The organism is Oxynema mangrovii CENA135 (genome assembly GCF_016632315.1).
GTDB lineage: Bacteria > Cyanobacteriota > Cyanobacteriia > Cyanobacteriales > Laspinemataceae > Oxynema > Oxynema aestuarii.
Genome location: NZ_JAEOXH010000001.1, coordinates 690,473 through 748,143 on the forward strand (window position 1 = coordinate 690,473; position 57,671 = coordinate 748,143).

General features: G+C 52.6%; 53 protein-coding genes (1 of these 53 cut by a window edge). 22 read left to right on the forward strand and 31 right to left on the reverse strand.

Going from position 1 to position 57,671, the window contains the following annotated elements; translation table 11 throughout:
* Positions 1-802 carry the 5' portion of an amylo-alpha-1,6-glucosidase gene (locus tag JJD41_RS02715; protein ID WP_200667027.1) on the reverse strand. It extends 1,214 nt beyond the left edge of the window, so 802 of the gene's 2,016 nt are visible here — the first part of the coding sequence; its start codon is at positions 800-802; the stop codon falls past the left edge of the window.
* 264 nt (positions 803-1,066) lie between these two features.
* Positions 1,067-1,273 carry a hypothetical protein gene (locus JJD41_RS02720; protein WP_200664604.1) on the reverse strand — a complete coding sequence of 69 codons (207 nt, stop codon included), beginning with the start codon at positions 1,271-1,273 and terminating at the stop codon, positions 1,067-1,069.
* A gap of 454 nt (positions 1,274-1,727) precedes the next feature.
* On the opposite strand from JJD41_RS02720, the gene JJD41_RS02725 reads away from it, so the two are divergent.
* On the forward strand, positions 1,728-2,339 hold the full coding sequence (locus tag JJD41_RS02725) for a cysteine dioxygenase family protein (protein WP_200664605.1): 612 nt from the start codon (positions 1,728-1,730) through the stop codon (positions 2,337-2,339).
* Position 2,340: 1 nt separating this feature from the next.
* Here the strand turns inward: JJD41_RS02725 and JJD41_RS02730 are convergent, their stop codons facing one another.
* Complete coding sequence (locus JJD41_RS02730; protein ID WP_200667029.1) at positions 2,341-2,796, reverse strand: ABA4-like family protein; 456 nt, start codon at positions 2,794-2,796, stop codon at positions 2,341-2,343.
* Between the two features lie 1,069 nt (positions 2,797-3,865).
* On the opposite strand from JJD41_RS02730, the gene JJD41_RS02735 reads away from it, so the two are divergent.
* Positions 3,866-4,465, forward strand: a complete 600-nt coding sequence (locus tag JJD41_RS02735; RefSeq protein WP_200664606.1) for an SH3 domain-containing protein — start codon at positions 3,866-3,868, stop codon at positions 4,463-4,465.
* Between the two features lie 228 nt (positions 4,466-4,693).
* Complete coding sequence (locus tag JJD41_RS02740; protein WP_200664607.1) at positions 4,694-4,885, forward strand: hypothetical protein; 192 nt, start codon at positions 4,694-4,696, stop codon at positions 4,883-4,885.
* Between the two features lie 367 nt (positions 4,886-5,252).
* On the opposite strand, the gene JJD41_RS02745 is transcribed toward JJD41_RS02740, so the two are convergent.
* Both JJD41_RS02745 and JJD41_RS02750 read right to left on the reverse strand, forming a co-directional pair.
* A complete protein-coding gene (locus JJD41_RS02745; RefSeq protein ID WP_200664608.1) occupies positions 5,253-7,457 on the reverse strand; it encodes an EAL domain-containing response regulator in 2,205 nt (734 codons plus the stop codon).
* A 504-nt stretch (positions 7,458-7,961) separates the two neighbouring features.
* Complete coding sequence (locus JJD41_RS02750) at positions 7,962-12,044, reverse strand: ATP-binding protein (protein WP_234488477.1); 4,083 nt, start codon at positions 12,042-12,044, stop codon at positions 7,962-7,964.
* A 177-nt stretch (positions 12,045-12,221) separates the two neighbouring features.
* On the opposite strand from JJD41_RS02750, the gene JJD41_RS02755 reads away from it, so the two are divergent.
* The 7 genes from JJD41_RS02755 to JJD41_RS02785 all read left to right on the forward strand — a co-directional run bounded on the left by JJD41_RS02755 (position 12,222) and on the right by JJD41_RS02785 (position 17,966).
* Entirely contained in the window at positions 12,222-13,430 is a 1,209-nt protein-coding gene (locus JJD41_RS02755; protein ID WP_200664609.1) for a Coenzyme F420 hydrogenase/dehydrogenase, beta subunit C-terminal domain, read from the forward strand.
* 102 nt (positions 13,431-13,532) lie between these two features.
* On the forward strand, positions 13,533-14,021 hold the full coding sequence (locus JJD41_RS02760) for an ATP-dependent zinc protease family protein (RefSeq protein WP_200664610.1): 489 nt from the start codon (positions 13,533-13,535) through the stop codon (positions 14,019-14,021).
* Positions 14,018-14,923 (forward strand): 30S ribosomal protein S6--L-glutamate ligase, encoded by a 906-nt coding sequence (gene rimK, locus JJD41_RS02765; protein WP_168568535.1) that lies wholly within the window; start codon positions 14,018-14,020, stop codon positions 14,921-14,923. The genes JJD41_RS02760 and rimK overlap by 4 nt, the downstream gene beginning before the upstream one ends.
* A gap of 75 nt (positions 14,924-14,998) precedes the next feature.
* Positions 14,999-15,979, forward strand: a complete 981-nt coding sequence (locus JJD41_RS02770) for a succinylglutamate desuccinylase/aspartoacylase family protein (RefSeq protein ID WP_200664611.1) — start codon at positions 14,999-15,001, stop codon at positions 15,977-15,979.
* A 204-nt stretch (positions 15,980-16,183) separates the two neighbouring features.
* Positions 16,184-16,360, forward strand: a complete 177-nt coding sequence (locus JJD41_RS02775) for a hypothetical protein (RefSeq protein WP_168568537.1) — start codon at positions 16,184-16,186, stop codon at positions 16,358-16,360.
* Between the two features lie 509 nt (positions 16,361-16,869).
* Positions 16,870-17,163 carry a hypothetical protein gene (locus tag JJD41_RS02780; protein ID WP_234488478.1) on the forward strand — a complete coding sequence of 98 codons (294 nt, stop codon included), beginning with the start codon at positions 16,870-16,872 and terminating at the stop codon, positions 17,161-17,163.
* A gap of 359 nt (positions 17,164-17,522) precedes the next feature.
* On the forward strand, positions 17,523-17,966 hold the full coding sequence (locus JJD41_RS02785; protein WP_200664613.1) for a CAAD domain-containing protein: 444 nt from the start codon (positions 17,523-17,525) through the stop codon (positions 17,964-17,966).
* 233 nt (positions 17,967-18,199) lie between these two features.
* Here JJD41_RS02785 and JJD41_RS02790 read toward each other — a convergent pair whose 3' ends face one another.
* From JJD41_RS02790 to JJD41_RS02805, 4 genes are all read right to left on the reverse strand, one after another.
* Positions 18,200-18,703, reverse strand: coding sequence for a hypothetical protein (locus JJD41_RS02790; protein ID WP_200664614.1), 504 nt, complete (start codon positions 18,701-18,703; stop codon positions 18,200-18,202).
* A gap of 158 nt (positions 18,704-18,861) precedes the next feature.
* Positions 18,862-19,479 carry a prolipoprotein diacylglyceryl transferase gene (locus JJD41_RS02795; protein WP_200664615.1) on the reverse strand — a complete coding sequence of 206 codons (618 nt, stop codon included), beginning with the start codon at positions 19,477-19,479 and terminating at the stop codon, positions 18,862-18,864.
* Between the two features lie 141 nt (positions 19,480-19,620).
* Entirely contained in the window at positions 19,621-20,973 is a 1,353-nt protein-coding gene (gene aroA, locus JJD41_RS02800) for a 3-phosphoshikimate 1-carboxyvinyltransferase (RefSeq protein WP_200664616.1), read from the reverse strand.
* Positions 20,974-21,000: 27 nt separating this feature from the next.
* Complete coding sequence (locus JJD41_RS02805) at positions 21,001-21,219, reverse strand: hypothetical protein (RefSeq protein WP_200664617.1); 219 nt, start codon at positions 21,217-21,219, stop codon at positions 21,001-21,003.
* On the opposite strand from JJD41_RS02805, the gene JJD41_RS02810 reads away from it, so the two are divergent.
* Positions 21,218-21,709, forward strand: coding sequence for a hypothetical protein (locus JJD41_RS02810; RefSeq protein ID WP_200664618.1), 492 nt, complete (start codon positions 21,218-21,220; stop codon positions 21,707-21,709). The genes JJD41_RS02805 and JJD41_RS02810 overlap by 2 nt on opposite strands.
* 6 nt (positions 21,710-21,715) lie before the next feature.
* On the opposite strand, the gene JJD41_RS02815 is transcribed toward JJD41_RS02810, so the two are convergent.
* Positions 21,716-23,377, reverse strand: a complete 1,662-nt coding sequence (locus JJD41_RS02815; protein ID WP_200664619.1) for a serine/threonine protein kinase — start codon at positions 23,375-23,377, stop codon at positions 21,716-21,718.
* A 168-nt stretch (positions 23,378-23,545) separates the two neighbouring features.
* Between JJD41_RS02815 and JJD41_RS02820 the strand changes: the two genes are divergently transcribed.
* Positions 23,546-24,742, forward strand: a complete 1,197-nt coding sequence (locus JJD41_RS02820; protein WP_200664620.1) for an RNA-guided endonuclease InsQ/TnpB family protein — start codon at positions 23,546-23,548, stop codon at positions 24,740-24,742.
* Positions 24,743-24,908: 166 nt separating this feature from the next.
* Here the strand turns inward: JJD41_RS02820 and JJD41_RS02825 are convergent, their stop codons facing one another.
* Positions 24,909-25,388 (reverse strand): hypothetical protein, encoded by a 480-nt coding sequence (locus JJD41_RS02825; protein ID WP_200664621.1) that lies wholly within the window; start codon positions 25,386-25,388, stop codon positions 24,909-24,911.
* Positions 25,389-25,535: 147 nt separating this feature from the next.
* Positions 25,536-26,255 (reverse strand): M23 family metallopeptidase, encoded by a 720-nt coding sequence (locus JJD41_RS02830; protein ID WP_200664622.1) that lies wholly within the window; start codon positions 26,253-26,255, stop codon positions 25,536-25,538.
* Between the two features lie 417 nt (positions 26,256-26,672).
* Between JJD41_RS02830 and JJD41_RS02835 the strand changes: the two genes are divergently transcribed.
* Complete coding sequence (locus tag JJD41_RS02835) at positions 26,673-27,458, forward strand: DUF2927 domain-containing protein (RefSeq protein WP_200664623.1); 786 nt, start codon at positions 26,673-26,675, stop codon at positions 27,456-27,458.
* A gap of 22 nt (positions 27,459-27,480) precedes the next feature.
* Here JJD41_RS02835 and JJD41_RS02840 read toward each other — a convergent pair whose 3' ends face one another.
* From JJD41_RS02840 to JJD41_RS02870, 8 genes are all read right to left on the reverse strand, one after another.
* Positions 27,481-28,329 carry a peptidoglycan-binding protein gene (locus tag JJD41_RS02840; protein WP_200664624.1) on the reverse strand — a complete coding sequence of 283 codons (849 nt, stop codon included), beginning with the start codon at positions 28,327-28,329 and terminating at the stop codon, positions 27,481-27,483.
* A gap of 85 nt (positions 28,330-28,414) precedes the next feature.
* A complete protein-coding gene (locus tag JJD41_RS02845) occupies positions 28,415-28,768 on the reverse strand; it encodes a hypothetical protein (protein ID WP_234488479.1) in 354 nt (117 codons plus the stop codon).
* Positions 28,769-28,774: 6 nt separating this feature from the next.
* A complete protein-coding gene (locus tag JJD41_RS02850) occupies positions 28,775-29,263 on the reverse strand; it encodes a phage tail protein (RefSeq protein ID WP_200664625.1) in 489 nt (162 codons plus the stop codon).
* A 69-nt stretch (positions 29,264-29,332) separates the two neighbouring features.
* On the reverse strand, positions 29,333-29,464 hold the full coding sequence (locus JJD41_RS25185; protein WP_255547204.1) for a hypothetical protein: 132 nt from the start codon (positions 29,462-29,464) through the stop codon (positions 29,333-29,335).
* 69 nt (positions 29,465-29,533) lie between these two features.
* Complete coding sequence (locus tag JJD41_RS02855; protein ID WP_200664626.1) at positions 29,534-30,013, reverse strand: phage tail protein; 480 nt, start codon at positions 30,011-30,013, stop codon at positions 29,534-29,536.
* Between the two features lie 97 nt (positions 30,014-30,110).
* A complete protein-coding gene (locus JJD41_RS02860; protein ID WP_200664627.1) occupies positions 30,111-30,584 on the reverse strand; it encodes a phage tail protein in 474 nt (157 codons plus the stop codon).
* A gap of 157 nt (positions 30,585-30,741) precedes the next feature.
* On the reverse strand, positions 30,742-32,451 hold the full coding sequence (locus JJD41_RS02865; RefSeq protein WP_200664628.1) for a phage tail sheath family protein: 1,710 nt from the start codon (positions 32,449-32,451) through the stop codon (positions 30,742-30,744).
* Between the two features lie 58 nt (positions 32,452-32,509).
* Positions 32,510-33,034 (reverse strand): Pvc16 family protein, encoded by a 525-nt coding sequence (locus tag JJD41_RS02870; RefSeq protein ID WP_200664629.1) that lies wholly within the window; start codon positions 33,032-33,034, stop codon positions 32,510-32,512.
* 279 nt (positions 33,035-33,313) lie between these two features.
* Here JJD41_RS02870 and JJD41_RS02875 point away from each other — a divergent pair, with 279 nt between their 5' ends.
* The 3 genes from JJD41_RS02875 to JJD41_RS02885 all read left to right on the forward strand — a co-directional run bounded on the left by JJD41_RS02875 (position 33,314) and on the right by JJD41_RS02885 (position 36,255).
* Complete coding sequence (locus tag JJD41_RS02875; protein ID WP_200664630.1) at positions 33,314-34,504, forward strand: sensor histidine kinase; 1,191 nt, start codon at positions 33,314-33,316, stop codon at positions 34,502-34,504.
* Between the two features lie 72 nt (positions 34,505-34,576).
* Positions 34,577-35,251, forward strand: coding sequence for a response regulator (locus JJD41_RS02880; protein WP_168568559.1), 675 nt, complete (start codon positions 34,577-34,579; stop codon positions 35,249-35,251).
* 23 nt (positions 35,252-35,274) lie between these two features.
* The gene (locus tag JJD41_RS02885; RefSeq protein WP_200664631.1) at positions 35,275-36,255 is read left to right on the forward strand and encodes a nucleoside hydrolase; all 981 of its coding nucleotides are present in this window, start codon (positions 35,275-35,277) and stop codon (positions 36,253-36,255) included.
* Positions 36,256-36,277: 22 nt separating this feature from the next.
* Here the strand turns inward: JJD41_RS02885 and JJD41_RS02890 are convergent, their stop codons facing one another.
* Entirely contained in the window at positions 36,278-36,667 is a 390-nt protein-coding gene (locus JJD41_RS02890) for a hypothetical protein (RefSeq protein WP_200664632.1), read from the reverse strand.
* 252 nt (positions 36,668-36,919) lie between these two features.
* Positions 36,920-37,489, reverse strand: coding sequence for a ribosomal protein S18-alanine N-acetyltransferase (rimI, locus tag JJD41_RS02895; protein ID WP_200664633.1), 570 nt, complete (start codon positions 37,487-37,489; stop codon positions 36,920-36,922).
* A 187-nt stretch (positions 37,490-37,676) separates the two neighbouring features.
* Between rimI and lysA the strand changes: the two genes are divergently transcribed.
* From lysA to JJD41_RS02910, 3 genes are all read left to right on the forward strand, one after another.
* A complete protein-coding gene (gene lysA, locus JJD41_RS02900; RefSeq protein ID WP_200667033.1) occupies positions 37,677-39,092 on the forward strand; it encodes a diaminopimelate decarboxylase in 1,416 nt (471 codons plus the stop codon).
* A gap of 157 nt (positions 39,093-39,249) precedes the next feature.
* The gene (gene cdaA, locus JJD41_RS02905) at positions 39,250-40,218 is read left to right on the forward strand and encodes a diadenylate cyclase CdaA (protein ID WP_234488480.1); all 969 of its coding nucleotides are present in this window, start codon (positions 39,250-39,252) and stop codon (positions 40,216-40,218) included.
* Positions 40,215-40,964, forward strand: coding sequence for an isoprenyl transferase (locus tag JJD41_RS02910; RefSeq protein ID WP_200664634.1), 750 nt, complete (start codon positions 40,215-40,217; stop codon positions 40,962-40,964). The genes cdaA and JJD41_RS02910 overlap by 4 nt, the downstream gene beginning before the upstream one ends.
* An 11-nt stretch (positions 40,965-40,975) precedes the next feature.
* Here JJD41_RS02910 and JJD41_RS02915 read toward each other — a convergent pair whose 3' ends face one another.
* Both JJD41_RS02915 and JJD41_RS02920 read right to left on the reverse strand, forming a co-directional pair.
* Positions 40,976-41,248 (reverse strand): DUF3143 domain-containing protein, encoded by a 273-nt coding sequence (locus tag JJD41_RS02915; protein WP_200664635.1) that lies wholly within the window; start codon positions 41,246-41,248, stop codon positions 40,976-40,978.
* Positions 41,249-41,279: 31 nt separating this feature from the next.
* Positions 41,280-41,873, reverse strand: a complete 594-nt coding sequence (locus tag JJD41_RS02920) for a J domain-containing protein (protein WP_200664636.1) — start codon at positions 41,871-41,873, stop codon at positions 41,280-41,282.
* 163 nt (positions 41,874-42,036) lie between these two features.
* Here JJD41_RS02920 and ilvC point away from each other — a divergent pair, with 163 nt between their 5' ends.
* The gene (gene ilvC, locus JJD41_RS02925; protein WP_200664637.1) at positions 42,037-43,032 is read left to right on the forward strand and encodes a ketol-acid reductoisomerase; all 996 of its coding nucleotides are present in this window, start codon (positions 42,037-42,039) and stop codon (positions 43,030-43,032) included.
* Positions 43,033-43,138: 106 nt separating this feature from the next.
* Here the strand turns inward: ilvC and JJD41_RS02930 are convergent, their stop codons facing one another.
* Positions 43,139-43,423, reverse strand: a complete 285-nt coding sequence (locus JJD41_RS02930) for a hypothetical protein (RefSeq protein ID WP_234488481.1) — start codon at positions 43,421-43,423, stop codon at positions 43,139-43,141.
* A gap of 103 nt (positions 43,424-43,526) precedes the next feature.
* Complete coding sequence (locus JJD41_RS24560; protein ID WP_234488482.1) at positions 43,527-43,676, reverse strand: hypothetical protein; 150 nt, start codon at positions 43,674-43,676, stop codon at positions 43,527-43,529.
* Between the two features lie 236 nt (positions 43,677-43,912).
* Between JJD41_RS24560 and JJD41_RS02940 the strand changes: the two genes are divergently transcribed.
* Complete coding sequence (locus JJD41_RS02940; protein WP_200664638.1) at positions 43,913-44,725, forward strand: EndoU domain-containing protein; 813 nt, start codon at positions 43,913-43,915, stop codon at positions 44,723-44,725.
* A gap of 35 nt (positions 44,726-44,760) precedes the next feature.
* Here the strand turns inward: JJD41_RS02940 and JJD41_RS02945 are convergent, their stop codons facing one another.
* Positions 44,761-46,167, reverse strand: a complete 1,407-nt coding sequence (locus JJD41_RS02945) for an amidase (RefSeq protein ID WP_200664639.1) — start codon at positions 46,165-46,167, stop codon at positions 44,761-44,763.
* 407 nt (positions 46,168-46,574) lie between these two features.
* Between JJD41_RS02945 and JJD41_RS02950 the strand changes: the two genes are divergently transcribed.
* Positions 46,575-50,363 (forward strand): nSTAND1 domain-containing NTPase, encoded by a 3,789-nt coding sequence (locus JJD41_RS02950; RefSeq protein WP_370583706.1) that lies wholly within the window; start codon positions 46,575-46,577, stop codon positions 50,361-50,363.
* Positions 50,364-50,412: 49 nt separating this feature from the next.
* Here JJD41_RS02950 and JJD41_RS02955 read toward each other — a convergent pair whose 3' ends face one another.
* From JJD41_RS02955 to JJD41_RS02970, 4 genes are all read right to left on the reverse strand, one after another.
* A complete protein-coding gene (locus JJD41_RS02955) occupies positions 50,413-52,140 on the reverse strand; it encodes a tetratricopeptide repeat protein (RefSeq protein ID WP_370583707.1) in 1,728 nt (575 codons plus the stop codon).
* Complete coding sequence (locus tag JJD41_RS02960; RefSeq protein ID WP_200664642.1) at positions 52,133-53,668, reverse strand: pentapeptide repeat-containing protein; 1,536 nt, start codon at positions 53,666-53,668, stop codon at positions 52,133-52,135. The genes JJD41_RS02955 and JJD41_RS02960 overlap by 8 nt, the downstream gene beginning before the upstream one ends.
* 306 nt (positions 53,669-53,974) lie before the next feature.
* A complete protein-coding gene (locus JJD41_RS02965) occupies positions 53,975-56,806 on the reverse strand; it encodes a transcriptional regulator (RefSeq protein ID WP_234488483.1) in 2,832 nt (943 codons plus the stop codon).
* 56 nt (positions 56,807-56,862) lie between these two features.
* Positions 56,863-57,624: a MinD/ParA family ATP-binding protein gene (locus tag JJD41_RS02970; protein ID WP_200664644.1), complete on the reverse strand. Its 762-nt coding sequence runs from the start codon at positions 57,622-57,624 to the stop codon at positions 56,863-56,865.
* Positions 57,625-57,671 lie beyond the last annotated feature (47 nt).

A 57,671-nucleotide genomic window follows, 5' to 3' on the forward strand; every position in this document is an offset into this window, starting at 1 on the left:
ATTTCAACAACTGGCGATCGCCTTTTCGATGCACTTCCAGGGCCTGGGTTCCGTCGAGAATCGGTTGGCTGTGGGTCGTGACGACGAGGGTGAGGGAGTCGCCGGGATGCAGTTCGCGCTTGAAGGTGACTACATGCAAGGCATCTTCGGCGCGATCGAGGCCGCGATCGCCCTCGACGGCGAGATCGAGTCCGTAATGCCAATCGTGGGCCGGAGTCACCTCGCATCCCGGGGCGAGGAGATAGTAGGGAATCGCGGTGGTAAAGGCGGTGACGCCAACGCCGTTATCGATGAGATCGACGCGCATCTGACGATCGCCGCCTCGGGTGGAATCGTGGCGATCGCGGTAAGTCCCCAATCCCTTACAACTCAAGGTCACGGGTAAACTGGCGCGGCGCAATTGATAGCGAATGTAGGTGGTATTTTCGCCGCGATGCATCCAAATGCGCTTTTCTAATAAAGCATCGGCAAAGGCATAATGCCAGACCGGAATGCTGCCGTCTAAATAAAACCGTTCGATCCACGGATAAACGTCCGGTTCGACGGTTCCATCGAGCCAGCGATTGACAAATAATGGATAAAATCGGCGATCGTATTGCGCCGTCGTGTCCAGTTTCGACACCAGTAAGGTATGTCCTAACGGCGGTTGCAGGGCCGCTAGCAGCAACCCGTGATAGCGTCGGGTTTGCATCCCGGAAACCGTTCCCGAGGCAAAGCTTCCCGTTCCGTTGGTCACCAGCCATTCGCGATCGTTCGCTAATGCTGGATGGCTACAAATTTCTCGTCCAAATTGAATAGTCACGATCGCGATCGCTCGTCTTCTCGGCATGGCGATCGATTGGAGTCGGCGATCGGGCGATCGTTTCCAATCTTTCACCCATTGCAAAATATAGCAGTTCCTCAACCTTTCTATGAAATGCCCTCAAATCGGGCATCTCATCCCCAGAACCTCGTCAAAATTGGGAAAAACGGCTGAGAATGGCGGTCGATGCACCCTGAAATCAACAAGATCGCATAAAAACGGCGCGATCGATCGGCGATCGGCTTGGGGCATTATTAATCGGCTTTATTCGCTTTTCCCGGCGCAAGGATTCGCCTCGGTTTTCCCGGCGCAAGGATTCGCCTCGGTTTTGCCAGCGCAAGGGTTGGCTTCCACTTCCGCCCCCGTGTCAGGGCTAGTCGTTTTCCCGGCACAAGGATTTTGGCAACCCATCACCAAACCCAAACTTAAAAATGATGCGGCGGCCAGGGTGGAAAACAAGTTCACTCGCATGGTTTTTATCCTCTACATTTAGTTAAAACGAACTCTATAAAACTCAATCCCCAAACGGATTGGGGTCGAATTTGATTCATGATAACTGTTATTTCAGCACAAAAAAATGAGTTTTTGCTGAGAAATTGCCTCGTAGGCGATCGCCCCTGCCAATCCTTCACGAAAAATTAATCGCAAACTCAGGAGTTATTCATTTTTTAGGGGAGTATTTTTCCCTAATATTGACAGGAGAAGATCGCTCATCTGGCAGAATAAAATAGTGAAGGATAGAAAGTTCTGTACTCCTCTAAAAAACCCCGGAAACGGTGAATCCGCCGACGCACCAGCGTCCGCGCCCGTCGTCACCTTCACCCGATCGGGTTGTCAATTTCTCGACACCGAAGGGCGATCGGATGTAAAAATATTACTCTACCGATCTACGGTATTTTAAACCGTCCAAATTACTAACAAGAGAATGGAAACCACAGATTGGTTGGTGACGGAGGCGGGGGATTGTTTGCCTTGCGAGGCGCCGGAAGACGATGACTTTCCGGCGCAACCCTATCGCCTCTATCGGTTTTTAACGGAAGTTGAAGATATCCTTAACGAGCATCAAGACGATCGCGCGCGCTTGAGCGCGATTCGTCCCCTGGTTCGGCGTTTATTGGTCAGTTCCGACTGGTTACAAGGGGAATATCGAGATCCGGATCCGAAAACCGGGTGGTCCGTGGTCATGCTTTACGACGAGCCGGATTTTCCCCTGACGGTGCAGATGGTGGCGTGGTCGCCGGGTTGCGTGTCGCCGATTCACAATCACGGGACGTGGGGGGTGGTGGCAATTGTCGGCGGGGAAGAAAAAAATACATTGTGGCGGCGATCGCCGACCTCACAACATCCCGATCGCCTCGAACGGGCAGGCGATCGCACCTTCGTTCCCGGCGAAATTATCAGTTTCCTCCCCGATGCCATTCACTGCGTCGAACCCCTCGGCGACGAACCGACGATTACCTTTAATTTATACGGTAAAACCGACTTCGATCGCCGTTTCGAGTTCGACGCGATCGCCCACACTGCCCGCAAGTTCTAGCCTAAGCTTCCGTGGCCGGACTGTCCCCCTCCGACGGCGAGAACAACTGTTCCGTCGCCCAAGTTGTAATGATGTGAGACAACACCCCGAGCGGTCCGGCAAATAAACATAAGGCCACCGAATGCCTCACAAACCGTCCGGTTCGCTGTCCTTCCCAATAGACCCAGCGACCGACAAACAAATCCATCACCACGAAATGCACCCATCCCGTAGCGGCGGCCCCTTCTTCCCCGAAAAAGCGGGCAATATCGGCTAAGGTTGGATTCGCCAAAGCCGCCGCCGATTCGGCGTTCAATTCTCCGGTGAGTAGGTACAAGTAAAGCCCCCCCAACGGCAAAAAGAACCAGTAAGACGCCATCACCTTGCGGGTGACATCCCAGTTGGGAACTAACAGCATCAAAATCCAAAATGGCAATACGAAAACATTGGCTAGGGTAAATAACAGTTCTAATGACATGGCGATTTTGCCCCAATGGTTTGAAGGTGACATCAACCGATCTCAGTTACAGACCTATCTGACCGTAACGGTTGAAATCTTCAAAAGCTTAACAAACATTGCCGAAATGAGGAATCTCAACCGCCCCGATCTCGTCATTTTAATCGGACGGTTAAGCTTAAAATCTAACTAATCGATCGTTGAATCTCGAACAAGTATATTTGTTGAACTGAAACTAATAATTTTTCCGACATCTGAGAGACTGTTCATAACATAAATATTAAGAACCCTGTTTGATGCTCCGGGGTTTCTATTGTGCCCTGTAGGGGTTTGGTTACCAAACCCCTACTTCTCTAGGCTTTGGTAACCAAACCCCTACAAGATTTTTTGGATTTTTTGTACAATAAGATTCAAATTAGTGAGGTAGATAGATCAAAATAGATCCAGTCAAAAAAATTATCACATCTTTGCGACAAGCACTATAAACAGTCTTTGAGATCTTTTTTTAATCGATCGAACAGTTTTTTCTTGACTGAGCGATCGCCTCTTAGATACATTGAGTCCTTGTCCGGGATTCAATAGCTCATATACTTAACTCACAAAATCCAAGAGAATTACACAATTGCAGCATATAACCAGAATTGGTGACGTTTCCGGCGTCCAGCGCGATCGCCTCCAGCAATTCAGGCGTTTATAATCAAAAAGACCGATATTGTTGCTCGAATCATTAGGAGATTTTCCATGAGCGGACACGATTTATTGATGCTCGTCCTCTTACTCTCACCCGGTTTGCTGTTGTCGGCAGTGATTATGGGAACCTTTGCCTTCGGTGGTTGAGGTCCCTCGGATCGATCGCCACTCTTGAAAATCCGTGGGGGGGTAGGCATTTTGCCCCCCTATTTTTATGCAATCTCGTCTAATCGAGCAGAAAATAGAACCGCATAAATCTGTCTAAAGATAGAGCGCTGAAAGTTAACCTCATTCTTGAGATAGTTTCAAACGCCTTTCATTCTTGTTTAGTCTGGAGATAGCACGAAAACTTAGGTGATACAACCGTGCTATTTTTTGAAACAATCCAGAGTGAATAAAAATGAAACTAAATTTTAAAAAAATCTCTCGCTTGACGGTCGTTACTGGTTTTTGTGCATTATTTACCGGATTTACACCGATTTCCCTGGCGGCGACTGGGCAGCGATCGCCTCAAATGCACTCCCCTCTCAGTAGCAATAACACGATCGCCGATGCGACGAATGCCTGCCGACGGGCGATCGTCCCTGACGGCTTGAACGTCCGCCAAAAACCTTGGGGAGACAGTCCGTTAATCGGCGAAATTCCTTTCGGAGAAACCCTATCAATTGACAACCTCGGCGATAGTGGTTGGGTGGCGATTTCCTCACCTTATGAAGGCTACGTGCGCGCGCTCAATATCGGTTACTGCGATCGCGCCGTCAGTCCACCCCTCCAAGAATGTCGGGAAATCGGGGATCCTCAAGGATTGACCGTTCGTGCTCGACCCCGCAGCGATAGCGCGACCGTCGCGCAGTTGACCCACCGCGAACAAGTGGCGATCGAAAATCTCGGAGATAACGGTTGGGTTCCGATCTATTCGCCGTTTTCCGGCTATGTGAGAGCCAATGGTTTAGAAGATTGCACCGATTCCATCCTTAGCGAAGAAATCGAAGATGAATAAGAACGGTCTGGGATAACCGTCGAGATTAAACTATCCACTTGAACAATTTTTGTAACCGATTGAGCGAGTAAATTCTCAACTCCATGACAGCCTGTTTCCGCGATCGAAACTTTAAAGTCAGCGCGATCGAGATGAAGAGTTAATGAAGAAAGGGTTTGCTCTCTTTTTTTTTTGAGGATTTGCAGATAGGTTGGAAAGGTTTCAGGGTGTTACTTTATGGATGTTCTAATGCCTGTGATTACTCCATCAATTGCCGAAGACTCGAACAAACCTCTCGCAGTTCTAAGCGGGGATCGAGTTTACGTCGTTTATCCGACAGGGGAAGTCGAAACTATTTGCGGCGATCGCGAATCCTTTCCCGCTCAGATTAAAGCCGTTCTCAAAACTTGTCTGGTTTGGGGCGATTTAGCCACCATCTAGATCGGTCAAAAGATTGCAAGTTTGGGCATTCCTCTTAAGTTGAATAATATAGCAATCCTGAAATTGAAACGTTTTCGGGTTATCCCTTATCACTCTTCTGCGATCGCTCGTCAGTTCATTGATACGACCTCCAGCGAGCGTCAGAGGTTTAGTCCCATTTGCATTTACTGTTTACTCGTCCTCACTCATCTCTGTTTGTTCGACCAGTCCATAGGATTGCTATATTTTTCTCTGTTTTTTGATAAAATTTTCTCAAAAAGTTAATATTTACATTCTTTTTAAACAACACTTTTGGATTTCATTTCACCTTTAAAGTAGGGGCGATCGCCGATCCAGCATGACTGAATCATAAGATAGGCGATCGCCCTTACCAGCGTCGTTGTTCCTCTAAAAAATAAGTCGCCTTTTTCCGTTCGAGGGGTTTAGAAAATAAATAGCCTTGAGCGTATTGGCATTCTAGAGCGCGCAGTCCGGCCAATTGTTCCGGGGTTTCCACCCCTTCCGCCACCACTTCCATCCCTAAATTATGGGCGAGAGCGATACAAGTTCGGACAATTTCCAAACTTTCGCTATCTTTACTCATATTACCAACAAAAGATTTATCAATTTTAAGTAAATCGATGGGTAACCGTTGCAATCGGCTTAAGGAAGAATAACCCGTTCCGAAATCATCGATACATAATTGGATTTCTCGCTCTTTTAATTGTAATAAGATTTCCGTAGCCGATTCGGCGGCAGTCATGATTGAAGTTTCGGTAATTTCTAACTTAAGATCGCGTCCCTTGACTCCAGTTTCTTTTAAAATATGGTCGATTTGATCCAGCAGACCCGCATGGTCGAACTGTACCCCGGCAATATTAACGCTCATACTTAATTTAGGGGGGTTGATGTCAAAAGCAAACTCAAAACTAGAACCATTTCGATCGTTATTAGCAAAATATCGATCGAGTTTTGCTTGCCATTTTGAAAGTTGACGACAGGCTTCGTCAAGAACCCACGCACCCATCGGAACGATCAAACCCGTTCCCTCGGCAACTGACAAAAATTCACCGGGAGAAATCAAGCCGCGATCGCGATGTTGCCAGCGTACTAAAGCTTCAAAACCTGCTAATTCTCCCGTCATTAAGTTAATAATCGGTTGGTAGTAAACCCGTAACTCTTGACGTTCTAAAGCTCGACGTAAATCGGTTTCGATTTGTAACATGGCGAGGGCGCCTGTATGCATTGCCGATTCAAAAATCGTCGTTCTCGCTCCCCCCATTGCTTTCGCGTGATACATGGCCGTATCGGCAGCTCTGAGGAAATCTTCCGGTTGTTCGAGGCGAGTGCTACAGTGAAACAGATTAGAAGAAGAACCATTATTATCGGCATAAGATTGCTTCTTTTTCGAGGAGCAACTAGTACCGATCGCGATGCCAATACTGGCAGTGGTAAACATTTCGTGATTGTTAATATTAAAGGGTAAAGTCAACTCTTTATGAATGCGATTGGCGATATGAGTGGCATCGGAAACATCCTGAATATCTTCGAGTAAAATCGCAAATTCATCGGTTCCGACCCGAGCGATCGTATCCGTCGGACCGAGGCAAGTTCCGAGACGGCGAGCGGTAGCGGTCAAGAGTTGATCGCCAACTAAATGCCCGAAACTATATTTAATAATTTGGAAGCGATCGAGATCGACAAAAAGAACGCCAAATAAATAAGAACTTCGCCGCTTTGCATGTCGAAGCGATCGCCCCAAACAATTGAGAAACCAGGCGCGATTCGGCAATCCCGTGAGCGGATCGTAAAACGCATGATAGAGCAGTTGATCCTCGGCTTTTTTGCGCTCGGTAATGTCATGTAAAACGGATAAATGGAGGCCGGGAATAAAATTTGCCGTAGCGGAATATTCGACATCTCGCATCGTTCCATCCGGACGTAACAAGCGCAGTTCCCCCGTTGCTTTACCGCGATCGCGAAACGTTTGTAATGCCTCGGCTAAATCGCAAGTCGAATCGATAAAATCGACAATGGCGCGATCGATGAGTTCGTCTTGAGACAAACCAAATAAAGTACAAGTTGCGGGGTTGACGGCAACATATTTTCCTTCGTCGTTAAAAATGACCATTGCATCTAAAGCACAGTCAAAAACCGCCCGCAATTGTCTTTCACTCGCACGACGGGCTACTTCTGAAATGGCACGCGATCGCCGCGCGGCAGCTTCTTGTAATTGTCTTTCGATCGCCGGAATTAAGCGCGTCAATTGCTCTTGAAGGATGTAATCGTGCGCACCCATTTGTAACAGAGCGATCGCTTTTGACTCGTTATCTTGTGGTACGATCGCGATCGTCGGCAAGTCCATTCCCCTTTCGGCGATCGTTTCGAGAACCCGTTTGATACAGAGATGAGTCAACTCGGAATTAACTAATACTAAATCCCAAACTTGATATTCTAGCGATGTTTTAATATCTTCTAAAGTATCGACTCTTTGCGTAGTGATTTCGTAGGGACTGCGATCGAGTTGTTCGAGTAATGCTCCCGCATTGTTTTCCGATTCTTCGACAATCAAAATTTTGAGGCAAGACTTCATCGGTATGCACCTCCATTCTATCCACTTTAGGCCAGTCGTATTGTGTGAGTGTCAGCGCTTTACAGATACAAAACATTTTAAGAGTCAGACAATTGAGTCGGTCTCTCTTGTCGATCGGGTTTCTTAGACGGAGAAGGTACGCCTAGTTAACGGGTCACCCTCGTAAACACGAGAATTTAGCCCGTCGTTTTGTCCCTGATGCCATCGAGAACGGCGATATATTCTAATTTTCTTATGTTACCCCAAGCCGCTACTCGATTCACTCCAGGGCGTCAATTGAGGAAAAAACGGCGATCGCCTTTAATGAGTCACCTGTAACGATCGAACTCCAAAACATCTCGTCGATGGCTTGCTCGAACTCAAAATACATTGCTAAGGCAGTCGAAAATGCATTAGAAAATACATTTACAAATACATTATTACCCCAAATTTTCAAACGATTGAGTTTTCCTTTCTTATACCTTTGATTGTATTATGTCGATTCCATGGTGGCGATCGCCTGTTTCAAATTCCCTCTTTTCGAGCGCGATAGACCGCTTCCAACCAATTTGCAATTTCCGGCGGAGTTGTTGTCAGGCGAATGTAAAAATGTGGCGGGCGATCGCCCCGTTCCTCCCGGCGCACGACCTTCGCATAAATATCCTCGTCCGCAGTTCCTTCTACCACTCCAATAAGATTAATTTTCAGATTCGTTAATGCCGTAGGTAAAGCATCTTCATCCAGGGAATCACATTCAATTGCAACCCCTTTTTCCGATAAAGAAACTGCACGACCGGGCCATCGTTCCCGATCCACATGTTTGCCGTCTAACTTCATATATTCTAAGAAAATCGGGCGATCGAGCGGCACAAAAACTTCCGTTTCTCGGGATAAAAATAAATTGTATTGACCGCCAATCCCGCGCACGTCGTAAATGGCGATTGCCTGCTTAACTCCCTTCGGTTCGACCTCGCGTTTCCCATTAATCGCGACCAGTTCGCGACCCACTTCATTAAGGGTCGATTCCGAAATTAAAATCTGTCCTCCAGTCGTATAAGATTCGATGCGATAAGTCAAATTCACTTGAGAACCGACAACCCCATATTTCGTGCGTTGTTCCGACCCGATATTCCCGACGACAACTTCTCCAGTATTAATCCCGATTCCCATTTCTAAAGGTCGGTAACCCCGTTGTTTTAAATGTTCGTTAATTTCCTCCATTGCTAATTGCATGGCAACCGCACAGGCGATCGCCCGTTTCGCATCGTCGTGGCGAGTTTTTGGCGCTCCAAATAACACCAAAATGCCATCTCCCATAAACTCGTCAATCGTCCCCCGATATTCCGAAATAATATCGGCCATATACTGGAAATAAAAATTCAAAATATCGATCACTTCCTCCGGGGGTAATCGTTCGGAAGTTGCCGTAAATCCGCGCAAATCCGAGGTTAAAATTGTCAATTTTCGTCGTTCTCCCCCCAAGCATAAACCCCGCTCGGTTTCCAATAAGTTTGAGGCGACTTCTTCCGTAACGTAACGCCCAAATGTTTTCCTGATTTTAGCCTTTTCATTTTTTAATTGTTTGATTCTTAAATGCGTTTGAATTCGAGCCATTAGCTCTTCTTTTGCAAAAGGTTTTCCTAAATAGTCATTAGCGCCAACTTCCAAACCAAACACCAGATCGGACACGCTATTTTTAGCAGTCAGCATCATAATAGGTAACTCGTCAATTGCCCAAGTTTCCCTTAACTTTCGGGTCACTTCATATCCGGTCATGTGGGGCATCATCACATCGAGTAAAATCAGATCTGGCTTAAATCCGTTTTCTACGATCGCCAGCGCATCTAATCCATTCGTTGCTTGGGCGACATGATAATTTTTGTGTAAAGAAAGATGATTTCTTAGCACCTGCAAATTAACAGGTTCGTCGTCCACAATTAAAATCTGAAAGATTTCGGTATTTTCAACGATCGCCGCTCGCGTTGATTCGGCAACTTTGACCGGGCGATCGCGATTATCTTTCCCTCGAACGACCGATGGCTTTTCCATCTCTAAATCTAATGATTTAGGGGCGATCGACGATGAATTTATCGGAATAATTGGCACGATTTCACATTCAACAGTCGGCAAAGTAAAACTAAACGAAGAACCGACCCCAACTTGCGATTCTACACTAATTTTACCGCCGTGCAGCTCCACTAATTTCTGGGTAATAGCCAAGCCCAAACCCGTACCGCCATACTGGCGCGAGGTCGAGCCATCTACTTGTTCAAAAGATTCAAAAATATGCTCTAATTTATCTTGAGGAATGCCGATTCCCGTATCGGAAACTGTAATTTTTAATACCGATAAAGACGAAGAAACAGAGTGACGATCTCGGCGATCCTCCACGAGTTCGGCGCGGATCTCAATGCGTCCGGATTCGGTAAATTTAATTGCATTCCCGATTAAATTGTAAAAAATTTGTTGCAGGCGATTTTCGTCGGCCATGACCGGAGGTAAGCTCGGATCGATCGCATTGATCAACTGCAGATCTTTTTGTTTAATCAACGTTTTACTAAAAATAATTGCCACTTCCACCACTTCCCGAACGCCGACCGCCTTCAATTGGAGTTCGAGGCTTTGATGTCTGAGTTTGGAGAAATCGAGAATATCGTTAACCAAAGTCAACAGTCGATAACTGCTCTGAACGATTAGGGATAAATTTTGAATTTGTAATTCCGTAAGAGATCCGATCGCGCCGTCGATCGCCGATTCTGCAATGCCGATAATTCCGTGCAATGGCGTTCTCAATTCATGAGAAGTATTGGCGAGAAATTCATTTTTGAGGCGGTCGAGTTTTTCCAGCTTCTCATTTTTCTGTTTTAACTGTTCGGTAAACGATTGGCGTTCGAGTTCGACTTGCTTGCGTTGGCTGATATCCTCAAAAGCGGCGATCGCGAACGTCACTCGACCGTTATCGTCATAAATCGGCGTCGCTAAAATCTCGCAGGGAATCGCCTGATTTCCGGTTCTAATTTCGATATTTTCCACCCGAACGCTGCGCCCTTTACACGCCCTTAAGGTCGGCAAGCCTTTCGTGGGATAGATGCGATCGGTTCCGGCAATATAAAGGTGGTAAAAGCTGGCAAACTCTTCGAGAGTGACCTCGGGATCGATCGCCCGTCCCAACAGGTGTTCTAACTTACGATTGAAATAACAAATTTTGCCGCCCGCTTCGTAAACTAAAACCCCAATCGGCAATCCTTCAAGAAAGTCATTTAAACGCTTTTCACTTTCCGCCAACTGCACGTTTAACTGTTGCATTTGCTCGTTATTTTTAGCCAAGCTTGCAAACGAATCTTGGAGGCGATCGGCCATACCATTAAAAGCGCGGGCGAGTTGTCCGACTTCATCAAACCCTCGCGGTTCGACCCGGCGATCCCAATGACCCCCAGAAAAGATCCGGGCCGCATCATTCAAGCGTTCGATGGGGATGGCAATCCAGCGAGCAGTCACTAGACCGAAAACCACGGCAAACAGGAGCGCAAAGAGGGAATAACGGACCGTGGCGCGGGTATTAGCGCGAATTTGGGCTAAAAAATCATTTTCCGGAATGACGGCGACGAGCCACCATTGCAGGCCGTAAGGATCGCGGTAGGGGACGACTTGGACGAAGTGACGATCGCCCGCAAAGCGAAACTCGAATTGTTCCGTAGTGGAGATGGCATCCAAATCCTCGAATTGACGGCTTAAAAACTCCGCCGTGGCACGGGTGAGGCGATCGCCGCTTTCTCGGGCCAAAATCGGGACGCGCTGTTGTTGTTGACCGTCGTCAAATTTAAACGGGCGTTCGCGGGTAGACGTAGTGACTAACGTCCCCTGGCGGTCGAGAACGAACAGTTGACCGGAATAGGCAATCCGAAAACTGCGTAAAAATTGAGCGATCTGGCTCAGATCCAAATCGACGGCGAAGACGCCTTTAAAATTCCCTTCGCGGTCGTAAAATGGAGCCGAGGCCGTAATTCCCAACGTCGGTAAATTGGCAAAGGAATAGATCTCACTCCAGATCGGACGATCGCCCGGGACGGCGTTTTGATACCAAGGACGGGTGCGCGGGTCGTAGAAAGGCTGTGTTTCGAGCTGTTCGACCCGATCGCCCGCCGCGTTCAAGCGGTAAAACGCCCGTTGTGGATAATCTTCAGTGATTTTGGTAACTAACGTGCCGTCCGCACGGCGATCGATCCCCACCAGTTGGCCTCGATCCCTGCCGAGGTAAATACTGCTGGCGGTGGGGAACCGTTGCATTTGCTGCCAAAAATAGCGCTCGGCGAGATCCGGTTGACTGAAGTCGAACGGTCCGAGGCGCGCCGCATCGACGTTGAGTTGCAAGATGAGGGGCGGTTTTTCCAGATAGCGATCGAGCCGTTCGCGCAGGTAGTTGGTGGCGGTCGTTTGCAACTGGGCCGCGCGATCGCTCACGAACCGTTCCCCTTGTTTGTAAGATAAATAAGCGGTTAAACCGACTGCCGCGCTAATTTGTAAGGCAAACGAACCAATCAGAATCAGTCGCAAGCTGGCTTTCGAGGAGAATTTAGCGACGAAATCCGGGAACATGGAGAGAGACATAAAAGACGTGGCGATCGAACCCATCGCGGCTGCTTGTTGTCACCCCTTACTGTACTTCACTTTTTTTGAGACCCTCGACCGCGAGTCGGGGCGATCGATTGCCTCCCGAGATCTCATCAGATCTCAATAGCAATGCGGTATCTTGTTAAAAGTCCGTGCATATAAAAAATTTTATCAATGACCTCCGTAACTCCCGACGTCCCCAAACATCAGAAAGCCAAAGCCCTCAAACCGGGAAGCCGCCGTCCGGCGAAAGAACTGTGTAGTGAATGCGGGCTGTGCGATACCTACTACATTCACTACGTCAAAGAAGCTTGTGCTTTTCTCAACCAACAAATCGCCGAACTCGAAGCAATGGCACACGGTCGAAGTCGGGATCTCGACAACGAGGACGAGTGGTATTTCGGCGTCAGTCAAGACATGATGGCGGCGCGGCGCATCGAACCGATTCCCGGCGCCCAGTGGACCGGAATCGTCAGCACGATCGCCTGCGAAATGCTCGAACGCGGGTTAGTCGAGGGAGTCGTCTGCGTCCAAAATAGCCCGGACGATCGCTTTCAACCGATGCCCGTCATCGCCCGTACCCCGGAAGAAGTCCTCGCGGCGCGGGTCAACAAACCGACCCTCTCGCCGAATTTGTCGATTCTCGAACAAGTGGAACGATCGGGAATGAAGCGGTTACTCGCGATCGGCGTCGGCTGTCAAATCCAAGCCCTCAGAGCGGTTCAAGCCGAATTGGGACTCGAAAAACTCTACGTCTTAGGCACCCCCTGCGTGGATAACGTCACCCGGGAAGGGTTGCAGAAGTTTTTAGAAACCACCAGTCAATCCCCGGACACCGTGGTGCATTACGAATTCATGCAAGACTTTCGGGTTCACTTCAAGCATGAAGACGGTTCGATCGAAAAAGTCCCCTTTTTCGGCTTGAATACCAAGAAACTCAAAGACGTGTTCGCGCCGTCGTGTTTGAGTTGTTTCGATTATGTCAACTCCTTAGCCGATTTAGTCGTCGGTTACATGGGGGCGCCCTTTGGCTGGCAGTGGATCGTCGTTCGCAACGACACCGGACGAGAAATGCTCGATCTCGTCCGTCCGTTGTTGGAGACCCAGGGGGTCAGTTCCAGTGGCGATCGCCGTCAAGCCGTCCAACAAAGTATTCCCGCTTACGAAAAAGGCGTCACCCTGCCGATGTGGGCGGCAAAATTAATGGGAGTGGTCATCGAACGCATCGGGCCGAAAGGATTGGAATACGCCCGTTTTTCGATCGACTCCCATTTCACCCGCAATTATTTGTACGTCCGACGCACCCATCCGGAAAAACTAGACGACCACGTTCCGGAATTTGCCAAGCGCATTGTCGGTCAATATCAGTTACCGGACTCTTAATAGCGCCGCATCGCGCCAGTTCGATCGCCCAGCACCCCCAGGGGGACAAGCGCTACTGGGTCGCGTGTACGCGACCCATCCGTATTTTTTGGATTCAACGCAATGAGTGTAAAATCTTCTCAACCTCTGCCAGCGATCGGATGGCGGGAGTGGATCGCCCTGCCGGAGTTAGGCATTACCCAAGTTAAAGCTAAAATCGATACCGGAGCGCGTTCTTCGGCGATTCATGCCTTTGATATCGAGCCGTTCCAAGATCGGGATCGACACATGGTCCGCTTCAAGATCCACCCTTTGCAGCGCGACACCCATCAAACGGTCAGCGCCGAAGCTCAATTGCTCGATCGCCGCCACGTCCGCAACTCTGGAGGTCATAGCGAGTTAAGATTGGCGATCTTGACCGCCGTCGAAATCCAGCAGCAGCGATGGGCGATCGAATTGACCCTGACCAATCGAGATGTCATGGGATTTCGCATGTTGCTCGGTCGTCAAGCCCTGCGCGGGCGATTTGTGGTCGATCCGGGGCGGTCTTTTTTACTCAGTTCTCGGCCCGCTCGCAAAAAAAGAACATCCAAGGGAATCATAGACCAATGAAGATCGCGATTTTGTCGCAAAAACCCTCTTTATATTCCACCCGACGATTAAAAGAGGCTGGAGAGGAGCGCGGCCACGAAATGAAGATCGTCGATTATCTTCGCTGTTACATGAATATCACCTCTCATCGGCCTTCGGTGATGTATCAGGGGAAACTTTTAGAGAATTTCGATGCCATCATTCCCCGCATTGCCGCCTCGAAAACCTTTTACGGTACGGCGGTGGTCCGTCAATTCGAGATGATGGGGGTGTTCTCGGCGAACGAATCCCAGGCGATTTCGCGATCGCGCGACAAACTGCGCTGTCTGCAACTGCTCGCCCGCGAAGGGATCGGACTGCCCGTGACCGGATTTGCCAATTCGACCAAAGATATTGAAGGCTTGATCGGAATTGTCAACGGGGCGCCGTTGGTGATTAAATTGCTCGAAGGTACTCAGGGCATCGGCGTCGTCTTAGCTGAAACCACCCAGGCGGCGACGTCGGTGATCGAGGCGTTTCGCGGTTTGGATGCGAATATTTTAGTGCAGGAATTTATTAAAGAGGCGAAAGGGGCGGATATTCGCTGTTTTGTCGTCGGCGATCGCGTGGTCGCTTCGATGAAGCGTCAGGGCGCCCCCGGCGAGTTTCGCTCCAATCTCCATCGCGGCGGGACGGCAGAAAAAATCAAACTGACCCCGGAGGAGCGATCGACCGCCGTGCGTGCGGCGAAAACCATGGGCTTGAAAGTCTCCGGCGTCGATATCCTGCGCTCCAATCACGGCCCGGTGGTCATGGAGGTCAATTCTTCCCCGGGACTCGAAGGGATCGAAGCGGCGACCGGAGCCGATATTGCGGGTAAAATTATCGAATTTATCGAAAAAAATGCGGCCAAAGGCAAGACCCGCGATCGCATTCAGTATTAAATCCACCCCCTCCCGATTCCTCATGCCCCCTCAAGCGCCGATCGCAAGCGCCCTGCGATCTCTGCCCTCTCTCTCATGAACGACGATCGCCCCCTCGAAATTGCCGGGGAAACCGTTCTCCCCGGTCAGCGCAAACGCATTAATATTCCCGTCGCCATCCTCCCGACCCAAACCGAGCTTTCCCTGCCGATTTGCGCGATTAAAGGCACCTCCCCCGGTCCTTGTATCTGGCTGAGTGCGGCGATTCACGGCGACGAACTCAACGGGGTCGAAATTATTCGCCAAGTCCTCGAAGCCCTCGACCCGCGCCATCTCCACGGAACGGCGATCGCCGTTCCGATTGTCAACGTTTTCGGATTTATCGAACAATCTCGCTATCTCCCGGACCGCCGAGATTTGAATCGCTCGTTTCCCGGTTCGCCGCGCGGATCCCTCGCCTCCCGTCTGGCGAATCTGTTTCTTCGCGAAGTGGTCAATCGCTGCACCCACGGGATCGATTTACATACCGCCTCCAACCACCGCACCAATTTGCCCCAAATTCGCGCCAATTTACAAGATCCCGAAACCGCACGCTGCGCCCGGGCTTTCGGGGCGCCCCTGACCATTCACGCCACGACCCGCGACGGTTCGTTACGCGAAGCCGCCAGTCGTCGCCAGATCCCGGTGTTACTTTACGAAGCGGGGGAGGCGTTGCGCTTCGATGCGGAGGCGATTCGCATCGGCGTCGAAGGGGTTTTGCGAGTGATGGCGGTCTTGGGAATGCACTCGCTCTCGGTTCCATCTCCTACGAATCGTTCGGTTAAGGTTCATAAAACTCAATGGGTGCGATCGCCGCGCAGTGGAATTTTACATCTCAAGGTGGAGTTGGGAACGGCGGTTTATAAAAAACAATGGCTCGGTACGATCTCCGATGCGTTTGGCGAAAATGATGTCAAATTGCAAGCTCCCTGCGATGGAATCGTCATCGGTCACACCCAAAATCCTCTCGTCAATCAAGGGGATGGCATCCTCAATTTGGCGGTAGTCGATCCCGATCTCGTTGATTTTCAATGGTAAGAAACGCGACAACAACCAGCAAAATCGGCGACGATCGCGCGATCGTCTGCCCTTCTTGACTTTTTGTTACATAAGTTAATTTTTTTTAGTTAAAAAATTGAAATTCATCAAACGAGATCGGTTACGATCGTAGTGGTTTGCTTTGATAAAAACAGAATTAACAGCTTCATAGTATTTATCTGTAAAATTTTCGGGATCGGCACGATGAGCATCCAAAGAGGGAATTTTCTGATTTCGGGAGATGGCCGTTACTACCGGGTCGTCGAATGTACGAAAGACGCGATTTCGTTGATGCGGGTTAACGGTTACACCCTATTTTCTTGCCGTCCGAACTTTGTGGAAGTGTCTTTTCGTTTAGTGGAAGCTTCGGAGGTCGCTTGAGCGATCGCCGCAAAAGTTCGGAGATCGCAATCTAGACGGGCGGTAGAAGTGCGCTCTGGTGCGATCGTCGTCGCGATCGCTCGCCACGGAAGTTTCATCGGATTTTAATGAGAGGGTCGTAGAGTCGATCGCCGCACTAAGAGCTACAATCGGCATCGAGCAGCGATCCCGCGCCGGACCGAGCGGATCGAAAGGTCGGCTCAACTCGGCGGGTCGGTTTTGAAAGATTTAAAAATTTGCCCAAGATAGGAGGCGATCGCCGTTCTCGATCGCCCAATTAGCTATTGAGAGAAACGAAGAGGCGATCGGTCGTCGAGATCGTGATTTCGATCGCATCAGACCCTACGGATTATCACGGAAACCGACTAGCGCGATCGCAGACCGAGCGGGGCCGTCTAAATATAATGATCGAGATGGCCAGCCAGTTTCTCACATTGTTTTGATTTCTCGATCCTCCCTACAACTTCCGCGAGATTCCGTGCAAATCGCTACACCTAATCGTGAAAAACATGGCAGGTAACCGTTTAGAAAAACTCAGGGCGTACTACAAGCTCTCTTACGATTTCCGACTCTGTTTGAATACCGCTTTAGTCTCCCTCGAATGGCTGATCCACCACGATCGCTCGAATAACAATAACGACCATAACGACGCGCTCGAATGCTTGCACTGCATTCGCGATACGCTGCAACAAATGAACGAGTTATTCCAAGAAGCGGTTAACCTTTCAACCGACGAGTGGAACGATTCGCTCTCGGAGAGAGGAACCCCATCTTTGCCACCGAAGCCGCCTCCGGCAGAATGAACCCGAGCGATCGCCATCCCCCCGGACGATATCTGCGTCGGTAGGGCGATCGCCCGGGAAGAGGGCATACATTTTAAATTGCCGAAAAATTCGCCAGAAAAGACTTAGCCCGATCTCCACCGAACCGAGATCGGGCGATCGCCTCTGTCGTCGGGGCGCGCGATCGCGCTAAGATGACCGATCGCACTCGAGGCGATCGCGGAGATCGTCCACCACCGTCCATTGCGAATTGAGTGAGGAACGCGCGGCGAGGGAGAAATTGACCCGGACGGGTGAAAAAAAGCCTACCGTGCTTTGTGTGGCGAGTCAGCGTATCCTATAGCCAGTACAATTCAAATCGAGATCGAATAGGTCAAATCATGAATCCAAATACCGACCCCAAGCAAGAAACCACCACCGATACCGGAGCGACCAAAGAGGACATCAACTTTTCCTCGGAAGAAGGCGGATCGATCGCCTCCGTTTCCTCCTCCAACCAAACGTTTGAGGAAATCCGCGATCGCGTCGTGGCGATTTTGTCCGAACTGCCGGATTACATCAGCAGCTTTTTTGGCGAATACCAAAAACCGATCGTGACCGTCGGACTGGTTGTCGCGGCTCTCGTCACCGTCAGAGTCACCTTGGCGGTGGTCGATGCGATTAACGACATCCCTCTGCTCTCCCCATTTTTGGAGTTAGTCGGGATTGGATACTCCGCTTGGTTTGTTTATCGTTATTTACTGCGGGCTTCCAACCGTCAGGAATTGCTTAACGAGCTTAACAGCCTCAAAGATCAAGTCGTCGGCAAAAGTTCCTCACGCTAACTCCCACATTTCCAGGGGCGATCGCGCGCCGAATCCACGAGCGCTTGTGGCGGTACGCCGTCGGGATCGCCGTCGAAATCAATCCAAACAACCGCACGGTTTTGGTTTCGCGCCCGCCTCCCGCTCGGCACCGCCCGCCCCGCCAGAATCCCCCACAAGAGCCGAAGATCTCGGCTCTTGTTTGTTTTCAAAGTCCGATCGCGATCGCCGTTCGGCCTGTTTGCCCGTACCCTTCACCCCGTCTCGGGAGAGGACTCGGGGGCGTTTTCAGTTGACGGTTGGGGAGTGGGTTCGTGTGGTTTTCGCTCCCGATTGCCCGAGAAACTTTTGTCAAATTGCCTGTTGAGAAAAACCACGAGTTCGTCAACGGTATCGAGATTGTAAATGGCGAGTGGATCGATCGCGTCGCCCCCAAATTGTTGCTGGAAATCTTCACATAAATTCAATTGCCAATCGAACCAGCAAATTAGCGAAAACTTCAGATCGGCATCGAGGCGATCGTCCGGCCACACTCTCGCCATCTCCACCCCCGAATAGGCTTTGAGGCGATCGTAAACAAATGCAACCACAGGAGCGGCGATCGCGCGCGGTTGCCAAAAAGACTCAAACCACTGCTGTAATGTCAAGGAACGACGACAGTACAAACCGTGATTGACCACTCGCCTCATCTCAATATCGGGACTGAGATCGTTATAGGTTTGAACGCTGAAAAACAGATTTTTGAGTTGGCGCAACATGCCCGAAGTGCGCTCCCGATTCTCGATCTTTTTCCAAGTGTTCCCATCTCAAGGAAGTCTTTCTCATCACTGGAAAAAGATCGCGAGCGATTCCCCTCGCGATCGCCTCACCCATCGGCGCACCCAACCCCATCGATCGGATCCGGGATCGATTGAGCCTACCTCGCACTCCCCTCTCCCGTCGGTGGCGCGGTTTCCGTCGGGCTGGGGGTCGGATTTTCCGGCGGTTGAACCTGGGGCATTGGCGAGGGAGACTCCGTGGCGGTCGCTTCCGGACTCGTTGGAGCCATCGGCGAGGGAGACTCCGTGGCGGTCGCTTCCGGACTCGTTGGAGCCATCGGCGAGGGAGACTCCGTGGCGGTCGCTTCCGGACTCGTTGGGGCCATCGGCGAGGGAGACTCCGTGGCGGTCGCTTCCGGACTCGTTGGGGCAGCGAACGGCGCCAATACCTCCTCTAAAAACCCGCCTGAAGGCTCTCCAGTTGCCTGAGAACCGGGCGCGGGGGGAGCGGGGGGAGTGGCAGCCTGTGCCGTCGGTTTCGGGGTCGGTGCGGTCTCGTTAAAAACATCGACGACGCGGCGAGGTTGAGCCGTTGGCGTCCCTGGCGCGGATGGGGCAGCCATCAACGAATTCAAGGGACTTTCAGCGTTGCGATCGGACTGTTGCAGGCGAGTGGTCGAAAACCAGAAAATGAGACCAAAACTAGAAAAAGCGATTAAAACAGCGAGGATTTCGTCAAATCCTAGAGAATATCGATGGGAATGACGATCTGACATGAGTTTACCTCAATCAATAAAAGGTTTCACGGCGAAGCTTTGAATAGAACACGCACCCGATCGCTCCGGGGGATAGGGGCGGTGAAATCTGGCGAAACCGCCGCCCCCAAATTCAAAACCAAAGCTAGCGAGAGGTTGCCATTAGGACCGATCGCAGGCCGATTTCAACGTAGAAACAAACGTCGGATAAGAAATCGCCGCCGCTTGGGCGTGGTGAATGGTGGTTTTACCCCGCGCGTTGAGGGCGGCGATCGCCAAACTCATAGCGATGCGATGGTCGTCGTGACTGTCCACGTCCGCCCCTTGCAACGGCGAACCGCCGACAATTTCCAAGCCGTCGGGTCGTTCGGTGACGCGAGCGCCCATTTTCGCGAGCATCTGGGCCATGACCGCGAGGCGATCGCTCTCCTTAACGCGCAACTCCTGCGCATCCCGAATCACCGTAGTTCCGGAAGCAAACGCCGCCGCCACGGCCAAAATCGGAATCTCGTCGATCGCGCGCGGGACGATGTCCCCGGCAATCTCGCACGAGTTCAGTTTAGTATGACGGACCCGCAAATCGGCAACGGGTTCCCCGGCGATCGTCCGTTGATTTTCCCAGTGGATATCGGCATTCATCAGCGCCAAGACATCGAGAACCCCGGTGCGGGTCGGGTTGACGCCGACATTTTCTACCACCAATTCCGAACCCGGCACGATCGCCGCCGCCACCAACCAAAACGCCGCCGAACTGATATCCCCCGGCACCACCACCGAGGTCCCTTTCAAGTCGCTCCCGCCGACGACACTCACCCGTTTCGCCTCCGGATCCGCCTGGATGTCGGCGCCGAACGCCGCCAGCATCCGCTCGCTGTGATCCCGCGACAGAGCGGGTTCGACTACCGTCGTCCGACCTTGCGCCATCAATCCGGCAAGCAAGATACAGGACTTGACTTGTGCCGAGGCGATCGGCGATCGGTACTCGATCCCGCGCAAACGGGTACCGCGAACCGCCAAGGGAGCCAGGGATCCGTCCCGACGGCCCCAAATTTGAGCGCCCATTTGCATCAACGGCTCGACCACCCGCGACATCGGGCGCGATCGCAGGGACTTATCCCCGGTCACCGCAAAAAAACACTCCGGCTGACTGGCTAGCAGACCCAACATCAGCCGTAAAGTCGTGCCGGAATTGCCCGCGTCGAGAACGTCGAGAGGTTCTTGCAACCGACCGATCCCGACCCCTCGAACTGTAACTGTTTTCTCGTCGAGTTCGGAAATTTCGGCGCCTAAAGCGCGAAAACACCGAGCCGTACTCCGGGGATCTTCCCCGAGTAACAGCCCTTCAATCGTGGTTTCCCCGGAGGCGATCGCCCCCAACATCAACGCGCGATGGGAAATAGATTTATCTCCAGGAACGCAAATGCGACCTTGTAAGGCCAAACCCGCCGCCGGGGGTTCGACCTGCAATTGTTGTTCGGATTCCGTATTGTTTACCGTTACGATCGCAGTGGGCATTAGGCTAGACTGAGATGGGATTGTTGTTTAGCGCGATCCTACCCCGTTCTCGACCCGCCCGATCCGACTCGACGGTTTGTCGTTCGCCAGGGTTGACCCGCGAGTCGCCCACCCCCACGCTTCGAGCCGAGGCATTTCAACCGTGCATTGCCGACCTCTCTCCCCGGATTGTCTTTTGGCGCGGATCCGCTCGGTATTGTGAATAGAATTTTGAATTTTTTTCTCCGTCTCTTCGTGCAAAGTCATGCTCACCCATCGCCGCAAACCCGTTTGTCTGTCCCTCGTCTCTACGGACTTGCCGATTTGGTCCGTGGTCGAAACAGCCGCGACTCTCTATCAAAAAGACCAACAACGCTTTCACCTGCTCTTAACCGAACCCGCGATCGCCCAGAGCGAACCGACCGACTCCCCAACCACAGAAGACACCCGTAACACCACTCCCCAATCGCGCCTCTTGTGGTTGGAAATCACCCCCTACCGCATCGTCATGACCATGCAGGGAAACGGTCGCTTCAGTTACCGCCACCTCTGGGAACGGGGGATGTACGGCATCAGCCGCTACTGGTTGCAAACCGAAACCATCGACGGGCCGGGTCAAATTCGCTTGCGCAACTACACCCGCCACTTGGAACTGATCGGCACTCCCTTCCCCGAACGAGTCCGCCTCGAATACGAGCTGTGGTCGGAAACCCTCCAGTTAGGCCGCTACATTCTCAATATCGAGATCCACCATTGAGCTGCCTCATTCACCCTGGGGACAAATGCTCGCCAGGGTGGTAGCGGCGCTGTCCGCATCCCGAGCCGCTTGTTTGGCCATTTCTCCCGCTTGCTCGGCTTTTGCTTTCGCCTGCCGGATCCCTTGGAGTCCGCTTTGGGTGAGGGGGGCGTTGTCGATCGCCGCGATCGCCTCGGCGATTTGCTTGAAGGCCCGACTCAAGGTGAGATAACTTTGGCGAAACTGTTGCGAAAGCGGCGCTAACTGTTCGTCGGAGAACTCCAAGCTTTGCAATTTTCCGGCGAGACCGTCGAGGTCTGCCGCCAGTTGCTCGGCGACTGCCGCCTCGCTGCCGGAAGGTTCCGCGATCGCCGCTCGCCCCCGAGTCGCCAGGGTCAACAATTGCTGACATTGAGCGCGCTTGCCGTAGACCGCCCAGCCCCGATACGCTCCAAACCCGCCGATCGCCGCGATCGCCGCCAGGACGAACGCGGTCAACCCCAGTCTCCTGACCGACCGACGCCGGGGCAGCGCGTTCGCCTCGGCTTTAAATACCCCTTCGGGTTGGGCGAACGGCGCGATCGCTTCCGCCATGTGGGCGATCTGAATATTCCCAAAAAACTCATCCGGATTCGGCGGTACTCTTTCCCGACTCTCGGAAGAGGTCGTTGCGTCGATGGGGGTGACTCCCGCCGGAGTGGGATCGGCGACCGACGGCACCTCGGCGACCAAATCTCCGTAAAATCGGGCAATTTCGAGCGGGGGCAGCTTCCATTGGCGCTCTAAAGCGGCGATCGCCGCTCGAATTTCGAGGTGGCTTTCCGGGCGATCGGCGCGATCCGGTGCCATCAGGCGATCGACGAGATCGGCAAACCCTTCGGGGACATCTCTCGCCCCTTGGCGCCAGTTGAGGTGACCGCTTTCGTCCTGCTCGAAACTCAACGGATCCCGTCCGGTCAGCCAGTAGACCACCGTCCGTCCCACAGCAAAAAAATCCGATTGCACCGTAGCATTGTGCTCGACTTGTTCCGGGGGAATGTAAGCAGAAATGGCACGCGGGGGAATCGTACCGCCCCCTATTTTAGTAATATAAGTGCCGACCACTTCCCGGGCCGCTCCAAAGCCGATGAGAGCCAGTTCTAACCCGGAACCCGTGCCGTCCTCCGGGCGCGATCGCACCAGTACGTTACTCGGATTGAGGTTCAAATGAAAATATTGGCGGTCGTGGACTTGTCCGAGAATGTCGATCAGTTGTTTGCACCCGTCGAGGACGGCGATCGGATCGGTCGCGCGATCGCCGCCCGTCGCCCGCCACTGCGGTAAGGGAACGCCTTCAATTTTGTCGATCGCCATCGCGTAACTCGGCAGATCTGACGACGACGGACTCAATTTCAACAAGTGGGGTTCGACCTGTGCCAAACCGGGATGATTCAATTGACTTAAAACCGATGCCTCTTGCTCGAATAACGCCACGGCGATCGCCTCGTTGACCCGCAGCAGTTTGAAAATTTTTCGCTCTCCCCCCGCTTCGACTGCCACCGTTTTGTTAAACCAATTACTGCCCAAAACCCCGACCACTCGATAGCGACCGCCGAGCAGTAATTCACTACCGCAATGCAGGCAATTCACCTGGTGGAGATTGTCGGGATCTTGCGGGTTCGGACAACCGGGATTGAGACAGTAACTCATTTGACGGATCTAATGTTCGGAGGCGACGAGCAACAGGCTGCTTGTTTTATAGCTCATTTTTAACAATGGGAGCGGGAATTCCCCGATTCTACCGAAGGTGAATCGTGGGATGAAAGCGACTCTTCGGCAAATCAGTGATAATCCGATCGTCTGGCTATATCGGCGATAATGTTCAAGGCGTACAAATACCGCATCTATCCAACCCACGAGCAACAAGCGACTTTAGCCAAGAGCTTTGGTTGCTGTCGTTGGTATTGGAACTATGCGTTAAATTTGTGCCAAGAGACTTATCGATCGACCGGAAAAGGTCGATCGAGGGGTTATCTTCAGGGATTATTACCTGCCCTCAAAAAGGAATACCCTTGGCTTAAAGAAGATGTCTATTCCCAATGCTTGCAAGTCGTGGCGTTGAACTTATCAACCGCTTATCGAAACTTCTTTGAGAACCGGGCAAAATTACCCCGATTCAAATCCAAGCAGGGAAGGCAATCTATCAGTTATCCTCAAAATGTTAAGGTTGAGGGAAATTACATCAAACTGCCTAAAGTTGGGTTAGTGCGTTGTCGTCAGCATCGAAGTTTTGAGGGAAAAATCAAAACTGTAACCCTCTCCAAAAATCCAGATGGTAAATATTATGCTTCAGTTTTGGTAGAGGGTAAAAAAGAACCTCCCCTTCTCTCAACTGAAGGAAAAGCCATTGGCATTGATTTAGGGCTGACCGATTTTGCGATTACCAGTGAGGGGTCGAAATATAATAATCCCAAGCATTTTAATAAACACGCGCGAAACCTCAAAAGAAAACAGCAAAAACACGCTCGAAAAAGGAAAGGCAGCAACAACCGCAATAAATCGCGGGTAAAAGTTGCCAAGATTCACGCCAAAATAAGTCGCTGTCGTGAAGATTTTCTCCACAAGCTATCCCGTAAGATAGTGAACGAAAACCAAGTGATTGTGGTCGAGAATCTCAATGTTAAAGGCATGGTTCGCCATCGCAAACTCGCCAAAGCGATTAGTGATGTCGGTTGGGGAATGTTTTGTACGATGTTAAAGTACAAGGCTGAATCAGAAGGAAAAGTTTATCTAGAAGTCGAGCGATTTTTTCCTTCTTCTAAAACCTGCCATGTATGTCTCAATCAAATCAAAAGCTTGTCTCTTGATGCGAGAAGCTGGACTTGCGAACATTGCCAAACCCATCATGACAGGGATATCAATGCCGCCATCAATCTCAAAAATGAAGGCTTACGGATATTAGAGTTAGGAACTCGCTCTACTGCCCTTGGAGGGGATGTAAGACGAGGTGGTAGAACTTCAGTTCTATCTAGCGCAGTCCCCAGTGAAGAGGGAAGCCGCTATTGTAATCTTTGATTCAATAGCGGTAGTTCACCCCCTGAAATTTTTAAACCCGAGGGATTAGTTTTTGATTTTTATTTCTCTGAGAAAATAAATTATTGCAATTGTCAATTGACCGGAGGGAATTGACGCCGTTTGCGAGGGATTGGCGATGCACCCCTTTCCGAGGCGCCGGGAAAGTTTAGGGCAAATTCGCCCCACAATAACGATTGACTTCGGCGACTAAACGATTAGCCGTTTTTGTATTTTTTTCGAGGGAATCGATCGCCCCCTTGAGGCGAGTTTGGGTGTCGTTGAGGGTTTTCAATCCCTCGCGGGTCGGTCGAACTTGGTTGGCGAGTTCGAGGGCTGTTCCCGTTTCGTGAAAGATCTCGCTAAAGCCTTGGCTGACGGCGATCGCCTGTTCCCGGAACTCTCGCAACTGCGGATCGTTTAACGGCAATTTTTTGAGGCGAGTGGTCGTCTCGTCTAATTGCTCGGCTAAGGTTGGCATTTCTTGCGCTCGATCCGCATCCAAAGCATTGACTGCCTCACTTCCTCGGGCGATCGCCGTCATCAACTCTTGACATTGACTGGCTTTAGTCGAGCTGCAACTGACGAGGAATGGCAACAGGGTTCCCCCGAGGGCGAGGAGAGCCAGCGAACGAGAAAATTGGGCCATGGGTTTATAACTATATTGAGGAGAAAGGAAGCGATCGCCAAGGACCGCCCTACATCATAGCCAAACCTTGCTCGATCGCCAGGAAGACTTCAGAACGGTTCGAGCCTTATCCTCGAACCGATCCGCCCGTCCCTTAGACCGCCGTTGTTAGCGCCGCGCCGCCAATCCCGCTTCGGGAAGTAGAGCTAGGGGATTGACTGCACCTTCTTCGGGCAGGTGAATTTCAAAATGTAAGTGCGGTCCGGTACTGAAGCCCGTGCTGCCCATTTCTGCAATTAACTCCCCGGCTTCTACTTTTTGTCCGGCCCGGACTAAATTGCGGTGGTTGTGAGCGTAACGGGTGATGCTGCCGTTGGGATGGAGAATTTCGACCAAATTGCCGTAACCGCCGCTATTCCATTCCGAGGTTTGCACCACGCCAGATCCGGCAGCGACAATCGGCGTTCCAATCGGTGCGGCGATATCGATCCCTTGGTGCATCCGCCCCCAGCGCCACCCGTAGCCGGAACTGAGCAGACCTCGGGCGGGCCAGGTGTAGCCGTCGAAAATATCGGGAATTTCCGGTAAGTAGGTACTCGCTGCCGCCAGGGGCGGTAATTGAACCGAGAGGGTGGCGAGGGGTAGGGGATTGAGCTGAGGCGCGTCAGTAGCGAACCCTGGGGGTGTTGCCTCGGTTCGAGTGGGGTTGAAGGCGATCGCCGCAGGTGCCGGGGGAGCGGGGTTATGCCCGTTTGCACCCTGGTGTGCTGCTGCGGTTGTCCGGTCGCTGTCGGGAGAGGACACGGGTCGCTCGCTCGTGGCGTCCGCCACCCCCGCCAAACCCATCGTCAGGGGGACCAGTACAGTAGAAAAAAGACCTGATTTCATAATCCTTCTAAACCATTGGGACTCCCCCACTTCGCCCTCTACCGCAGTAGCGATCGCGCCGCAGGAGTACCCCAGTACACAACATCAACAACTCGAACGGAACAAGGAATGCGTTATTTTCCTTTTTTGGCGATTTTTTTGCAAGTATGTCTTAACTCTTCCAAGAATTGAGGGAGTCTCCGGACGAATTGGGAAAAATATTGGGGAACATTTGCGGTTCGCACGGGGGCGATGCTCCAAGGGAGCCGCTTTGCGAACGGATCGACTGCAAACAGGCCGCGAAGGCAACCGATCCGGACGACGATCGCGATCGCCCGTAAGCGGATTGAATCAAGACATCATAGCTCAAATCTTTGCTGTCAAACGGTTCGTTCTCTCGGAATTCAGCGAGATCGAGAGCTGCTACCCGCTTCGACTATGAATTTTAAATCTTTTGGTCTGGTGGCGATCGCCGCCACGGGCTTATCTTTGAGTGTGGCCGTTTCCGCTTCCTCCAAACTCGGGATTTTGCCCGCAGGAACTTCCGTCAGTTCGGCGTCGGTGTCCTCGACGACGGCACCGCCTACCGAGATCGCCGATCGCCCCTTAGAACGCGCTCCCGTGGCGCTTTCGAGAGCTTACAATCGCGAACAAATCGATTATTTTCTCGAAATTGCTTTAGGATCTGAATTCGGCAACGCCACGCCGAAAATCCGCAAATGGGCCGGACCGATTTCGATCCGAGTGGTGGGAACGCCGACCGCCGCCGATTGGCAAACCTTAAACGGCGCGATCGCCGAATTAAACGCCCTCACCGAGGGGATCGACCTCTATCTCGACGCGGACGATCCTCATGCCAAAATCGAAATTTATTTCGTTCCCGAATCCGAATTTAACACCTACGAACCGAACTACATCCCCCGGAACTACGGTTTTTTCTGGACCTGGTGGGAGCGAGACACGATTTATCGAGGTCGCATTCTGATCGCCAGTGCGGGAATTACCCAGCAGGAGCGATCGCACCTCATCCGCGAAGAACTCACCCAATCTCTCGGACTCATGCGCGATTCGGGTCGCTACCGGGACAGTATCTTCTTTGAAGGCTGGACCGACACCACCGCCTATTCACCCCTGGACAAAGCGGTGATTTCCTTGCTCTACCGCCACGAAATCCGTCCCGGGATGACCCGCGATCGTCTCCTCGACCTGCTCGACGCCCACTAAAGCACTCTCCCGGCGGCGCCGTCTAACCTTCGCGAATCCAAGATTGGGAGACCCAGCCACCCCCTTGCAGTTCCACCCAACCCCCTTGGCGTTTTCCACTCAACACCAGTCGGCTACCATTCGCCGCCATGAATAAAACCGGACCGCCGGGAGTGGCGCGCACGTTGAGAGGACTTCCATTCGTCGAAACCATCGCCTCACCCGCGACCGGAGAGGGGTCGGGATCGTTCCCCCCACCGCCGCCGCCTCCCGCCGTCAGCGCCACCGTCCAATTCGCCGCCACCCAGCCGCCATCGGCTAACTCGATCCAGCCGTCGGCCCGGCGACCGCTCGTCGCGACTTCGGCGCCGTCCCAGACGCGATCGACGACACCATAATTAAACCCCGGACCGGAACGCACCTTCAATCGCGATCCGGCGGTTTCTACCCGTATCCGACCCGCTTGAGCTGCGGGCAATTTCGGTTGAGGCGGACGGTTGCCGATTAAATAAGGATTATTCGGATCTTTCGGTTCGATCAAATCCAGCGCATATCCGGTAAGCGGACCGACCGTACCATCGACGGGCAAGTTTTTCCGCCGTTGGAACTGCTCGACGGCATATTGCGTGGCGCCCCCAAAGACGCCGTCGATTTTGCCGGGATCGTGACCTTGGGCGACTAGAGCTTCTTGGATGGCTCGAACGGCGGTACCGCGATCGCCCCGTCTGACCACCGCCAGACTCGCTTGGGGCGCTAAAGTCGCTACAGACAGCCCCACAGCCATCGTCAGGGTCGCCATCCGGAGGGGACGCATCGCGATCGCCCCTTCTTCGAGACTCCCTCCCACCGCTTCGTAAGCGTTGTAAGAATGGAATAAAGCAAGTATTTCCATCTTCGATCTCCTCTGGATTTTAGGGTTTCGATTTCAAACGGCGTTCTACTCCCGTCCCCGTGTCCACATCTGCGGACTGGCGATCTCAGGGCAGATCGATCGCCTCTACCGTGGAGGGGGCGGGTTGTTCGGCTGGCTTTTCCACTTCTATTTCGAGTTCGTTAATTTGCCGATAAAACTTTTGCAAATAACTCAGATCGCAAGCAAATAAATTCTCGATGGTCATCGGCGTCACTTCGTCCAACGCGCCTAATTGGACGATCACTCGCGACAGAATAATCACCGTCGCATACGCCGGGTTGGCTTTTACCCGAGGGTCGCGCATCGGGATAATTTCATCCATCGCACGGGACAGGCGCATCACCCCTTTGCGGTGCACGTTGCCATCGGCATCGAGATATCCCTTCGGCAAGGTAAATTCAAACTCGGTTTGAAACATCCGTTATTACTTAATTCTAATAAAGCGATCGACGGCTAATTCGAGTTCTTCAATTTCAAACTCGCTGCTGTCTGCTTTGACATCACTTATTTTATAACTGGTCGGCCATGCGCCCTCAAACCGAAATCGGGCTTTTTCATTGGCTCCTTGATCGTAAATGACTAAATCCCCATCTTTGCGCTCCGTAGCCCATCCGCCTTCTTCTACAGTTTTAAACCAATTCCATAAGGTCGTGGAAATGGTCATGCCTCGGCGCAAGGTAATATTTTCGCTTTTCATATTACCGGGGATTTTAGTCCGGACGACTCGTCCGACGCTGCTATTATGTTGTCCCCATTTTTCGGGCGTGACTTCGCAGATTTCTATAAGTTCTTGAGAGCGTTTGAATCCCTGACATTCCATAAAGTACCCGTCGATGGGCTCTTTGGAATTTTTGAGTTTGAGTTCTAGAAAAAAGCGATTGGCGGTTAAAACTTCAAATTTTGGTGCGGCCACGATCCCTTTCTCCCTTATTTCTGATAATTTTATTTTCTAGTTTTTATTGTTTTTTATCTTGTTGTTATTCTATTCTTTATGTTTTAATTGATATTCTAACTTGGCCAAACCCGAGTCAGGACGGGCGATCGCCCCTGCTTCTAATGTAGCAAAAATTTTCGCAACCATCGGGCGATCGCACCGCAGGAGAAAACGAGTCATCCCCGGTTGCGCGATCGCCGGAATGACCCCCAGACCGTTAAATAATGGGTCAATAAAATATTTATTGTTTTATTTGACGCGCAGGCAATTTTCGTAAACGATCTCGACAGTTTCCGTCGCTAAATCCGTCGAACCCGCCTCCATCTTTGTAGACTTATAACTCGCAGGCATACAGCCTTTAAAATTGTAGCGAACGGCTTCATCTCCTCCTTGGTTGTAAAATACTAAGGAGCCACTTTTCACTTCTCCTTTGCTGGTGGTTCCCCCTCCGGCGATCGGTTCGGAGTGGGAATCGCTGTACCACTGTAATAGCCGAATATCTTCCACAGTGGAAACGTATTCTACTGTAATTTTCTTGTTTTCCACCCCGGTTACCGTGGCTTGCATGACACTTTTCGCATTTTTAGTCACCCCATAAGGCTTAGTATCCCCAGCCGTTTGTAATGTAATATCAAGACCGCTCACTTTTTTGCAGACGAGATCTTCCAAGCCTTCTAATTCAAAATAAAACTTAGAACAGGCCAAAAGTTCACCGATAGGACTGACCATAACATTGCTCCTTCAAACTCTTAAAGCGATTCAGTTGAGTAAAAAACCCTTAAATTCAAGATCGTTGGATTCAAGATCCTTAGCGTTACTTTTGTAATTACTTCACGCGGTTAATTTGTTCGCAAACAAATTCCAGGGTTTCGACCGCTAAATCTTTGCTATCCGCCGCACAATCCGAGACTTTATAAGACTTCGGCCATGCATTGGTAATATTCCAGCGCAAAATTTCATTATCGCCACTGTCGTAACCGACAATCGAGCCATTTTTACGACTGTCAGCCCATTTGCCATTTCCCCCTTCACTTTTTGGCATGACATCGAGCATCCAATTGTAGAAGTCCATGTCATCTTGAATCAGGTAAATCTCGATGGTGAAGTTCGGGTTTTCTTCAAATCCGGATGAGGTACTTTGCCATAAAGTTTTACCGCCTTTAGTGGAAGCGAGGGGTTTTTCGTGTCCGGCGGTTTGTCCGGTAAAGGTGACTTCGGTAATGCTTTTGACCAGTTTGTCGGTCAAGCCGTCAAATTCTACGTAAAATCGACTAGTTGGAATCGGTTTGAGGTCGGCCATGATTTTGCTCCTTTTCAGGGCACAGATCGAAGTAATTTACTCTTGTTGAAAGCGGGGAAAGGCGTCCGTTTTGGATGACGCTTCCCCACCTCCAATCCGGGGGGAAAGGGGGAGGGGAATCGATCCCGAGCCGTGGGGACGGGCGCCGGGCGATCGCCTATTGATTCGGCGCCCACTGGCTGACGCGGAAAATCACGAATTCCGCCGGACGCACCGGACAGACGCCCACTTCGATATAGAGGCGCCCTTTCATCATCGTTTCGTGAGTATTGAGGTCGGCGTCGCATTTGACGTAAAACGCTTCCGCCGGGGAACCGCCGAACAAGGCACCCGCACGCCACAATCCTTCTAAGAAGTTGCTGACGGTGCGTTTGACCCGTTCCCACAAGTCCATATCGTTGGGCTCGAACACGACCCACTGGGTTCCCATTTCGATCGATCGCTCGATATAGCTGATCAAGCGGCGGACGCTGATATAGCGCCATTGGATATTGTCCGGTTCGACCAAAGTCCGCGCGCCCCAGACTTTATAGCCTCGGTTGTAGGTGGCGAAGTTGCGGATGCAGTTAATCCCGAGGGGGTTGAGCAGTTCTTGCTCGCGCATGTTGGTGTCGTATGCCAATCCGATGACGCCGCGCGGGGTTTCGTTGGCGGGAGCTTTGAAGACGCCGCGAGACTCGTCGGTGCGGCACCAGATGCCCATCATGTGGCCGCAAGGGGGTACGCTAATCGGTCTGCCTGCATTGCGGGGGTTGGCGACTTTAATCCAGGGATAGTAAAGGGCGGCAAACATCGAGCGGCGGTTGAAGGCGCTCAGCCACTGGGCGACGTCTTGGGGTTTTTGCTGCTCGGGAAGTACGGGATCCATGCCTTTTCCGGGTTTGACCGGAGGGGGATCGAGAACGACCATGCGATAGGGCGGACTGGGGGCGGCGTTTTCGCACATGCTGACCATCATTTCCATGACGCCGTGGATTTGGTCGATATCGAGCAATCCGGCTTGATAGGCGCGCATGAGGTCGGGACAGGCGATCGTGGAGACTTCGTCGATCTCGAAAATGCCTTGCATTCCGGTGCGATCGTCCCGTTGTCCTTGGAGGTCCCGGGGGAAGCGATCGGGTTGGGCGATGTAAGGCGGGGGAACGACTTCGTAGAGTCCGTTGGTGGGACGGCGCGAGAGGGGTTGTCCGGCTTGGGAGAGGTCGGCGATCTCGACGTATTCGGACTCTTGCAAGGCGGTAACGACGTAATCGGCGACCTCGGTTTCCGGTTCCGGATTCATGGTCAGGTGGTCGTAGCGTTCGAGTTCGCGATCGCCTTGAGTGACTGCGACGCTGAAGAATTCCCCGTTATTTAACGGCGGTTCGGCATCTTCGGGGGCGTCGTCGGGGAGGGGTTTGGGTTCGCTTTCGAGGATGGCGATTTGGATGCGTCCGTCTCCGGAGGGTAAGGCGGGGGCTTCTCCTTCGGCTTCGGGGAGTTTGAGGTTGAAGCGCAAGGAGGGACGGTTACCGGAGGTGAAAATTTTCAGCCCGGTTTCTTCCGGGGGAGGCGCTTCCGATCCGGGGAGTTGGGTGCCGATGCTGGTGACCCAGCAGCGACCGCCGCCGTTGAGGAACCAGCCGTTGACGGCGAAGGGGAGGTAGGCGTCGAAATCGGTGAAGCCGTCGGACCCGGGTTTGCCAAACAGTTCGAGGTACTGGTTCCAGTTGGTCACCATCATCGGTTTGAACAGTTCGGCGTCCCCGCGCACGTCTTCGGTGAAGCCGACAAATCCGGCGACGCTCATGCTCACCCCTTCGATGGGGCGACTGCCGCGATCGACTTCTTCGACGTATACGCCAGGGGCAAAATAATCTAATGCCATGAGGGATAGTCCTCCATCTGGTATTGAATTGACGAGCGTTTCAGCCCAAATTGGAACCCTAGGGACTGGGGGTAAGGGATAGCGATCGCCCTGGGCTAGATTGCGGCTCGACGATCGCGGGAACGGCGATCGTGACGTACAAGGCAGGCCGTAGCGGAACACCCAATGCACGCCAAAGGGACGCCGTATCGATCGCCCCACCCACACAAACTCTCATCTGTAAGTGACCGTGACCTCGCAAGGACGGTTCGAGAAGGTCTTCCGGGACGAAGCGGTAGGAGAGGAGTCGAGTCAATGCTTCTGAAAGCAGGCGCTGTTCCCCGAGGGCAGTGTGGTCCCAAGCCGTGACTAAAAACGATACGTCAAACCAAATGGTCGAATCGCGAACGTCCGAGGTGTCACTACGCGAGAACTCTGCAGACGGCTCGTGCTGACTTTGCCAGAGGTCGTAACAGTAAAGGTTCAGCCTCGGACCGCCGGGGCGATCGATGCTCGGGTGATTGAGATCGATGGATTCGATATCGATGAGGGAAGTCCCGCCCGCCAGGATTTCTGCCAGAGTCTGAGCAACAGCAGCAATCATCGCTGTGGGTTTTTGGGCTGTACGGGATCTAGATTAGTCAGCGCTACCTCTAGGGTTTATTAGACTTTGGTCGAGACTTTAAAAATTGTGTGTTATTAATTTGGACAAGACGGAACGGAGGTTACAGTAATACTGTCGAACCGACGGTAACAATCTAACCCGCCGAATCGCATCGGCTTCCTTCGAGGTTTGAACGACATTGGCAAATTCTATCGAGGTGCCAGCTTGAGCCTCATTTGCCAGTTTGTTCCGAGGCACGCCTAGTTAATAAATTTTACAATGAAACCCTCTTACACCGATTTAGATTTACCCGGATCTACTATCTGTTATTCTCCCCAGGAGAGATTGGGGAAAAATTACACCGCTTTACAAAGAGAACTCAACCAGATTGCCAGTCTCTTGCCCGTCGAGGCCGCCGCAATCCATTATCGAAATGGGGACGGGTTCGCGCGCGAGTCGATCCGTTATTTTCGTAACGATCTCCCAGATTTCCACCCCCGATATCGTTCGGCTTTAGAAGGTCGGCTCGCTGGCGGCGATCGGCTGCCTCGCGGTCAATTGAGCGAATTTAATCGACCAACATTTTTCCCTTTTGGGGAGCATGACCCCCTACCGCAACCGATCGCCGATCGCGGGCGATCGACCCCTCATTCTCCAACCGTTTATTTATATCTTTTTAGTCGAACCCCTCACGATGATGAGTATTTACTCTTATTAGCCGAAAGATCTCTTTCTGCGGAAGAGCAGAACCACTTAGAACAGCGCGCTCAATTTCTAGATGATTATTTAACTCTATCCTGGGAAAACAATCAGTTACATCTGGAAAGGAAAGCGTGCGATCGCGACCTCCATCGAGGAGAACATCAAATCCGACATTCTCTCGCGACCGTCGCTCTTTACCTAGAAAATCTCTGCTTGGGATTGACCGAAGAAACCTATAAACAACAAGCCACGATCGCCCGTCAAATCGTTAATGATTTAACCCTGAACTTAACCCATCTACTCCCTTTAGAACCCCGCGATCGTCGGGAAACCCAACTGTACGATTTGCGCGAAATCTTGGTCGAGCAGATCGCAAGACTGCGCTCTCACTGGGAAAAAAAACACTTAACGATCGCCTATCCCAATAGTGCTTTACGCTTAAAAATCGATCGCTGGCAAATCCAACAAGCCATTGAAAATCTCCTCGGTAATGCGATTGCATTCAGTCCCGATCGCCAAACCATCACTTGGAACTGGCGCGTCTTTCATAACGAAGTCTTAGTCACCGTAACCGATCGCGGCTGCGGACTGTCCGCCCAAGACCTCAAACAAATTTTCACGCCCTCTTACTCCCGCCGTCAAGGGGGAACCGGATGGGGTCTAAATATCGCTAAAAGCGCCATTCTAAAACATGGCGGGACAATTTGGGGCGAAAACCTGCCCGAAGGAGGGGCTAGATTTTCCTTTACCTTACCGATTTCTGAGTAGCTGCATCACTTCGGCGATCGCGATTCGGTCTCGCCCACCCGTTCCGAACTCGCCGAATAGAGGTTTCCTTCTATGAGTACCCATCAGTTAATCTCGATTTTGTTGGTCGATGACGACCCAATTTTCCGTCAAGGATTGCGAACCCTTTTAGAATTCTATAGCAATGGAAAATTAAAATTTAACGTCGTCGGCGAAGCCGCTTGTGTCGATCAAGCCCTCAAATTAACCAAAGAACAACATCAATCCTTAGTCTTACTCGACTTAGAACTCCCTCACGAAGACGGCATTTCAGCCTTAATCCGCTTCCGCGAACGGGGTTATTCCGGTAAAATCTTGGTTTTGTCGGCCCATCACGAAGATGAATGGGTATTTCGCGCCATGCAGGCGGGGGCGCGCGGTTACGTCTTTAAAGACCGTTTGGCGAATCAGTTGTGCGAGGCGATTTCCACGGTAATCGACGATCGCATTTACCTCGATCCCGACGTGGCGACCAGCTTTTTTCGGATGTTCCACTTCTACGCCGGACGCTGCTTGCAAGCGGCCCAATCCCTCCACCTGACCGAACGCGAACAAGAAGTTTTACACTGGCTGGTCCAAGGGGCCTCCAACGAGGCGATCGCCCAAAACCTTTACGTCACCGTCGCCACAGTCAAAGCCCATTTAACCTCGATTTTCGAGAAACTCGGGGTCACCAGTCGCACCCAGGCGATCGTTAAAGCCCTCAAACTGGGCTTGGTCTCCGCATGATCCCGATCTCCGATTCTCTCCCCATGTCCTCCCTTCCCCCCCGCAAACTACTCGTCGATACCGACCCCGGCGGCGACGATGCCATCGCCTTACTGTGGTTGCAAAGTCTGGTCCGTCAAGGACTGGCCGAACTGGTCGCCGTCACCACGGCCCAAGGCAACGTCAACGGGTCGCGAACCTTTACCAGCGCCTGTCAACTCCTGCAACTGGGCGGTTGTGCGGGGGTCGAAATCGCCCGGGCCGTGGCCGATCCCCCTGCGACCCTCTCAGATGCCCGTCACATTCACGGCGCCGACGGGATGGGGGATCTGTCCGCCACCCTGCCTGCGTCCCGCCGGGATTGGCAAACGGCGCCGAATGCGGACGATACAATTATCGACGCCCTCACTCAGTCGCCGGGGGAGATTACGGTTGTCGGTTTGGCGCCGTTGAGTAATTTGGCGGCGGCGGAGGCGAAACGACCGGGGATTCTCAAATTGGCTAAAGAAGTGGTGTTGATGTTGGGGACGTTTGAACGCCAGGGCAACGTGACGCCGTTGGCGGAGTTCAATGCGGCGTATGACCCGCAAGCGGCGCAGTCCGTTTTAGAAAGTGGGGCGAATTTGGTGGTGTTGCCCCTCGACGTGACCCAGGAGTTGATTTTCCGACGGCAGACGGCCCGGGAGATGCGATCGCGGGCGCCGGAGAGTGCGATCGCCGTGTTTGTGGATCGCTTGTGCGAGTTCATGACCGAGACGGCGTTGCGTTACCGCGAAACGGCGGGGATCGAGGGCTTTTTAGTTCACGATGCGGTGACGGTCGCCTACTTGTTTTATCCGGAAACACTCAAGTTTCGGCGCGCCGAGGTGCGGATCGAGACGGAAGGGCGTTACAGTGCCGGATATACGTTTATTGACAGGCGACATGGGGCAAAATTGCAGGCGAATGCGTTTGTCGGCTGTGAAGTGAACCGACAACAGTTATTAGCGATTCTCCGGGACGATTTGCAACAACTAATCGCTTAGGGGATCGGGCGATCGCCCCCAGTTATTCCTCAGTTTCGGTTTCGACGGGTGTGGTTTCTAATTTTTCCAAGCGGGTCAGATCGACATTGAGCTGAATGCCATCTTCCGATTCGCTATTGGGGGAGATTAATTGGATGGGCAATCCCAAACTGTAACTAAACTGTCGTTGGGGGTTTTGATTGGGCAATTCCCAATCAAAATCGGCCAATCCTTTTTCGAGGTCTTCGTTATTTTCTGCGGGTTCGGTTTGGGCTAATAAGTGCCTCAAACTGTCGTAAACTTTGGCGGCATCCGGCACGGGAGGTCTTGCGGGATGGGAAGAAGGGCGATCGGCCACTTCCGCCGAGAGGACCCGCGCTCCTAAAAAGGTAACGCTGGTTACGGTTAACAGCAGGGTGAATAATTTAGTCATGCTCTCAACTCCTTCAACTGACCTGGAGGGATAGTCCAGGAAATTGACGAATGGGACGAAGTAGAAAAGTGCGAGCGAGCAATGAGGGTAAAATTTGCTAAAAAGTAGCTTATTTTTTATCGTTTGACTGGGTAGATCGCGATCGCTCTACGCTTAAACTTTTGATGGAAAAATCCATTTTGATTATAACAATAAGCCTTGAAATTGGAATCGGAATTCGGGAAAGTTTACGTAGGCCATTGGGGATCGGGTTCAAAGGTCGTCCGGGAGGGATAAAGACCAGTGCGATCGCGCGAGGCGATCGTGGATCTGGGATTGCCACTGGGCGAGGGTTTCGGGAAAATCCGGTTGTTTTAAGCCGGAACGCCACAAAATGCGGGCATCTTCCCCGGTTTCTTTGTAATAGCCGCGCCGGATTCCCACTTGAGTGAAGCCGAATTGTTGATAGAGACTCAAGGCGGCTCGATTGGAAAAGCGGACTTCGAGGGTGGCCCATTCCAGTTGGCGTTTCCAGGCGCGATCGAGTAAAGCGTAGAGGAGGGTTTGGCCGAATCCCTGACGGCGATAGTGGGGATCGATCGCCAGTAAGGTGATGTGGGCTTCTTCGAGGATCGACCACAGACAGGCGAGCCCGACCAGGGGCGGCGGTTCCGGACGTTCCGGGGTCGGCGCGGCGCGCAGGACCAATAAATCGCTGTTGGGACTGTCGAGTTCTCGCGCGTAGCCTTCGAGGGTCCACAGCCCGCCTAAAGCGAGTCGGTCGAGGGCGACCACGGCAGGCAGGAGGTCTTCACAGAGGGGTTGGAGTTCTAAAACAGCCACGAGATCGGCGATCGCGAGAGGGACGATCGCATTTTACGCTTTAGGAGGCGACCGGGGGCGGGGGAGGCGATCGCCGTTGAGGGGGAGAGAAATCGTAGGTTAAGCACAGAAAGCACGAGGCGCAATTGTAAACTGGGAAACGAGAAACAATCATGCTCCTCACCTAACTCAAGACAAGTCATTGAATATGGTCTCAACTTATCCCCGTGCCGTTGACAATTGCGGACGTCAGTATCTACCGGAAGCTCCTTCTACAGGTGAACCCCTTTCTCCGAATCAGTCGTTGCTGCCGTTGAGCGCCCGGGCCAACGAGAGCGATCGCCTGGAAATCGGGGGTTGTGACGTGACGATGCTCGTCGAGCGTTTTGGGTCGCCGTTGTACATTCTCGACGAAGAGACATTACGAACGGCCTGCCGTCAGTATCGCGACGCCCTCACCGCTTATTATCCCGGGGAATCCCAGGTGTTGTATGCGTCGAAAGCCTGGAGTTGTTTGGCGATTTGCGCGATCGTCGATCGCGAAGGACTCGGGGTAGACGTAGTGACCGGAGGCGAACTCTACACCGCGATCCGTGCGGGAGTCAGCCCGCAGAAGATTTATTTGCACGGCAACAACAAATCCCGAGACGAGCTGAAATTTGCGATCGCCGTCGGCTGCACCGTCGTCGCCGACAACTGGCAAGACTTGCACCACTTGGCCGAGTTGACCCGCGACGGGGACGGGAGCCAACCCCAGCGCGTCATGTTGCGGTTTACCCCCGGGATTGAATGTCACACTCACGAGTACATCCGCACCGGACATCTCGACAGTAAGTTCGGCTTCGATCCCGACGATCTCGATGCGGTGTTCGAGTTCGTCAACGCTCAAGCGAATCTCAAGTGTATCGGCTTGCACGCCCATATCGGCTCCCAGATTTTTGAATTGCAACCCCATCGAGATTTGGCCGGGGTGTTGGTGGATTGGGTGGCCAAAGCGCGCCAGTGCGGCTTACCCGTGGAGGAACTCAACGTCGGTGGCGGCTTGGGAATTCGCTACACCGAAGCCGACGATCCGCCGAGTATTGACGAGTGGGTGAAATTGATTGCGACCAGTGTCGCCGAAGCCTGTCAGGCGCGACAGGTCGCCTTGCCGAAACTGTTGTGCGAACCGGGGCGATCGCTCGTCGGCCCGGCTTGCGTGACCGCCTATACTGTCGGCGCCCACAAGACGATCCCGCAGATCCGCACCTACGTGTCCGTCGATGGCGGGATGTCCGACAATCCCCGTCCGATTACCTATCAATCGTCCTATCGCGCCGCGATCGCCAATCGCCTCTCCGCCGTCAGCGATCGGACTGTTACTATAGCGGGTAAGCACTGCGAGTCCGGCGATATCTTGATTGGCGAGGCGTTGCTTCCCGAAACTCGACCCGGCGATATTCTCGCGGTCATGGGAACGGGCGCCTACAATTACAGCATGGCCTCGAACTACAATCGGGTAGGCCGTCCGGCAGCCGTTTTAGTCCGCGATGGCGAAGCCAATACGATCTTGCAGCGCGAGACTTACGAAGACTTAATTCGACAAGATCGGCTCCCCGAACGCTTGATGCGCTCCGGCGTGTAACGGTACCAAAGCCGGGGAGGGTTCGCCCTTCCCCACCGACCGGGGGTTGAGGGCGATCGGTTCGGCACCAACCCCCAGCCTACGGTGTTAACCGCTTACTCTATCGGCGGCTGGACGATCCAGCTAGCTAATCTTCCAATGTAGAAGCGCAAGGTTCATGAGCGAGCACATGGGATATTTGTGGAACCAATTGCCGATCGACCCAAGCTGGATTCAATCCTTGTTGCTTCGCCTCGGGGAAATTTGGAAACAATGGCTCAAAGATCCGATCGATATCATTCTCGTGCTGGCGCTCAGTTATATGGTACTGGCGATCATCGGGGAGCGGCGGACGTTGTGGATGGTACGCGGGTTTATCCTATTAATGGTGGCGGCAGCGCTGAGTGCTACCCTAGAGCTCAATTTACTCAAATTTGTTTTGAATAACTTGGTGATCGGCTCCGCCGTGGCGATGGCGGTGATTTTGCAATCCGAATTTCGTCGGTTTCTCGAACAGTTGGGTAAAGGAGATTTTAAGCTGCTGTTTCAACCGTACCGACAGACGATTCCCAAACCGGACAGCACGATCGATGAAATTGTCGATGCGGTGAAGGAACTTTCGCAAAACCGCACGGGAGCGCTGATGATTTTAGAAACGAGCGGACCGATTGACGAGCGAGATTTTTCCGTTCCCGGGGTTAAATTGAATGCGGAAGTGTCTAAGGAGTTGTTGCAGTCTATCTTTCAAACGTCTACGCTGTTGCATGACGGAGCGCTGTTGATTCGAGCGTCTCGAATTGTGGCGGCAGGGGTGATTTTACCTTTGTCGGAACGCAGCGCTTCGCGGCAACTGGGAACGCGGCACCGAGCGGCGATGGGCATTACCGAGCGGGTCGAAAATTGTATATGTGTCGTTGTTTCTGAAGAAACCGGATCGATTTCTTTGGCGGAACGCGGCGTCCTGAATCGACCTCTAACGAGCAGTAAACTCAAAGAACTACTGCAATCTCGATTCTCGCAAACGGTGGAGCGAGAACCCGTTGCACCGGACCTGCGAACGCTCAGTCGCAAACTGGGTGCTCGGGGTGCGGCACTGATTTCGCGTTTGCTCCGTCTTCCATCATCGGCTTCCCGAGAGAAAAAATGATTACCAAGCCAACCCCTTTGAAACAGCTACCTCCCGACCTCGACCGAGAGCGACTGCCCAAACATGTAGCCGTAATTATGGATGGCAACGGGCGTTGGGCGCAAAGACGGGGAATGCCTCGGATTATGGGTCATCGTCGGGGAGTGGACGCGCTCAAGGATTTATTGCGTTGCTGTAAGGATTGGGGGATCGACGCCCTCACCGTTTATGCGTTTTCCAGCGAGAATTGGGGACGTCCCCTCGAAGAGGTCAATTTTTTGATGACGTTGTTCGAGCGGATGTTGCGCCAGGAACTCAAGGAGATGATGGAGGAAAACGTCCAGATTCATTTTGTGGGGAATTTGGAGGCGCTACCGCAATCGCTGCAGGAGGAAATCGAGCGCTCGACGGCGGCGACGAAGGATAATAAGCAGATTAAGTTCACGATCGCCACCAACTACGGCGGACGCCAGGAAATTGTCCAAGCGTGTCGGGCGATCGCCGAACAGGTGCGCGACGGTCGGCTCGATCCGGAGGCGATCGACGAGGCTGTATTCGAGCGCCATCTCTATACTTCCCATTTGGGGGATCCGGATTTGCTGATCCGAACCAGTGGGGAGATGCGAATTAGTAATTTCTTGCTTTGGCAGGTGGCGTATTCGGAATTTTACATTACCGATACGCTCTGGCCGGATTTCGACCGTCAGGCGTTCCATCGTGCTTTGCAGGTTTACCAGCAACGCCACCGCCGTTTCGGCAAACTCTGAAAGGGTTCGGGTTACGGTCCGGCAAAGATCGCTTGTTCGATGTCCTCGCGGCTGAGGGAATATTTAAAGGCGCGTTCGATATCTTCGCCCGTGGTTCCCGCACTGAGGTAGCGCACGATCAGGCGATCGATGTCGAGGCTGAGTTCGGCTTTCCATTGGGGCTGCTCGACGTACCATCGATGCAGTTCGGTGTCGTCTTGCTGACAACCGCAATTTTTGAGCCATTGCTCGATTTCGGGCAGGGGATGGTTGTACAAGGGGGTATCGGAGGAAGGCAAAGTCATGAAGGTTCGCAGGTGGTATGGATCGTAGGCTTTAAGGGGAGGGGCGCGATCGCGCGATCGCCGGATCGGAGGAGGGCGACCGTTCGATCGAATGCTCGATCGCCGTCGGCGCCGAGGTCGGTTCTAAGGCGATTTCGCCTCGGGTCAGACCGATGGCGATCGCCAGTAACAGACAGCCGAGAAAGGTAATCCCTAAAATGAATAAGGCGAACAGTTCTCCGGCGGAGAGGGGACGGTCGGTCGGGTCTAAGTACGCCGACGACGACCTGGGGCGATCGCGATCGCGCGGCGGCGCCGATCTCTCCCAATCGCGACTGACGGGCGGACGATAGAGCTGCTGCCAGTGGCGGGCTTGTAATTGGCGATCGTAGATCCCTCGCTGTTGCGGGTCGTTCAAAGTCGCATAGGCTTCCTTGACTTTGTGAAATTTCTCTTTGGCGATTTCAATCGGTAACTCGCTCGTGTCCGGGTGATAGCGCTTGCTCAATTCGCGGTAAGCTCGCCGGATGTCCGACGCCGACGCCGAACTGGTCAGCCCGAGCAAGTGGTAGTAATTATCACTCCCGAACGAGTGAACGGCTCGTTTGGCTTGTTGCTGCTGTCGATTCGCCCAGTTATGAGTCACGGTCAACACCACTGACGCAGTTTTGTTATTCTAGCCGCTCTCGGAACCTTCTGACGGCTACGGACAAGATGCGGGCGATCGCCCCTTGGGAGGCGTCCCCTTGTTTGATACAATACGGAGTTTGCAATATCTTTACGATGCTTCCTGGAAGGAGACGCCGATTATGGCCCGCATGTACTACGACGCCGATGCCAATTTAGACCTTTTAGCCGGAAAAACGATCGCGATCGTCGGTTACGGTTCCCAAGGTCACGCCCACGCCCTCAACCTCAAAGATAGCGGCATGAACGTCATTGTCGGGCTATATCCGGGCAGCAAATCCGCCGAGAAAGCCAAAGCGGCAGGTTTAGCCGTCCACAGCGTCGCCGACGCCGCCAAAGCCGCCGACTGGATTATGATCCTGCTGCCGGACGAAGTACAAAAAACTGTCTACACCAACGAAATCGCCCCCCATCTGACCGAAGGCAAAATCCTTTCCTTCGCCCACGGCTTTAACATCCACTTCGGACAAGTCGTTCCCCCCGCTAACGTAGACGTGGTGATGGTCGCCCCCAAAGGCCCCGGTCACCTGGTCCGCCGCACCTACGAACAAGGCGAAGGGGTTCCCTGCTTGTTTGCCGTCTATCAAGATGCCACCGGACAAGCTCGCGATCGCGCGATGGCTTACGCTAAAGGAATCGGCGGTACTCGTGCCGGAATCCTCGAAACCACCTTCCGCGAAGAAACCGAAACCGACCTGTTCGGCGAACAAGCCGTGCTCTGTGGCGGTCTGAGCGCCTTAATCAAGGCTGGCTTTGAAACCCTCGTCAATGCCGGATATCAGCCCGAATTGGCCTATTTTGAATGCCTCCACGAAGTCAAACTGATCGTCGATTTAATCGTCGAAGGCGGTTTGGCTACCATGCGCGATAGCATTTCCAACACTGCCGAATACGGCGACTACACGCGCGGTCCGCGCATCGTCACCGACGCCACCCGCGCCGAAATGCGTAAAATCCTCTCGGAAATCCAATCCGGCCAATTTGCCCGCGATTTCGTGTTAGAAAATCAAGCAGGCAAACCCGGGTTTACGGCCATGCGCCGTCAGGAAGCAGAACATCCCATCGAGGAAGTTGGGAAAGATCTGCGCGCCATGTTTAGCTGGTTGAAAAAGAAATAAACTGTAGCGCGGGCATCTTGCCCGCCTGTCGAATCCAACCCTACTGAGGTGCGGGCATCTTGCCCGCCTTTTTAGTTCCAAAATAGGCGATCGCCTATTAATTTCTTCAATTCCTATTCAATTCTTCCTCAATCGCTTTTTCCGTGCGCTCGTTAGGATTTTCCGGGTTCCAATCCGGCGTCATTCCTAACAAGAACCGTTCGATGGTCGTTCGCGTTCGGAAACTGACCGTTTTCATCGGTTCCGGTAAAATGCGATCGCCCCAAGCGATAAACGCGAATCCTAAAATAACTGCCAAAATTGAAAGGGTTTTAGAGGTACGTGGCTTCACCGTCGGAACCTCCAGCAATAATGAGAAGTCCGTAGGGCGGGCATCCTGCCCGCCACCCATAGAATGGTTTGCCCTATGCCCTAAATAAATTACCTACTGTTTTCCAAGAGATCTTCTGAAAGGGGCGATCGCCCTTGTTTGCCCTTTTCTGAAACCAATAGAGTTAGTTAGCAGGTTCGCCGCCGCCTTGCTGTAACTGTTCTTCGATCTCTTTTTCCGTGCGTTCGTTGGGATTTTTCTTCGCCCAACCGGGAACCAATCCTTGAGCAAACTTGGTAATACTCGTGCGCGTTTGCAAACTCGTCGTCTGCATCTTTTCGGGGAGGAATTCGATTTTATCCCCGAAAGCGACATAGATAATCGCCAGTATAATAGACCCTGTAATTAGCGTAGATTTAAGCATCTGTGTATATTACAATGCAATACAACTGTTCGAGCGAATCGACTTGAAAATTTTATAATGCCATTGTTTTTAATTCGATCCTAGCGCAGTCCCCGAGCCTTGGCTCAAGGGCGCATCCCCTCCAAGTCCCGATTCGGTTTCCGGTTATGAACTCCTCTCTTGCCCGATTTATCGCCAGTTCGGCCCTCTTTTTCGTCGTAGTGTTCACCGCGTGCAGCAGCCTCGCGGGGACGAGGGGCGATCGCCTCGCGCCCTTTTTCGATCGCCAGAGTAACCCGGTCGAGGTTAGCTTTCCCAGAGAACGTCCAGTCGATATCACCCCCGTTCCACCTGTTTTGAATGCCTTTGACCGCGCCGTTCTCGACACCTGCGGTCCGTTGGGAAGTCGGGTTTCGAGAGAACAGTTCCAATATTTGATGCGCCAACATCCGCAGGTGTTGGCAAGGGTGAAGGATGCGGTCGGCGGTGCGTTACGGGGCGATCGCGGCAGTAATACTCAGTTTTTGGAAGATTTAACCGATATTTGGTTCGATCGCCACGGCTTCGACCATATTTTTTGCGGTGAAATTGAAGGAAATAACCGGATTGGAGGCTTGCATTTTGTCGGACGCTATTGGGAACTGCAAGATCTCGCCATTGCCGGACGCTTACCAAACAATGCCCGCCGGGAAGAAGTCGTCCCGGGGGCAATTTATACTTTAGGGGTGTTGGTTCGCCTGGGCGATCGGGAGATCGCCGACGATCTCAAAGGATATCCGTATCTCACGAATGCCGAAGAAATGCTCGTGGAAGTGACCCGGGCGTTCAAACGGCAGGGCAGTGCGGAGGGAGCTTGTTTACTTTCGGTGCGAGATCGCGAAACTGGAACATCCTACCCCGCCGTTTTCGTGAAAAGTCGCAACGCTATTGTGACCTTTTATCCCGACTCCACCCCACGGGGGCGATCGTGCCGTCGCTAAAGATACTTGAATCGAGTATAAAAAGGCGAGCTGATTTAGGCCAGGGGCGGACGCCGATCGCCCCAGGGAAATTCGGCTTCTAATTGGGCGGCGATCGCTAGTAACGTACTTTCCCCGGCAGGTCGGCCCACCAGTTGCACCCCTACGGGCAAACCGTCATCGATCCCGGCGGGGAGGGCGATCGCGGGTTGTCCCGTGGCGTTGAAAGGCGCACAAGGTGCGATCCAGCGCACCATTTTAGCTAACGTTTCTTCCGGCGACAGGTCGGCCCATTCCCCGACGCGAATCGTCGGATGTAGGAAAACAGGGGTAACAAACAAGTCGAACGGGTCTAAAACACTGACAATTTGGCGCGCCACGACCTGCATTTTACCGACGGCTTGCAAGTATTGTCCCGCAGTGACCCCGTTCGCCCGTCGGGCAAACCATTGATTCATCGGTTCTAAGGCGGCTTCTGGAATGCCCCCAACGGTAGCGGCGGTTTGCCAGACGGCAATAAACGGTTCGACCAATTCGCTGAAATCGGGACGGACTTCTTCGACCTGGTGACCGAGAGTTTCCAGGTGTTTGACGGTTTCTAAAACGGCTTTTTGACAGGGTGGCGCCGCCTCGCCCATCGGTGGAATGGCAGTGGTAAAGCCGATTCGTAAGGGTTTGACGGAATTGGAGGTAGCGCAAGTGAGAAAAGAAGGTTCGGAATCCGGGAGCCAGTAAGGATCGCCTGTGAGATATCCCGAGATAACGTCGAGGAGGGCGGCGGCGTCGGCTACGGTTCGGGCGATCGGACCGTTGGTGGCCAAACCGCTTAAGGCATCGCCGACGGGGGCATAGGAAACCCGACCCCGCGAGGGTTTGAGGCCGATTGCCCCGCAGCAAGCCGCCGGACCGCGAATCGAACCGCCGCCGTCGGAACCTTGTGCGATCGCGCAGAGACCTGCCGCTACCGCCGCCGCCGCCCCGCCACTGGATCCGCCCGGGGTATAGTCGGGATTCCAGGGATTGCGGGCGGCGGGAAATCCCGGCGGTTCGCTGTAGGGAAACATCCCCAATTGTGAGGTGGCGGTTTTGCCGAGAATTGTAAATCCGGCAGCCTTCATGCGGGCGACGACCCCATCATCGTAGGTGGAGACTTGGTCGCGAAGGGCGGCGACGCCGAAGCTGCAGGGGAGTTCGGCGACGTTGTTGAGATCTTTGATCGCCGTGGGAACTCCGAAAAACGGTGGTAAGCGATCTGGGTCGGCGGTTGTGAGATGTTCGGTTTTTTGTTTGGCGTCGGCGATCGCCCGATCGCCGTTGATGTAGAAATAGCTGCCGAGTTTGGGGTTGAGGCGATCGATGCGATCGAGGTAAACTTGGGTAAGTTCTAAAGGTGAAATTTGCCCAGTTCGGATGAGTCGGGCTTGTTCTAAGGCGGACGCGAACGCGAGATCGGTGGAGTTCATAAGAACGATTGAAGAACTAAGTCGATCGGGTTACAAAAGCACGGGCGTTCACCTATTTTTCACCAGCTACAAACGGCGATCGCCAGACATGAAGATCGATAAAGAACGGTGAAAAATGGTGAAAATTAATAGAGAAGTTTGAAGGATTTACAAAGAGTTGCGATCGATTGTTAAAACCTTCGGGGAGGCGCGATCGCCCTCGTGTATTGTGCTAAAAAATAGGCATATTGTCAGTCATGGTTCGATCGTCCTTAGCTTAGGATAGGACGACTCCGGACACGAGACCGGAGTAGACAGTTTGCAAATTGTCTGCCCATCTCGTACCCAATCTTACAAAAGTCGGACGCCAGAATCAAGATCGTTAGGATCGGCGATCGTTAACGATAAAATTTAACCCATTTAAAAAAATGTCTACCACCCATCAGCAAGTCCAAACCTTCCGGGATATTACGATTACTGGAGAAGGGAATACCTTTACCGTCAATCAAATCATTCAAATTACCGCATCTTCCGTTCAAAATCGTTCCTTTAATCCCATTTCTCCTTATCGCGGATTAAAACGGTTTGAAGCGAGAGATAAAGATTTATTTTTCGGACGCGACCAGGCGATCGCCAGTTTAATCAACGCGATTGCTAAAAATCCCTTGCTTTTAATTCTCGGGGCGTCTGGAAGTGGCAAATCTTCCCTCATTCGGGCGGGTGTCCTTCCTCAACTCAGCGATCGTCTCGGGTCTAAGTTTCGCGCATTTATCTTTACTCCCGATCTCGATCCGTTCAAATCTCTTGAAAGTAGTTTAATTGTCGGCGGCTTTTCTCAAGACAATGCACGATTAGTTTTACAACATAAGCCTACTACATTGTTGGAAACGGTCGATCGATTAAAACAGAGTAACGAACAGTGGCTGGTTTTTGTCGATCAATTTGAAGAACTTTTTACAAGAACATCCGATCTCGAAAAACGCAAAATTTTTATCGAAAATTTCATTAACTTAGTCCAAAATTGCGACCACTCGGTTAAGCTGATTTTAGCCATGCGGGCTGATTTTTTACATCGCTTCAGTCCTTATCCCAAATTCGGTAAACTTGTGGAACCTTATATCCATTTAGTCACCGACATGCACCCGGATGAGTTGCGTTTGGCGATCGAACAACCCGCCGCCCAGCATGGGGTTATTTTTGAAGGGGAATTAGTTAAGGAAATTGTTAATGACGTTATCGGACAAGCAGCTTCTTTGCCCTTACTTGAATATACCCTAGATTTACTGTGGCAACGAGACGACATTGAAGACCGAACCCTCAACATTAAAACTTATCGAGAATTGGGAGGCGTTCGCGGTGCTCTCCAGAAACATGTTAACGAAATTTACGATGGTTTATCGCCCGATCGCCGTGAAGCAGTTAAATGTATCTTTTTGAGATTGGTCAAATTAGATGAAGCATCTAAAAGTCTTAAATTTGTGAGTCGTCGGGCGGAAAAGTCCGAATTTAATCAGGATGAAGAACTGATTTTAAAAACATTGGTCGATGCAAATTTGTTGGTGAGCAATCTCGAAGCTGGAGATCGAGAGGCGGCGATTGAAATTGCCCATGAAACCTTGATTCATTCGTGGGATTTATTGCAACATTGGATAACGGAAAGTCAAGAACTGATTCATTTACGCAATCGTTTATCGGAAGATGCTAAAAACTGGCAAAATTCACAGGACGAGAATAAGATCAAGGCAGAAGATGAATTATGGAGTGGGTCGAAACTCCAGCGTGTTGCTGAAGTTAGAGAACGAGGAGAATTTAAAGAGTTAGGCGGACTTAGCGAAATAGAAAATCAATTTATAGACGCGAGTTTGCAAAAGCGCGATCGCCTCTTAAAACAACAAGTTCGGCGGGTTACTTTTCTGGCATTGGGTGCGATCGCCTCGACGGTTTTAGTTAGTATTGCCGCACTTTTTGCCGTTCGACAAAGTACGATCGCTCAACTGGGAGAAAAGGCAGCCATTTCGAGAAATTTGCTTTCTTTTGAACCTGTAGATGGCTTGTTATTAGCGATCGCCAGTACCGGAGACAGTCAGCAAAAGTTAAAAGAAGTTTTGCATCCAATTAAGTTTAGCTTGTTAGGGGCGATCGAAGTTGCCAAAGAAAAAAATATGATTGAAACCGATCAAGGGAGTATTTTTGGTGTAGGAATTAGTGCGAATGGGAAACTCATTGCAAGTGCCGGAAATAATGGTATTGTAAATGTCTGGAATAATAAGGGGGAACTGGTAAATAAAACCCTAAGAATTCATCAATCTCCTATTTATGCTCTTGCCATGAGTTCGGATGGCAAGCTTATTGTGACAGGAGACAAACAGGGAATTCTTTGCTTCTGGAATCCGGATCGAAAAAGACCGATAGCCCAAGTTAATGCCCATAACAGTCGAATTAATAGTATCGCGATGACGCCAGATGGCAATACTATTGTAACTGGAGGATATGATGGACTTGTAAAACTATGGAGTCAAGACGGACAGGCGATCGCACCACCGATGAAATCTGGAAATTATGGTGTTATGTCCGTTGCGATTACTGCTGATGGAGGAACTATTGTTAGTGGTAATCAAGATGGCAATATTCATCTGTGGAATCGCGAGGGAAAACTGATTAAAAAAGTTATTAGCAAAACTGAGAATAACTATGAAGATATGATTTTTGCACTAGCTATTAGTCCCGATGAAGATATAATTGCCACTGGCGTATGGGGAGGAACTATTAATCTCTGGAATCGGGAAGGCGATCGAATCAACGACCCTCAATCCGGACATCAAAGTAGTATTTACTCTATTGCTTTTAATCCAAATGGGACGATCGTCAGTAGCAGTCTCGACGGAACATTACGCCTGTGGACATCTGACGGATACCCATTAGGGGAACCGTTCCGGGGACATCAAGTAATGGGAGTGAATGCGTTAGCCATTGCAGCCGATACTTACACTATTGTCAGTGGTGGCGGCGATGGAACGATCCGAATTTGGGAAGAGATTAAACCAGAACCGATCGACGCCGAATCAGAAGAAGAGACGCCGTATTCAAGTTTTGATGAGGGTGAAACAATTGAATTAAAAGATTATGGAAAAGTTCGTTCATGGCAAACTAACGGACAGTTTAATATTCAAGAATTAAGACAAGAGGAGAATCCTGAAACAGATTGGATCGCACAGATTACGCCAGATGGTGAAACGATTATCACTCGACAGATCTCAGATGACACAGTTCGATTGTGGAATCGCCAGGGGGAACCCGTAGGGGAACCGTTGCGAGGGTATTTGCAGCGAGAACATTTTCCATGGGTGGCGAGAAGTTCCGACGGTCAAGCGTTTCTAACGGTAACAGGGTTTTGGCACGAGCTAACGGTAAAATTGTGGAACGAAAATGGGGAAATGATCGATCGCCTCATCTTGAATGGGAGTGTGGATAACATCCTCGAACTTTGGCGGGGAGATTGGCACAAGCTGCTTGAGGTCGGTTGCGATCGCCTCTATTTCCATCCGGTATTTAAAAACCCAATCACAGAAACCACGCAAAAAGCCTGGAATACTTGTCAGCGTGAAGTTTGGACGGAAAAAGAATTGGCACAATTGTTAGTGGAACAAGGACAAGCTTTAGCAAAATCGGGGGACAAAGAAGGGGCAAAAGCCAAGTTTGAAGCGGCTAAAAAGCGCGATTCTGAGATTGTTTTCGATACGGACAAACAAATTAATCTCTTTTTGGCTAAAGGGTTAATTGAAAAAGCAAATACTTTAGTGAAAAAGGGTGAAGTGAAAGCGGCAATTGCTGCATACAAAGAAGCCCGAACGCTTCAACCCAATCTAGAAATATATGCCGACGATTGGCACAACATTTGCTTCTATGGAAGTTTTTACGGCGAAGCGCAAGCGGTCATAGAAGCGTGCGATCGCGCGGTCGATTTATCTCCGGAAGATGGTTTGATTCGTGACAGTCGGGGAATTGCGCGGGCAATTGTGGGGGATAAAAAAGGGGCGATCGCTGATTTTGAAGCTTTTATCGGGTGGACTTTAGACAGCAATAAAAAAGAACAGCGTCAAGAATGGATCGGCCAGTTAAAAGCGGGTCACAATCCTTTAAATCCTCAAGAATTAAATAGTCTTGTGCAAGAGGACTTGTATGGGGGAAGTGGATTAAAATTTCCGATTGGAAGATGAGCGAAAATCTGACAGGTGAGCTGGGTTGGGGACAGGAACTGTCGTGTTCCTACGGTTGGGCGGGGGGTGAGACTTCCGGTAAGGTTTCCTCGGGTGGTACATTTTGTGCGTCCGGTGGCGGGGGTTCCGGTTGCAACTCGCGGCGGACGATTTCTAAAGTTTGCAAGGCTTGAGGATGGGTGGGGTTGAGTTGAATCGCCGTTTCCAAGGCGGGGAGGGCTTCGGCGTACTCTTCCAAGGCGCGCAGGGCCATGCCTTTTCCCGTCCAAAAGTCGGCATTTTCGGGGTCGAGTTCGATCGCCTTCTCGTAGACTTCGACCGCTTCTTCGTAACGCTGCAGGGCCATCAACGCCAGACCCTGATTGTACCATCCGGCGACTTGTTCCGGGGCGGTCGTCGTCGCACTTTGGGCGACGGTCAACGCATTACCGTACTCTTGCAGGATTAAAAACACCGCACTTTGATTAATCCAAATTTGAGCCAGAGAGGGACGATCGCCGATATTGGCATCCCCTTTAATCGCCCGGTCGTAAGCGGCGATCGCGGCGTCGTATTCGCCCAAATCCTTTAAAATGCGGCCTTGATTGTACCAAGCGAGAGACGAGTTCGGATCGAGGGCGATCGCCCGTTCCGTGGCGGCGAGAGCTTCGTCGTCCCGTCCCAAGTGCCATAACGGCACACTGCGATTGCTCCAGGCGTCGGCATAATCCGGGGCGAGGGCGATCGCGCGGTTGGACGAGGCGATCGCCTCCTCGTAATTCCCCAACCCCGCAAGGGCGTTGCCACGGTGCATCCAGGCAAACGCCGCGCCTTCCGATCCCCAAATGCCATCCCCCTCTTTGAGGGCCGCCTCGCACGCCGCGAGGGCTTCCTCGTAACTGCCCAAGCGGTTGAGGTTAGCACACTGACGGGCTAAAACCAAAGACGAATTCGGCTGGATCTGCACCACCCAATCGTAAGCAATTTTCGCCTCCCCGTGGCGTCCGAGGCGATCGAGCAATTGAGCGCGTTGCAGCCAAGCGTCCGCATTCTCCGGATTGAGGGCGAGGGCGCGATCGAAGGCATCGAGGGCGCGATCGTAGCGATCGAGAGCTATATAAATCTCACCTTTAATCTCCCAAACCGTTGCCGGATCCGACGGCGACCAACGGCGATCGGCCTTCAAGGCGCGATCGCACGCCGCCAACGCCCCCTCGAAATCCCCCAAATCTGCCAGTAACTGACAGCGATCCGCCGCCGCCGCCGAGTAGTCGCGATCGAGTTCTAACGCCCAATCGAACGAATCCAACGCCGCCTTCACCTCCCCCAACTGCCAGAACGCCCGCCCGCGATGATACCAAGCGAGCGCCGGACTGGCTTCGCCCCAGTTGCGGTCTACCCGCAGCGCCGTTTCGCACGATTCGATCGCCACGTCGTAGCGTTCCAACTGAGAAAGCGCATAACAGCGATCGGCCAACGCCAGGGAATCGTCCGGCTGTAGCACCAACACCCGGTTATACGCCGCCGTCGCTTGTGTATACTGCTGCAACTCCAACAAGATACCAGCGCGATCGCGCCACGTTTCCACATCCTTCGGATTGAGGGCGATCGCGCTGTCACAGGCCGCGATCGCCTCCTCATACTTATCCTCTTCAGCCAGAGACGCGCACAGTTGTGCCCAATATTGAAAATCCTCCAACCCCTCCTGAGCCGCCACGGGCGCCACAGTCAACCCCAACGCCCCCAAAACCAGCAGCCCCAGCAGCGAACCCCCAAAAGTATATCTCACTTTATTCACAAACTTCTCTCGTTCCATTTGGCAGTATTGCTCCGCATAGATAAGCCTTATCCAGCATTGCCCCGTCTAAAATCGCATCGCGCAAATTAGCCTCGCTCAAATTCGCCCCATTTAAATTCGCCCCGCTTAAATTCGCCTCCCTCAAATCCGCTTGAAATAAATTGGCTTGTTCTAAATTGGCCCCCGTCAAATCCGCCCCCGCCAAATTGACCCGAGTCAGACGCACCCCTTCCAGGTTGACCCCAGCTAACGGCGCCCCAGCTAAATCCACCCCCGTCAGATCGCGATCGCCCGCGCCGCGTTCCAACAAATCCCAGACCAGCCAAGCTTGAGCGGCGATCTTCGTATCCGCATCGAACACCACCTCACTTAAATTAGCCCCCGTCAACTCCGCCCCGGTAAAATCGCTACCGCGCAAGTCCGCCCCTTGTAAATTCGCCCCTTGCAAATCCGCCCCTTGCAAATCCGCCCGGTACAAATTCGCCCCGGCGAGATTCCCCTGCTGCAACGTCACCCCCGATAAACGCGCGTGACTTAAATTCGCCGCCATCAGCGACGCCTCAGTTAAATCCGCCCCGGTCAAATCCGCGTAAACTAAATCCGCCCCCGCCAAATTGCCACCCACGAGATTGACCTGACGCAGTTTCGCCAAAAACAGATAAGCCCCTTCCAAATTGGCTCCTGCTAAATCCGTATTGTCCCAGTCGATATCTTTTAAATTGGCGCCCGCTAAATCCGCCCCGCGTAAATCCGGTTGGGGAATGGCGCTGCTGAGGGATTCGCGCACTAACAGCCATTTGGCGGCGATCGCCGTTTGGGCGTCGATCCGGGTATCTTTTAAATAAACCCGCGTTAAATTTGCCGTTTCCAAATTCGCCCCGCGCAAATCCGCCCCTTCCAGATTCGCCCCTTCTAAATTAGCTTGGCTAAAATCTGCCTTTTGCAAACTCGCCTGTTTGAGGTTCGCCCCGCTTAAATTGGCTTCCAGAAAAACAGTCTCGTCGAGATTCGCCCCTTCTAAGTCTGCCTCTTGTAACTCCGCCTTTGTTAAAATCCCCTGGCTGAGATTGGCGCCGCCGAGTTTCGCCCCGGTAAAATCGGCCTCTTCTAAATTAGTCTGGCTGAGATTGGCGCGAAACAGAATCGCTTGGGCGAATTGCGCCTGTTTGAAGTTTCCCCCGACTAAATTAGCGCTGGCGAGATTGGTATCGCGCAAGTCCGCAATCCGGGCGTTGGCATTTTGCAAGTTCGCCCCTTCTAATTGCGCCCCGCGCAAGTGAGCCCGCCGCAAGTCGGATCCTGCGATATTGGCGCCGTTGAGTTCAGCCCCACCCAAGCGCGCCTCTCGCAGTTGGCAGTCCGCGCATTGTTTAGTTTCGCGCAGTTGCTCTACGTGTCGTCCACTGGCGGCGAGGAGGAAGGGGAAGGAGAGGAGGAGGACTAAGATGCGGCGAGTAATAGATGGGGTTGGGGCGGTCTCCCCTGGAGAGGATCCCCCTAAATCCCCCTGATTAAGGGGGACTTTCAAGACGTTGTTTATTTTGGGAACAACGCCGCACTCTCCAGTCCCCCCCTTCTCAAGGGGGGCTAGGGGGGATCTCTCCCGATGGGCGGTCTCCCCTGGAGAGGATCCCCCTAAATCCCCCTTAATAAGGGGGACTTTACTGGAGGATCCCCCTAAATCCCCCTTAATAAGGGGGACTTTCAAGACGTTGTTTATTTTGGGAACAACGCCGCACTCTCCAGTCCCCCCCTTCTCAAGGGGGGCTAGGGGGGATCTCTCCCGATGGGCGATCGCAAAGAGTATTCGGGGCTTCATGGCGCGCAAAACCAGTTAATTGAACGTCGGCGGCAACTCTTGAGGTTCCAGGGGATCCGGTTCGGGAAGCGGTTCTTCTTCTGGCTGGGATCCGGCTTCACCCTCGTCCTCCCCAGCCGCACCTTGCTCCCCGGAAGCCTCCCCCGCCGCCGTGCCATCGGTACCGGGGGGGCCGCCGTCAGATGTACCGTCTCCCGCTACGGCGCCGGGGGTTCCCTCCTCGGGAGGAGGGGGAACGGCGACGGTTCCGGGTTCACCCTCGGCACCCCCGGGAGCTTCGGCGGCGCCATCGGCCCCGGGAGGGGGAGGAACGGCGACGGTTTCCGGTGGCGGGAGGGTTTCGACGACGAACGATCGCGTGACCGGGTCTCCGGTAGGGCTGCTGGCTTGCAGGGTAATCACTTCACTCCCGGGTTGGGGACTGAGGGGATAGGCGAGCTGACCTTCCGGGGGAACGTCGCCGGGAGAGGGCAACAACTGGACTTGAAGGTCCGGGTCTCCGGTGACTTTCCAGGAGAGCAGAACCACCGGGGGTTGGTCGCCGTTGACAAGGCGGGCGAGATATTTGGGGGGGACGGGTTTACCGTTGAGGGTAAATTGGGCGATCGCCGTCGGAATCGGATCGACTTGGACTTGAATTTGCTCGGTTTTGGCACTGGTGGCGGTTTCCGGTTCGCCGTGTTTGGGGATGGCGGTCAACTCGAAGATATAGTCGCCGGGATTGCCCGCATCGGTGGGGACGTTGTCGCAGCGCAGTTGTTCGTTGGCGATCTCGCAAAAGCCGCGCAGTGGTTCGGGGATCCCCTGGCTGAAGTCGTAGCGTTTGAGGGGACTGGTGACGGCGCCGTCGGGCGATCGCGCGATCGCCGCCACCGCCTGCAGTTGTTCCGGATGGGCAATGGTCCAATTGAGGGCGATCGGTTCCCCTTGGGGTTCGGGGGCGTCGGGACGGGTTTGCCGTTGATAAACCGGGCGAGTCGAAGCAACTTCGAGAATTTTCGGCACCGGGAGCGGCTCGATCGCGATCGGCTTGGTCTTGAGGGTTTCGCCCTGTCCCGGCTCCCCTTCTTTCGGCGTCAAGGTCAATTCAAAGATATATTTGCCCGCCTTTTTAGCATCGGTCCAGACATTTTCACAGACGAGCTGACCGTTCATTTTGCAAAAATGTTGCAACGATCTGGGCAAGCCGTTCTCGAACTCGTACAGGACCGGACCGCTCGCGACCAAGCCATCTTCCGAGAGACCGATCAGAGTGAGAGAGTCAATTTTTTCCGGATGGGCGATCGCCCAATCGAGGCGGATGGCGTCGTCGTTGGCTTGTTTGTAAGTCGTACTCTCCGGGGCGAAGCGGACGATCCGGGGACGCACGGGCGGACGAGTGAGCAACCACCAGATTAACACCGCCAAGCCGACGATCGCGCTGGCGATCGCCAAAATCAACAGCAGCAATTGCCACCAAGGACGCCCCTCCCACATCAGCGCCCCTTGGAAGCGATCGGTAATTAAAGGAAATTTATCTAAATCTTCGAGTTCGAGGATAAAACTAATCAATTTCCCCGAAAACGGGCGGCGGGCGTCCGTCGGTTCCACCTGCAAACCTACGATCCTCGATTCTCCCGGTAACAGCCGAACCTGACGCGGGGCGATCGTAAACTTGCAAATCTCCTCTTGGTCCGTCCCCTTCGCCCTGACCCGCACCTCCCGAGGGCTATTGCCCATATTGGTCAGGCGCAACTCGAACAAGCCCGCCCCCCGGGCAATTTTACCCACCACCGTATGAAACTCCGCGTGGAGCAAATAAATCTCGGCGACCCGAAAATAGGCAGGTTCGAGCAACGCCAAACTGGGATTATTCGTCGAATACAGGCGCACCGTCGGCGCGTACACCCCCGCCCAAGCATCGGGAGGCGGTTGCAGCAGCAGCACGATCTCGCCTTTTTCGCCCGGATTGAGTTCCAACCCTTCCGTCGCGGTGACGATCCCCGGTTGCGCCAACCCTTCGGGATAGATAACCGAATACCAATGACGCTGTAAGTCCGGACAGTCGAGGCGGAAGCGGTCCACCCGATCCGAGCGATTGTGGACGAGGACGTGGAGTTCGAGGGGTTGTCCCGGTTCGAGCACTGCCGGATCGAGCGATCGCGTCGGCGGCGACAAGCTGAAGGTCGGATCGCTGACCTTACGCGCTTCCTGAACGAACGGCATCACCTGAACCCGCGCCGAATGTAAGATCGGCGTATCTTCCGGATAATGTTGGGGCGCGTCTACGACTAACGTATATTCGTAAGGTCCGGGAACCGCATCGAGGGGAATGTCGAGCTTAAAAATCGCCTCGCTGCTTTGTCCCGACCCCAACGCGAGCCGGGTAAAGGGAGTCGCGCACCACTGGCGCACGGGTTCGGAGGTTTCCTCGATAAAAATATCGATTAAGGCACTTTGATTGCCTTTGTTAGAAACCGTTACGTACAGCTCGAACTGAGAACCCGGCGTCAAAAGCACTTCCCCGGACGGATTGACAATCGTCGCCAGAGGTTTGCCCGGGGTGAGGGCTTGTTGGATCGTGTCCGGTAAGTGGCTGCCTTTTTTCGCCGCCAGTTCGATCGTGTAGACCGACTCGCCGCCAATCCGCGATTCGCGCACGAATCCCGCGCGGATCAATTCTTGCAGTTCGCCCTCAGTTTCGGCGGGGCTTTCGTCGAGAAACTCGGCGATTTGTGCCAGTCGGCATTCTTTTTGACGGATCGTAAAGTTGACGATCTGCCGTTGGCGGGCGGGGAGACTGAGAATTTCCCCCATGCTCAAGCCCCGCCCCCGTTGTTGGGCGCGATTTTGAGATTCTGGATTCAAACGATCTCCCCTCATGGTCTCCTCGCGCGATCGCTCAGACAAAAGTACAGTTTGGATTAGCCGATCGCCAATTGGGCAATGGTTTCGATCTCCTTACTCAACGGATGTTTCGGGTAGTTGAGACAGAAAATCCCGCTACTGGCGAGTTGGATCATATCTTCGGAATGGGGCAAAATCGCTGCCACCGGAGCTTTGTAGGTTTTTTCGACTTCGACTTTGAGAGCGTCAAAATCGAAGCTTTGCAAGGCTTTATTGACAATTAAAAACATTTTGGGAACGGCCAATTTCCGCGCCACTTCCACGGTGACGGCGGTGCCTTGGAAGTCCTGGCGATCGGGTCGCAAGACGACGAGCAAGACATCGGAAATGGTCAGAGACAGTAAAGTTTCTTCGTTAATTCCCGGGTGGGTATCGATGAACAGATAATCGAGTTGAAGTTCTTCGATCAGTTCGTAAAAGCCATCGCTGAGCAGTCCGAAATCGACCCCTTCGCGCAGCACTTTCGTAATATCTCCGGCTTTGATACTCGACGGAATCAGATAGATTTTGCTTTTCGGCGTTTGAGCCTCCCGCAAGACGCTGCTGACGTCGTAGGCGGTATCTTCGATGGTGCATTTTCCCCACAGGTAGTCATTGAGGGAATGGGTCATGCTTTTGTCGTCGAAACCGAACAATACGTGAATTCCGGGGGATTGAATGTCCGTGTCTACAATCCCCACGCGATGTCCCCAACGGGCGACGGTGGCGGCGAGATTGGCGGTGGTGTTGGACTTTCCAGTTCCCCCTCGGAACGAGTGAATCGAGATAATTTTGGACATGAAAGACCTCGTGAGTTGAAAAAACGCGACGCCCGTCGATTTTAAAG

Coding starts and splice junctions, on each gene's coding strand:
- JJD41_RS02885 (WP_200664631.1), top strand. CDS start 35,275: ATGTCCTCCCTTCCCCCCCGCAAACTACTCGTCGATACCGACCCCGGC.
- JJD41_RS02945 (WP_200664639.1), bottom strand. CDS start 46,167: ATGAACTCCACCGATCTCGCGTTCGCGTCCGCCTTAGAACAAGCCCGA.
- JJD41_RS02880 (WP_168568559.1), top strand. CDS start 34,577: ATGAGTACCCATCAGTTAATCTCGATTTTGTTGGTCGATGACGACCCA.
- JJD41_RS02805 (WP_200664617.1), bottom strand. CDS start 21,219: ATGACTTTGCACGAAGAGACGGAGAAAAAAATTCAAAATTCTATTCAC.
- JJD41_RS02830 (WP_200664622.1), bottom strand. CDS start 26,255: ATGAAATCAGGTCTTTTTTCTACTGTACTGGTCCCCCTGACGATGGGT.
- cdaA (WP_234488480.1), top strand. CDS start 39,250: ATGAGCGAGCACATGGGATATTTGTGGAACCAATTGCCGATCGACCCA.
- JJD41_RS25185 (WP_255547204.1), bottom strand. CDS start 29,464: ATGACTCGTTTTCTCCTGCGGTGCGATCGCCCGATGGTTGCGAAAATT.
- JJD41_RS02950 (WP_370583706.1), top strand. CDS start 46,575: ATGTCTACCACCCATCAGCAAGTCCAAACCTTCCGGGATATTACGATT.
- JJD41_RS02940 (WP_200664638.1), top strand. CDS start 43,913: ATGAACTCCTCTCTTGCCCGATTTATCGCCAGTTCGGCCCTCTTTTTC.
- JJD41_RS02865 (WP_200664628.1), bottom strand. CDS start 32,451: ATGGCATTAGATTATTTTGCCCCTGGCGTATACGTCGAAGAAGTCGAT.
- JJD41_RS02840 (WP_200664624.1), bottom strand. CDS start 28,329: ATGGAAATACTTGCTTTATTCCATTCTTACAACGCTTACGAAGCGGTG.
- JJD41_RS02795 (WP_200664615.1), bottom strand. CDS start 19,479: ATGTCAGATCGTCATTCCCATCGATATTCTCTAGGATTTGACGAAATC.
- rimK (WP_168568535.1), top strand. CDS start 14,018: ATGAAGATCGCGATTTTGTCGCAAAAACCCTCTTTATATTCCACCCGA.
- JJD41_RS02730 (WP_200667029.1), bottom strand. CDS start 2,796: ATGTCATTAGAACTGTTATTTACCCTAGCCAATGTTTTCGTATTGCCA.
- ilvC (WP_200664637.1), top strand. CDS start 42,037: ATGGCCCGCATGTACTACGACGCCGATGCCAATTTAGACCTTTTAGCC.
- JJD41_RS02815 (WP_200664619.1), bottom strand. CDS start 23,377: ATGAGTTACTGTCTCAATCCCGGTTGTCCGAACCCGCAAGATCCCGAC.
- JJD41_RS02910 (WP_200664634.1), top strand. CDS start 40,215: ATGATTACCAAGCCAACCCCTTTGAAACAGCTACCTCCCGACCTCGAC.
- JJD41_RS02780 (WP_234488478.1), top strand. CDS start 16,870: ATGGCAGGTAACCGTTTAGAAAAACTCAGGGCGTACTACAAGCTCTCT.
- JJD41_RS24560 (WP_234488482.1), bottom strand. CDS start 43,676: ATGCAGACGACGAGTTTGCAAACGCGCACGAGTATTACCAAGTTTGCT.
- JJD41_RS02890 (WP_200664632.1), bottom strand. CDS start 36,667: ATGACTAAATTATTCACCCTGCTGTTAACCGTAACCAGCGTTACCTTT.
- aroA (WP_200664616.1), bottom strand. CDS start 20,973: ATGCCCACTGCGATCGTAACGGTAAACAATACGGAATCCGAACAACAA.
- JJD41_RS02750 (WP_234488477.1), bottom strand. CDS start 12,044: ATGTCTCTCTCCATGTTCCCGGATTTCGTCGCTAAATTCTCCTCGAAA.
- JJD41_RS02915 (WP_200664635.1), bottom strand. CDS start 41,248: ATGACTTTGCCTTCCTCCGATACCCCCTTGTACAACCATCCCCTGCCC.
- JJD41_RS02870 (WP_200664629.1), bottom strand. CDS start 33,034: ATGATTGCTGCTGTTGCTCAGACTCTGGCAGAAATCCTGGCGGGCGGG.
- JJD41_RS02855 (WP_200664626.1), bottom strand. CDS start 30,013: ATGGTCAGTCCTATCGGTGAACTTTTGGCCTGTTCTAAGTTTTATTTT.
- JJD41_RS02760 (WP_200664610.1), top strand. CDS start 13,533: ATGAGTGTAAAATCTTCTCAACCTCTGCCAGCGATCGGATGGCGGGAG.
- JJD41_RS02875 (WP_200664630.1), top strand. CDS start 33,314: ATGAAACCCTCTTACACCGATTTAGATTTACCCGGATCTACTATCTGT.
- JJD41_RS02835 (WP_200664623.1), top strand. CDS start 26,673: ATGAATTTTAAATCTTTTGGTCTGGTGGCGATCGCCGCCACGGGCTTA.
- JJD41_RS02740 (WP_200664607.1), top strand. CDS start 4,694: ATGCCTGTGATTACTCCATCAATTGCCGAAGACTCGAACAAACCTCTC.
- JJD41_RS02775 (WP_168568537.1), top strand. CDS start 16,184: ATGAGCATCCAAAGAGGGAATTTTCTGATTTCGGGAGATGGCCGTTAC.
- JJD41_RS02725 (WP_200664605.1), top strand. CDS start 1,728: ATGGAAACCACAGATTGGTTGGTGACGGAGGCGGGGGATTGTTTGCCT.
- JJD41_RS02930 (WP_234488481.1), bottom strand. CDS start 43,423: ATGGGTGGCGGGCAGGATGCCCGCCCTACGGACTTCTCATTATTGCTG.
- lysA (WP_200667033.1), top strand. CDS start 37,677: ATGGTCTCAACTTATCCCCGTGCCGTTGACAATTGCGGACGTCAGTAT.
- JJD41_RS02720 (WP_200664604.1), bottom strand. CDS start 1,273: ATGCGAGTGAACTTGTTTTCCACCCTGGCCGCCGCATCATTTTTAAGT.
- JJD41_RS02770 (WP_200664611.1), top strand. CDS start 14,999: ATGAACGACGATCGCCCCCTCGAAATTGCCGGGGAAACCGTTCTCCCC.
- JJD41_RS02735 (WP_200664606.1), top strand. CDS start 3,866: ATGAAACTAAATTTTAAAAAAATCTCTCGCTTGACGGTCGTTACTGGT.
- JJD41_RS02755 (WP_200664609.1), top strand. CDS start 12,222: ATGACCTCCGTAACTCCCGACGTCCCCAAACATCAGAAAGCCAAAGCC.
- JJD41_RS02785 (WP_200664613.1), top strand. CDS start 17,523: ATGAATCCAAATACCGACCCCAAGCAAGAAACCACCACCGATACCGGA.
- JJD41_RS02860 (WP_200664627.1), bottom strand. CDS start 30,584: ATGGCCGACCTCAAACCGATTCCAACTAGTCGATTTTACGTAGAATTT.
- JJD41_RS02845 (WP_234488479.1), bottom strand. CDS start 28,768: ATGTTTCAAACCGAGTTTGAATTTACCTTGCCGAAGGGATATCTCGAT.
- JJD41_RS02970 (WP_200664644.1), bottom strand. CDS start 57,624: ATGTCCAAAATTATCTCGATTCACTCGTTCCGAGGGGGAACTGGAAAG.
- JJD41_RS02790 (WP_200664614.1), bottom strand. CDS start 18,703: ATGTTGCGCCAACTCAAAAATCTGTTTTTCAGCGTTCAAACCTATAAC.
- JJD41_RS02810 (WP_200664618.1), top strand. CDS start 21,218: ATGCTCACCCATCGCCGCAAACCCGTTTGTCTGTCCCTCGTCTCTACG.
- JJD41_RS02820 (WP_200664620.1), top strand. CDS start 23,546: ATGTTCAAGGCGTACAAATACCGCATCTATCCAACCCACGAGCAACAA.
- JJD41_RS02825 (WP_200664621.1), bottom strand. CDS start 25,388: ATGGCCCAATTTTCTCGTTCGCTGGCTCTCCTCGCCCTCGGGGGAACC.
- JJD41_RS02745 (WP_200664608.1), bottom strand. CDS start 7,457: ATGAAGTCTTGCCTCAAAATTTTGATTGTCGAAGAATCGGAAAACAAT.